This is a genomic window from Paenibacillus sp. 2KB_20, assembly GCF_052115765.1.
Lineage (GTDB): Bacteria > Bacillota > Bacilli > Paenibacillales > Paenibacillaceae > Paenibacillus_AQ.
On sequence record NZ_JBFRHH010000001.1, the window covers coordinates 807,008 to 864,678 of the forward strand.

Genomic DNA, 57,671 nt, shown 5'->3' on the forward strand with positions numbered 1-57,671 from the left:
GGGTTCCCTCGTTCATGCACATCATCGTAAACATGAAGTCCTGCGGATCGCCGCTTCCCTTGCGTATCATTTCCTCTGCGAAGCAGCGCAGGATAACCGGGGACAAGGTGCTTTTGCCGTAAGCCGCATAGCGGACATGCAAAACATTCACGGTATTAAATTCAGTCGCCAGGTCCCGGAAGCCCTGGTAGTCCTGCCGCAGCCGGGCGCCTTCCTTGAGCTTGAAGCGGCACAACTCGAGCTCGGAGGCACCCGTCTCCATCTGTTCGTCGATCACGATCTCACTGCGATACGTCCGCCAGTCGCTGTCTTCTTCGCCTGCATGGAAACGAACCTTCAGCGCGGCCTCCCTCCCTGTAGCGCGGTACTTGGTGCTCACAGCATCTTTCAGCAAATATAAACGCCCCTGGTGCTTGACGATGCCGGGATGAACGGTCAAGGAATCTGCACCTACCTCAACATGGGCACCTGTAATGATGCCGTCCGTATATTCCTGATAGTAGACTTCTACAAATTCGCGTGGGAAATCCCGCAGATTTTCCAGCATCGCCGTCTTTAGGATCCGGCCCTTCTCAAACTTCGGTGCGATATGGTTAAACATTGCCTTCCCCTCCTTCCGGCTGTGACGTTTACGCGACTCTCCCGGTTAAGCTCTGTGTGATCAGATGACGTATCAAGGTTGGTGTCCCTCCATATGAACTCCGTGCAGGTGCAGGACAGGATTGGAAGTAAAGATCAGAAGCGGACTCCCCTACTTCATCCCGTCAAAAAAGTCCAGTTCCGACCGCTCATTCTCGAACGGGAACAGCTCCTTGCGGCCGAGCAGCAGCCCTTCGTCCTGGCGGGCGATCGGCAGCACGTGAAAGCCCCAGTGATTGTCATCCGCAAAGACGAAATACTTCGTCTCTCCGTTCACGATAGAGTCGGTATCGTCCTGCGGAATTTTATCCTGATAGACCGCCTGGATATCCTCATATTTCACGGACTCATAGTCCTTGATCCGGTTATGGTACACATAGCTGTGCCGCAGCGCGCCGTCCGATCCCCGCAGGAGGAACTCCACTTCCTGTGTGTGGTAAGGCCGGGAGATGAAGCCCAGCACCCGGTTCGTCCGTTCCAGGCTGGAAATTAGCTCCAGCTCGCGGCGGTCATGGGTGTATGCGCTGACCGAATACGGGATGACAGCGGCATGATTCGTAATGCTCGTCTCGATGACGCCGGCCTTCCGGGCATTCAGATAGCGGATCGCTCCGCGCAGGCAGGCCAGCTTCAGCTCGGGAACACGGCCTTCGACGGGTTTTTGCCGGAATTCGATGCTCCGTCCTGGCACAAACTCCTTCAGCGCCTCGCGAAACACCTCGATCCGGCAGGATTGACCGGTCAGCTTAATAATCGAATACTCGCCCAGCACGCCGTCCTGGTAGAATCCATCCAGAAATTTGCGCAGCACCTCGTAGATATCCCCTTTGATCAGTTGGGTAATTTCCTTGATATTGAACACAACATTCGGAATTTCATATTCATCCTTCAATTCACCGCCCCGCAACACCGACAGGAACCATCGCTCCATCGTCGTGATCTGCAGATCGTTATCCCGGCTGTCGTCCTCCTCTGCGTCGAAGCGGTTCCTCAGGATTCCGGTCTTGCGGAAAAACTGTTCCTTCATACCCTCGGCAATCTCCCACAAGAAATAAAAATTGCCGCGAACCCGGTAATACTCGTCCCGCGAGCGATTCTCGTACATTGAAAAGGCGGTCGGAATCATCGCCTCCGCCTCACGATAACGCCGCTCCAGTTCGGTATACACTGCGGCTACGCCGTTCTCATCCACTTCGCGGAACAAGTCGTTTGCCGGAATATCAATCAAATCATCGATATCCGTCACTCTGCGCCGCCCGCTTGTGTAATAATCCGCGAATATGATTTTCATAAACTGCATAATGCGATATGTAATGTTGTTGCCGCCAAAATGCGTATCCCCGTTCTCATACGTCGCATCCATCACGATGCGGTAGGACATATGCCCGTCCTCGACGCGGAAGCGGCAGGAAGATAAATCCGTCGTTCCGCCCCCGCAGTCGATCACGAGTGCTTTATACTCCGTCCCCTCCATGAATATATTCCGTTCCAGGCCGTCCGCAATTGTGTTGTACAGTACGGCCATCCCCTCATCCAGCGCCTCCTGCTGCTCAATTCGATAATCCGGCAAAATCTCGGCGAACATTTTAAGGAACGGAGCCTTCATCTTGACGGGACTCGAGAAATGCAGGTTCTTGAACTTGCATTTGAATTGATGTTCCGCCATCTGGATAACGTATTTCAAATACGCCTGGATGATATCCCGCCGCAGTACGGAAGCCGTATTTCCTTCGCTATCCATAATCTCGACTGGCTGGTTATAGCTGTTCACCCAGCGTTTAAGCCCCTGAAATACCGAGGCCCTACTGCTGTAGCTGCTGCGGCGGATATTCAACAACGCCTCATGGCCGAACTGGTATTTTACCGCTGCCGGGTCTGAGCAATCAGCTACGCTGACCGCGGTAGGCAGCGCCTCGAGCCATTCCGTTCTTCGGTACGTCGGATCGGGAAACTTCACGAAATTCACTTCATTGGATCGAATATGACCGTTTAACACATCAAGACTGCTCGGAGACTGCGCATACCCGTGGTATAAAAAAGCGCCGGCCGTCGTATTGGAAGTACCGAAATCGATCGCCAGCACGGCTTCCGTCTTTTGCAGCTCCCGTATGTCCAGCTCAGCCAGCGGAATTTTATAATATTGGATTTGAACGGGCGGCAGCGCCTGCGCCTGGTAATACGCCTTATACACGTATTCCGAATCACGCTTGCGTAGGAACAACAGGCTGTACTGGCGATTGGACGTGCGCTGCCATTCCATGCTGCTGTCCGCTGCCAAATAAAAGCTGCCCGCCTCGCCCTCCTCTTTGCGCAAATTAAGAATGCCGCAGAGCTCCATTCGGTCGTTGACGAGCAGTACATTGGACTCCGCTAATACCGCAGGGGCCTTCACCTTATAGCCATCACTTTTATCGATGGCGATGTTTGGATAAATGACGATGCGGGCCGGAACGCGAATGCCCCCGTCCCCTTGAAGCGAGGCCTGCATGTATTTGCGCATCACCGTCTTTACGCGCTCGAAGCCGCCTTCGCAGAAAGGGCCGATGAACATTTCTTCGTCCGCGCCCAAATACTTCAGGATGACGCGGATCATTTCTTCCCGGTCCAGCCGATGGCTAAGCCCCTCTACGAGCCGTTCCCGGTAGCAAATATTCCGCAGTTGGAAGGTGGTCATCTCCGTAAGCTCATCCTGCGTATATGAAACCTTCCCGCGCACCCGCTGTTGGCTGGTGGAATCCGTGTACAGTTTATAGCCCTTCATGCTTGATCAATTCCTCCTCCAAAATGGTTAGGGGCATCCTTAAAAAATACCTGTTCAAAAAGTCGAATTTTCAGCACCTAGAAGGTTGAGTGAAGTCAGGACTGAGAAACTACCTCTCTCTAATACATGGCGATGCGATCCTGGATCATTGTATCCGCGGCATCGATAATCCCCACATGGCAATCCCAATACACCTCGGTGCGGTAGCGAACCGGGAGGAACAGCTCCATAAGCAGCTCCAACTTCCGGCCGGCGAGCTCCGTCTTCTTCTGGCCGATGTAGAACAGCATCTCATCCTTCTCCTCGCTGTTGACATAAATCGTCGAGCGACGAAAAATTCGGCTTACCGTGCTTCGAAGCAGGTTCAGCGTCTCTCCCGTGTCATACATGCGGAGGATGGCGCAGGCGATCCACTCCCGTTCATCCCGCTCGAACAGACCGATCCGCTCCTTTACCCGCTCACCGAACGCCCCAGCTTCCAAATCCCGCAGTACGAATCGTATGTGATATTCCCGCTTATTCATGCCCTGCATGAAGTCCAGCTCCGCCAGGAAATGAATCAGAATATCAAACAACGTATGGCGGATCTCCTCATCTTCCGTCAAGTTGATGTTCAGCAAATCGCGGAATACATCGGAGAATCGATAGAACGGATTGACCTCAACCTCGACATGCTCGCCCGCAACGGCATTTAAATCCTCTAAGCTAAGCTCCATGTATGGCGAATACACCTTGGCCGGAAGGAAAGTAACATCCCGCTTATGAATTCCGGATTCCTGCGCCTGAACGAGCAAATCCCAAATGTAATTCAAGCCCATTCTCCTTCACAGCGATATTCGGGGAATGACATCTGGACTTGGGACACCAAAAAGCTCATCATATCCTCGGCTAAATAGCCCAACTCCTTGCCGGATTCCCGGTAGATGAATTTCAGGCACATCCGCCATTTTCCGTTATCCACCCGAACCTCATCCGTAATGAACCGGTTCAGCTCATAGGTCAGCGCGTTATTGGCGGAAGGGGGCCGAATCTCCACATCCACGAGCTCCAGCCATTCCGATACGGCAAAAGAATGGATAATCCGCACGATCTCGCCCTTGGAGCGAACGACCTGCCCTTGACTGCGGCCATAATTGCTGATGAAATCGTCCCGCTGCCTGTTCGACATCAGTGCGTAACTCAGCTTGCCCATGCCTGTACTAACCGGCTCCACCACCATCAATACCTGCCAGGAATCCGATTTATCGCGCGTCGATACAACGGTCAGTTCTTCCGGCGAACGCTTGATGTAACGAATGCTGTCGTCATTGGTATCGACCAGATAGCCATGCTGCAGCCCGCTTTTGCGCAGCGGCAGCACATGTTCGAAATTCACGCGATCCGCCGCCGGAACCGGGAATCCTCCCGTTTTCAGTTCCAGGCGCTGAATGTTCCAGAGCGGAACTAGATCCGTTCTTTTATATGCTTCGTATTCCTCCAGATGAACGGTGATCTCTTGAACTTCCTCTTCGACCGCCAGCTGTACGTCCCCCCCGATCAATACGACGTTCACGAATTTGTAAGCGTAAGGATGATTGATCGTTTTCCAAGGCAGGCCATTGCTTAGAAAAACATGATACAGCTTCTCGATTTCTCGTATGTATGCGGTATTTCGCTCCAGCTTGACTTGAATGACATGACGGCCCATATTCGTAACCAGCTCTCCGCGAAATGTCCGGTCACTGTAGAGCAGCTCCTGGATCATGGGGTATTTGCATTCCAGAAACAATGAGAATAACGGCTGCTTCTCTCCTTCGTTTAGACGGGCAACCAAATGATGCAGATCAATCCTGCGCGGCTCCGTATCCTCTGTAATCATCGGGAACAAATACTCGTGCAGGGGATCCCATTCCTCACGGCGGCACATCCCCACATACACATCGTATTTGCTGTCCTGATTGCCGACCTCCTCGAATACTCGCCGCTCAATCTGGCGGTTCAGCTCCTCCTGGTATTCGACCAGGCCGAGGAACACGCCGCTCATCAGATTGCGAAGCACCCGGCGCTGCTGCAAATCCTCCATTTTACTAAGCCGATCCATCACGATATCCTTCATGATCCCCCGCCTCCTTCCGGCGTAGCTGACCGATCCTGCCTGTCGCTCGTAGAACTTGCTGGGCTTGCTCCTGCCTCCTCAGATCCAGCGGTAGTACCCTGATTCACCGAACTTGGTCCTGATGAAGTTGATCCATCAGGCGAAGACGTGCCTCCTGAAGCTTGATCCTCGCTTCCTTCAATTCTAGTGGCTCGGTCCACATTTGATTCTGAAGCACCGCTCCACTCGGAAGTCCCGCCAGATCCATTGCTCCCGTACGATCCGTTATTTCCACTTGAGCCATTCTGTCCGTTCATTTCATTCCAATCGTTCATCCCGGACATGCCCGAAACGGGCATCCCTCCATCCGGAAGCGAAGACGAATCCAATTGCCCCGCCGCAGGCACGATGGGATTGCGCTTCTCGTCGGCCTTGGCAATTTTCCGCTCCATCGCCAGCACCCGCTCCAGCTTGTCGATCTCCTGGTAAATTTCTTGTGCCAGCGAATAAGCCTCAATGGCGGCGTTATAATCCAGTGCGGCTAGCGCGCGGTCACCTTTTTTCTCCAAATTGTCGGCCTTAAGCGTTTTGGTCTCCCGATAAATGGTATTGATTTTCCCCTCGGTCTCTTCCATCTTCGTCTCCAACTGCTTCTGACCGCTCGGATAATTCGCTTCAATCGCTGCCCTGTACGCCTTCTTGTATGTCTCAAGCGCGCGGGTGTAATCCTGATTCTGGAAGTGGATATCGCCTTCCTTTATGACTTCCGTCAGCTTGGCGACCGCCTCACTTCGCTCGATTCGCGCCTGAATATCCTCTACCTTGAACGGCTTGTACTTCTCCGCCTCACCCAGCGCTTTTGTATAACTGTCCAGTGCCATATCGAAGCTGCCGTCCTTCACGTATTCGTCCCCATCCGTCATGGCTTGGGCCACGCGCTGCTTGTTGCGAAGCAGTTGGAAATGCAGCTTGTCCTTCAGCTTGCTGGCCGCGTTCTTCGCTTCACTGTAAGCCTTAAGCGCCTTCGGGTAATCGCTGGCGGATGCGTATTCGTCACCCTCCTGCTCAAACTCGGTCATCTGCACGACCGTCTCGGCCAATTTAGCCGCCTGTCTAGCCTTCGCATACCAGATGCCTCCCCCGGCGATCACCATGGTGAGCAGCAGTATTGCGATGCGTATGATCCATTTCTTCCGGTTTTTGGGCTTCTCGGTAAACGTCTTGTTAGCGTAAACAGCGGCTGCAGTATAATTGTTCACCGTCTGCTGCTGCTTGCTGAGGACAATGTCCTCCAGCGTATCCGTCAAGCTGTCGGGATCACTCGATTCCGCCAGTGCATCGAGCATTTCCGGCAGCTCGACCTCTTCCCAAATTCCCGGTGTGCACAGAAGAAGCACATCTCCATCCGAAAGCGGAGTTTTATTTGAAATATAGGGTTCAAAACGATCTGGCCGACCCATATAACTCAACAAATTTCCTCGCTCCTCATGGCCGGAAAATCCTTCCTCAGACACCCTTCCGTCCTCCAGAAGCAACTGCGCCAGGCTCTGATCTTTGGAACGCAAATTCAGCCGACCGCCGCGAAAATGGTATAATCGCGCATGGCCACAGGTCGCCCACACCATCCGCGTATAATTTGTCACAACAACGAGCACGCTGGCTTTCAGCCGGACTCTGCGGCTTTCAAACTTCAACCACTCATGAGCTGTCTCCAAATCCTGCCGGATTTTTCTCCGTGACAAGGATGGCTTCTCCATAAAATTCTCCAGGATGACACTGACTGCCATTTTTGCGCTATGTGCCTCTCGATCCGTATCGAGACCATCCGCAATAACGTAGCAAGCCATGTCCTCAAGCTCCACGAAGGCAAAATAATCTCTGTTGTCGATATACGAACCCGCTTCGGAGACAAATGCGGTCTTGAAATCGCTGTTCTCCTTTCTCATGTGTTCCTCCGTTTCCCCCGACCTGCTGCGAGAATAATGATGTGTTAATCCATTTGCAAAATAATGACCGTTGCATTGTCCTGATGCTTGTAACTCTTGCGCTCAATCAAGCTGATCATCTCTTCCGCGGCATCCTGCGGCGGCAAGCCCCGCATCAATATCTGCTCCATCTCTACCTCGGTCAGCGCATCATAAACCCCGTCACTGCACAGAATGATCGTGTCATTTGCTTGCAAGGATACCGGATCGCCAACCTCCATGCTTTTAAAACCGCCATATCCCAAATAGTTAACCAGCTGGTTGCGATTCGGATTCTCCTTGGCTTCCTCCTTGCTGATTTCGCCGGATAGATACTTTTCCTCCAGCACCGTCTCCAGGGTATGCTTGGAATTGATCGGAATAAATTCGCCATCCCTAAACAGAATAATCATGCTGTCTCCAACCGCAGCCCAATGCAGTAATCCTCCGGACACGATGCCCACGACGAGCGTCGTTCCTCCGGTTTCCCCGCCAAGCTGCTCCAGGATTGCCCGGTTGCTGATCAGTGCCGCTTTGTGAAAATACTCGGGAATATCCGCCGGATCGTCCACCTTTAAGTACTCTCTCGAGAACACCGTAACGGCCAGCGTACTAGCCATTCGTCCATGCGACAACCCGCTAATGCCGTCGGCTATCACAGCCATCGTACCGATTTTCGTTGTCGAGCTTGAGAAGTAATCATCCTGCTCTTCCCGCTTGCCGATCGTCTGGGCATTCCCAATTTTGTTCGTTTCAATAATGTCTGGAATATACAGAAGTTCGCTATTCCCGGGCGTAGTTTCTACAGCGGGGCTCGTACGCAGCTTTTGCCGCATAACAAGCAATACGGCGACGGTGATCAGTGCAGCCGCAACGATTCCGTACGATTCGAAAAAACTCAAATCCTCCATCGTTACCATCCGTTCTTAACTGTTATCCCACTCAAAATGGGGTCCGCATAAAGGCACGAATACAAATTTACTGCGCCCGAGTTGGATTAAATCATAGGCGTTAAGCTCAGCCGGCGTGTATACCGCTTCGTTGTTGTGATAAGCAAGCCCTGAGGCATCGCCCGGCAGCAAATAAAAATTTCGCTTCTTCGGATCGTAGACGATCACGGCATGATTGCGTCTAGACACCGCGTTATCCCCGATAAGCCGAATCTGCATTTCCTCCGCGCGGCCGATGAAATTTTTCTCCGCCATAATACGGTAATCCTGTCCCATCTGCGGGCCCTCGACACATACCAACCAGCCGGTTACCGGCTGAATTCCCGTCGTCTCCCCCAGATAAGGCATCGTCTTCTCTTCCATATCCTCCGCGACCTGGGGTCTGCGTGATTCGTTCCGCGAAGGCTGCTCTAGCGTCGTATTGCAATATGGACAAGTGTTGCCATGCTTTCTCGTACTGAACATGTGTCCATTCAGGCATCTCGTCAAGCTCATCTTCGATTCAATCCCCCATTTGTAGGTAAGTGTGTTCTCCGTTATTTCACTAACAACCGCGTATTAGCAATAAAGATCATATCCCCTGTACCAATCTCTACAGGCTCTTCGACAACAAGCCGATTCGCCTCGCTGCGTCCTGCTTTGCGGATGCCTGTCCCGCTGTGGGAATCCGCATCTTCAATGAACCACTGATCGCCAACGCGATTCAGGACAGCATGCTCGGAGCTGACAAGCGACGCATACTCGCAGTCCGACAAATCTATGTCAACCTCGCCGCGCTGCGTGTTTTTTCCGATCAGGACTGAGGTTTCTCCCTTGACGTACCATTCCTTCACGCGCTCTCCGTCATCATCGAGCAGCACGATCTTCACGACAGCTTCCCTCGCTACCAGTGGTTTATCGTTGGAACGACCACTGGTCCAAATCAACACGCCTGCAATCACGGCCGATGCCGCGACGATGGACATTTGCAATGTATAATGCAAAGGACGGAGCAGGGCATACAGCACCATACCGGCTAATATTCCGTATATCAACAGATCAATAAGTGTAATCCATTTGTGGTTCTCCGGCTTCAAGTCGCTCCCCCCGTCAATGTATGTAGGCAATATCGGTTATTTTTTATAGCCAAAAAATTGATTGAACATCGCTGAAGTATCCAGCGGATTCTTATCGTTTGCTTCCTTATCCTGCGAATCTGACCGCCCCTTGGGCGACGACATGCCAAAAAACTGCTCAAATTGCTTGTGTATCTCAGCCGGATCAAAACCTTCCGACTCCACCTTCGCCGACGATGTGCCAGACGATTTCCGTCCGCCCTGTCCTGCCTGCGCCCTGCCATTTTGCTGCCTTGAGGATGGATTGGCACTAGTCTGCCTCTCGTCGTAAGCTGCACGAAGCTGCTCATCGCTTAAGGTCTCGTAAGCTTCAACAATCAGCTTGAACTTGGCTTCCGCTTCTGCATTCCCGGGATTGACGTCCGGATGATAACGCTTGGCCAGCCTGCGATAGGCTTGCCGAACCTCGGCTGTCGTGGACTGCCTAGAAACTCCGAGCTCTGTGTAGTAATCGGTACCATTCAACGCGATTTCCCCGCTTTCGCTTATGCCTTTATCGGCCTGATCAAAGAGCACCTGACTTGCTTTCGTGCTTTTTCCCACTGTCGGCAGGTTGTCACTACTGCAGCCTTTCTTATCTCAAGTGGGCGTTCGCACAAGGTATAGTAAATCTCAAGGGGCCTGGCCCCTTGAGATTACTTGCTGCCCTGGTACTATGAGTGCAATGAATTAATTGCTTGCGTCGTAACCGCCGTTAAGCTTAGCCAACTCGGTTTTGTCTTTCTTCTGTTTCACGTACAGCTCGAAAGTACCTACACCTTCGGTGTCGCCGAATGTTTCTTTGTAATCCACCACAAAAGCGTTAGGGAATGTAATTTCCCGAACCACTTGATCCGCTGCGATCACTTCAAGCGTCAGCTTGCGGTAGCAATCCGCCTTTTCTGCAGGAACCAAAGACCACAGCGCCAGCTTCAGCGTGTCATCCGCTTTGTCACCGTCCGTGGCAGTGATGATTTTACCGCTGATTTTCAATGTGGAACCAACATCAGTTGATCTAGCATTTGAATCATCCGGTGTATCCGTGTCATAAACCACTTTCTGAATGTTGTCCAATCCGAGCTCGATCGTTTCGGCTCCTTCTACCTTCAATCTGAATCCCATACGTAAATCCTCCTTAGCATAAGTGAAATTATTTGTTCGGGCAGATGTTCTTGCCCAAAATTTATGTAACGAGACGAACCGTTGAAGGATCGTCTCCCACATACAGATTAAGTTGATGCTTCAGCACCGAGAGGTTGAATGAAGCTAGGGACTGAGGAGCGGAGCGTAGGCAAACCTACGTGAGCACCGGAAGGCCCGGCTGAATTCAAGATTCGATGCCGAGTATTCCCTCAGTTCCTGCTTCGTGATCAAACTCCCCTTTGAATTTCCTCTAGACAACTTTTCAGCACCGAGAAGATTGGATGAAGACGGGACTGAGGAGCGGAGCGTAGGCAAAACCTACGTGAGCACCGGAAGTTTCGGCTGAATTCAATATTCGACGCCGAGTATTCCCTCAGTTCCCGCTTCGTGATCAAAAGTTGACTTAGGCTTTGACTGGACTGGTGCCTTTGGTAATCATAACTTCCAAATTCTTCACATTGCCGTTATAGATCAGATCAATGTGACACAGGTTGTTCTTCTCGTCGATCACATAATTCATGTCATCGCCGTCATGAATAATTGAATTTATGAAACCGCGCTTGGCCAGCCACATGCTCTTCTGGCTGCTCGGATTGTTACTGAAAAATTTAATGATGTTCTCATGCTTGAAGTCGGCCGTCTGGAAGCGAAGAATCCGCTCTATGTATGTGCTGACCAGTGTTTTGTAAATGGAGTCGAACCCGTCCTCCGACGCAGCTAGGCTTCTCGCCTTGTACACCGTAATCCGGCGGATATCCTTGCCTTGCAGCTGAGCGTTCTCCGAGGAGAAAATAAAGCCGAAGTTCTTCCGGTTAATCGAATCCTTGATCGTATTCGTAAATCCGGTAATTTCCTTCGCCATCGTCGTGACCGCCCGCAGGCTGTTCTCGCCAGCTTCAATGTCAAAACGAACGCCAGGGAACTCTTTGCTCGTGTTCTTGAAGGATTCCTTCAAGTACTCCGGACATTGATAGGCTGAGACGATACCCGCAGCCACATACGAGGCCCCAACATAAACACCCTCGATCCAGAGCTTGAGAATGTCTTCCTTTTCCTTGGAGAGCTGGGCTCCGTTCTCGGTCTGAACCATGCGGCTATCGATGATTACGCCCGACTTTTCCTTCGGAATGACCGTAAAGTTCGGAATACATGGAATTGCATATTCACTGTACTCTTTACGGAGGAGCGGCGTGCATTTATCGATGTATTTATCGATTCCTGCAGTAGCCATATTGTTGAACGTCGTCTCTTCTCCCGATTCGAAGCTGAAGAAGATTTGCACCTTGAAGTCTTTGACAACCTGCATGAGCATCGACAAGGATTCCATGGTGTTGCCGTCCTGCTTAGCAATTTTCTCGTTGCCCTTGAAGCGCTCGCGGGTTACCTTCACCTTGCCGGCACTCTCCAGCTCTACGGAAGGGACGATGCCGAACCAGATCGTATCCGAGAAATCATTCTTGGAGTTGACCGTGTTCAAATAAGTCTCCAAACGAGGGATATTGGCGCTTTTCACGATCATATCCAGCTTGGTATTCGTCACGAGCAGCGAAGGTGCCATCCCTTTGTTCTTGACGGCATATTGATCAAAAAACATTTTGACGCCGAGAATTTTCTCCACCAGCGGCTTCACGGTTTTGACGAAATCATCCTTAGCCGTTTTGTAGAATTCCAAATACGTGTTGTAGTTCTGTACCTCTGTCTCAAGATTCACTTCCGTGCTTACCGCAGGCAGCGGACTAAAGGTTCGTACAACCAAATCCTTAACATAACCGGATGGAGTTTCCGTGATGGAGTTGTAATCGTCTTCGAAGACAACCGCCAAACCATTGGAGCTGTTCTCGTCCAGCAGCACGAGTTCCGTGCTGTCCCCCTTCGGAGCCTCGATGATTTTCAACTCCCCGCTCTCCCCGATCGTCAGCATTCCGATTTGCACCGCTTCGGAATCGCTTTCCTCGTTGGAGCTGCCGAGCAGCAGACGCGTCTTAATATCCTCGATCGCCAGTGGAAGCATAGCCATCACGTTGTTGTAATTGGCACTTGCCTCTTCGAACATCGCGTTCAGTTTGTCGCCCATATCCAGCTTTTTCGGATCCTCGTCATCCAGCTTCTCGTATTGTCCGTACATGTAATGGATTTCCTTACGAACCTGACGAATGTCATCCATGACCTTCTTCGGCGAAATCATGTCGAGCAAATGCTCAAACTTGAAATCGACGTTCGTCATTCCTTGGCTGCGTTTCGTGTCGATCAGTGTGAACAACATTTTTAAGAAATCATTGTGTTGATCAATCCGGATTTCGGAAATCGCCTCCTCGGCGATTCCTTCGGGCTTCTTCAGCATGTAGACGACTTTTTGGTTAGCCGCATTGAAAAATGAGTACACCGTCGGCGAGAACTTGTCCAAAAATTCATCGAAGCTTCGCACTAAAAGCTGGCTATTGATCTCCTTGATTTTGTCGTCGCTCAGACTATCAATGCCTTTAACATCGCCCACAATGGTGATCAGGTCCAGCTTCTCGGGATTGATCTCTTCGAACAGCATCGTTCGATTGGTCTGATTGATAATATCCATTGTCGTTATTCCTCCTCCCGTTTCTAAAAAGCGCAGCCGGCCTGATGAAGACCCCGGATTCTTTCCCATGCCGGACGCTTGCACTACTGATTTTTCTCGACGGCATCCGACTATCGTATGGGATACCTAGGTCGTATGACCGGGACGAGTTTCACTGTACCCGGGTCTCGAGGGTAATATTAAACATCGCTCATATCAATTGTCAATATCTTGAATTGATGATGAATATAGGGACTTAAGAACCTTTCATCCATCATCTTGAGGAAAATATATCCAATCAAAGACCTATTTTTTGGAATAATATACAATAAACAAGGCCCAATTCCGATATAAGTTTGAATATACATATTTGAGCGACTATTTCCGCTCTATTCCAATACTATATAGTACATAAGGCGGGTATCGGTAAATGAAGAAAAAAAGGCAAAAACAGACTTCAGGCACTTTTTTATTCACTAGGACTTTTATCCTGATTTTTCTTTTCATGTTTTTTACGACAAATTTTCACAATTCATTCCCTGTTTCTGCAAATTCCTTACAAAAAAATCACACCGATGCTTTTGATGCGGTCTTTGTTCTGGATACAAGCTATTCTATGAATCATGCTGACCCCAACAAAATGGCGAACGAAGTGATTCATATGTTCATGGACATGAGCGAAGCGAGCCGGACGAGAATCGGCTTTGTAGCCTACAATCATCAAATTGTGGATTCCAAACCGCTGACCTCCATTTCGGTAGCGGCGAACAAGACAGAGCTCAAACAAAAAATAGCCGGACTCCGCAGAAGCGGATATACCGATTTAGGATTAGGGCTAAACACAGGCGGGAACTTGATTTCATCCAAGTCGGAAGGAGAGGGCAGCGGACGTAAGCCGTTCGTCATTCTTCTTTCTGACGGAGAAACAGATTTTGGGCCAGCTTCCCGGTCTCAACGAACTGCTGCCGATTCGGCTAAGGACGTAGACAAAGCTATTTCAAAAGCGCAGAAGGATGGATACCCGATCTACACGATCGGACTGAACCACGACGGCACCGTCAATCCTGAGGAATTGGAGCGCATCGCGAATGAAACTGGCGGCGCCTCTTATATGACCAGTAGTGCTGACGATTTGCCTGAAATTTTCAACCGGATATTCGCGGCTCAAATGAGATCCGTGCTGCTTCCGGTAGCTGGCGTTACGGCGACGGGGCAGTTGCAAGAGGTACAAGTCGACATTCCCAATTCAAGTATGGGAGAAGCCAACATTATTTTGCTTTCCGAGCATCCACTCAAGGAGACGCAGCTTTTCTACAGCTCAGAGAATATACGTATGTTCAAATCAGGGAGCTACACGCTGATCAAGGTATCTCAGCCCAAGAAAGGCACGGCCAAGCTTAAATTTAGGGGCACATCAGGGGATCTTGTAAAAATAAATTTGCTCGGAAGCTATGAGCTGGAAGCCAAAGCGGCAATCACGAGCAAAGCCGCCATCAAGGGTCAGCCTACGGGTATCGAGGCTTATTTCATCCATCCGGCTACAAATGAGCAATTAATGGAGCAGGAAGTGTATCAGTCTCTGCAAGGGCAGCTTGTCGTGACGAATCTGGAGACGAATAAGGAAGTTGTTGTAGATATGAAGAACGAGGGCACACGCTTTTATGCCGAATACATCTTTTCCACCTCAGGAAAATACAAATGGCAGGTAAAAATGGACGGTCCGAGCTTCTATCGGCACAGTATCGTCCAAGATCAGAATATTGTGAATATAGCGCCCTCCGTCCATGGCAGAGAACAACTAGAGGTCATCAAAGAAGATGGTCAAGTCGTTCTGGACATGAACGATTTATTCCTTGATGAGAACGGGGATGATTTAACTTACACCATGAACAGCGGCCACAAGCCAAATAAAATGCTGACCCCTGAGCTTAAGAACGGGGAACTGCTTTTGTCTCCGCTTCAAACGGGACAGACCCAAATTACGGTAACTGCTGCCGATTCGGAAGGCGGCTCGGCTACGGCGATATTAACCGTTAACGTCAAATCGAAATACACCGTGCTTAAATGGTCTATCGCCGGAGGAATTGTTCTTCTTGCCATTGCCGTCGGTTTATTTATGTGGCTGCGTCCGAAGCCGGGCTTTGCCGGCAAGCTGGAAGGATATTTTCTGGCAACGGCCAGCGGCAGTGAAGTGCCGGTCAAATCATGGCCGCTCACCTCTTTTGGGGGACGTAAGGTAAGTCTGCTGGAGCTATTCGTAAGCCTTGATGTACATGAGCCGCTTCCGGAAGCGCAACAAATTGTATTCACCCCGGGCAAAGACGGTAAGCTGATCGTAAAGAACACATCACGTTGTTCACTTGTTCGCAACCGTACGCCGCTGCCGATGAATAAAAAAGAAATCCTCGAATATAATGACAAATTGTACATTACATTCGAGGACGGTATAACTGAAATCGAGCTGCGTTACAAGGCCATTAAGCCGGCTACAAATATTTTTATCCGGAACGAATCCACCGGCGAGCAGACGGGCTAGTCACATATTCCATCGTAATCGCAGCCTTGAACCATTTAAGAGAAGAACAGCGTTTGTCCGGCTCAACGATCAAGCCGCGTCGGATGGCTCGGGACAGAAACGGCCAACGGCGCTTCAACCCCGTGCCCATCGGCTCCAGCCGATCATCGAACAATCGCTTGCGAACATCTGTGGGCGCCGTGCCGCGGCAGCAATAATACAACAATGCAGCCAAGCTGTATATATCGCTTACCGGCCCTTGACGAGATTGTTCGGAATAAAGCTCGAGTGGCGAATACCCGGCTGTTGTCAGAATCGGGTAGCCGCCGCTGCCGTCAAAACGAATGGCTGAACCGAAATCGAGCAGCTTCGCGCGCCTCTGGTGATCAATGATAATATTGCCCGGCTTTAAGTCACGATGAATGATTCCTTGCTTATGCAGATGTTCCAGCGTCTCAATCAAGGGAAGCATCGTCTTGTACAGAAAGCCGGGCTCAACTCTATCTGGACGTCCCTCAATCATTTCTGCCAATGTAACCCCTTCTATAAACTCCATAACAATATAGACGGTCTCATTTTGTTCAAATTGACCCATAAAGCGGACAATACCGGGATGCTCACAGTCCTTCAAAATCTTTCCTTCATTAATAAATGCATTCCTTAAAGCTTCATACTTATCATCCGGCACTCCCGATAACCGGCGTACAGAGCTGCCATCTTTCCCTCTACGTACTAACGATTTAGGGAAGAACTCCTTGATCACGAACTTCATATCCTTCTCTTCGCATCTGACCGCGTATACGATGGCCAGTTCGCTTGCAGAAATCTTACTGCGAACCCGGTAAGTCAGTGACGATCCTGACTCCCTGCTGTACAATCTATAATTGCGGCGCAGTCCATTCCCCTCGTTTTCCATCATTGCTTTACTCACTGTCAACCTCCACGAACGTTTTAAAGAAGAACTTGGTTGTTATGTTTTTTGCGACTAATATCAAACAACCTATATATGTAATATCCTCATCTTACCAATTTCTCAACAAATTGACCATGCATGATCTGATATATGTTCTCTCAAAATATCCCCCTCACCGGCGAGTAAATATATTGAATTCTTCTTGCGCCCTCAAGGGTTTGAGTCAATATTCCGGGTGCGAAAGTTGAGTAACAATATACTCGTTATTTTTTCTCTTGAAAAACTCATAATTCCAAGTATAATACTTGGTATAAAGATAATTAGGAGTTTGCTAAGGGGGCTTTCAACTTGGATCCATGCGATAAAGAACCGACATCTCTGACCCTTGATGATTATCTGGATCTTCTCAGTTTGGCTATACGCTTGGAAGATCGGAAGTGGCAAGCGGACATTGTTCGTACACTTCGCCACATGCAGGAACCTCAGGGCGAGAAACAAGCGAAGTCGGAGGAATGCACGGAACATGAGCTGTGGCAATGCATGAACCAAATCAATGACCGCATGTTTGCCCTTTACAATGAACTGAAAGCAACGGATGATAAAGATAAACAGCGGAAGCTGCTCGACCAGATGTGGGAACTTAAAATTGCCCGGGTTGAGGTTTTCCGCAAAATACGCTCGATATATTAATAACAAACAAAGACGATAACTCCTTCTGGAGTATCGTCTTTGTTTGTTATTGATGACCTTTCGCTATGATAAATCCAAATAATAATACGCAAATTCTTCATCCTGCACATACCCTGCGGATGCATACAATTGCTGAGCAGTCACGTTATGAAGCTGCGTGGACAGGGTCAGCCCCTTAGCTCCGGTCTGAAGGGCGTGCGCTTGGGTTTGATGGAGCAGTTTCCTTCCGATACCAAGTCCGCGATATTCGGAATCCACGTATAGATCATTCAAGATCCACAACCTGGACATCGATAGCGATGAGAAGGACGGATATAACTGCAGAAAGCCAGCCGTGACCAGGGTTCCCCCACTATTGTAATCCGCTAAATACATAACGGAATCACCTCGAGTCAGTCTCTCCCTGATATATTCCTCGGCCCCGTTTAAATCATCTTCTCGCTTATAGAATTGACGATACTGATTAAACAGAGCGGCTGCCTTATCCAAATCCTTCAGCTCTGCTTGATATATATGAATCTCTGCTTTCAAATCACGCACATCCTTTACATCCGACGTTATTCCAAGTTTACTGGATGCCGGTCAAGGTTTGGAATGCAGAAAACCACGAATGGTTTGCACGCAACTTCATTCTCAGGCAGCCAGGATGCTATTGCCCTTGGTGATACAGCGCCCTGTATTCCTCCTCCAGCATGCTCATTATTATAGAGTCATGGTAACGATGCTGGTAGTACAATGCGTCTCGCTGAACCCCTTCACGCTTGAAGCCCACTTTCTCATAAGCCTTGATGGCACGCTCGTTATAATCAAACACCTGCAGCTCGATCCGGTGAAGATGAAGGATTCCGAAGGCGTATTCAAGCAAGAGCTTGATGGCTTCCGGTCCGTACCCCTTGCCGAGATGCTCGCCCTTATCAAGGGCGATGCGAATATTCGCATTCCGGTTAACGTAATCAATATCCAGCAGCGCGATATCGCCAATAATCTGATCGCTATCCGATAAAGCGATTAGCAGCAGGATGGTGTCGTGATTACCGGATTTCTCCTCGATATACCGACGTACCTCTTCCAGCGTAAAAGCCCGCTTCGTCCCGGTCAGCCTCCGCATTTCCGGATTAAACAGCATTTGAAAATACTCTGCGGTATCCTCTTCTCCAAAGGGACGCAAGTAGATCCGCTCGCCTTCAAGAAACCGTACCGGCTTCGTATTTGTTATAGATGAGTTCATGTCGATTGTAACCTCCCGTTTCCTCTGGAACTAAAAATCCCTTATACTATATCAAGAAATTGACCATATCCAAATATGCAGATTCGAATATTTATAAAGGACAGATGAGATGAAACAGGTTCCGGTAAATCAAACAGAAATCACATTATTGCTGGATGATTCCAGCGTTCCCCTGTATGTACAATTGTATCGATATATGAAACAACAGATATCCGCCGGGCATTGGCTTCATGCAAGCCGTCTCCCATCGGTTCGAAGGCTTGCCGAGCTGCTTGGCATTAGCACCACCCCCATTGAAATGGCTTATCAGCAGCTGCTTGCTGAAGGCTTTATTGCGAGCAAGCCACGGAGCGGATATTTTGTGCAATGGCTAGCCGATGTTCCTTTTGCGCTTCCCGTGGAATCGGCTTATCCCAAGGGACCTATACTCAAACGACACCATTACTTTAAATATGACTTTCATATGTCCAAAAATGAATACGAATACTTCCCGATGACCGAGTGGAGAAAAGCCTATAACCGTTGCTTGCAGGAAAACAGCACGGCCGACATGCTGTTCTATGGGGATCCGCAGGGTGAAGAAGGGCTGCGTTGCCAGATTGCCAACTATGCCAAACATTTTCGCGGGGTAGCCTGTACGCCTGAACAGGTGATTATCGGCTCTGATCCTTTCCCTCTGCTTGATTTGATCAGCAGACTGCTTCTTCCTTACGGAAAGTCCATCGCTGTTGAGAACCCCTGTTATCCACAGCAGCCGGAGGTTTTCCGGCAGAAGGGGTATGATGTCATTCCAATCCCCGTGCTGGAGGATGGGATCAGTCAGCATGAATTGCAGAGCAGCGGGGCAGCATTCGTAACCGTCTCCCCCTCCCACCAGTTCCCCACCGGCGTCATTATGCCCATCTCCCGCAGGTTGGCGCTGCTGCAATGGGCACAAGAAACTGGAGGTTTTATTATTGAAGATGACGCTGACGGTGAGTTCCGATACTATGGAAGACCGATTCCGAGCCTCCAAGGGCTGATGCCCGACAGTCGTGTAATATACCTGGGCGGATTCTCGCAGGTACTGTCCCCTGCGCTTGGAGTCAAATATATGATATTGCCGAAGGTTCTGCTGCCGGATTATCACCGATTAAAGTTCCAGCTCTTTCTCGACTGTACGGCCTCTAAGCTGAATCAGATGACACTGGAGCGCTTTTTGCGGGAGGGCTATGTTGAACGACATTTGCGAAAAATGAGGATGATACTCCGTAGGAAGCATGATCGCCTGATCGGTTCTATTCAACGTCACTTTGGTGAACATGCTCAAATATCGGGTACAGGCTCCGGGTTTCACCTCATGCTTCATCTCAACCATCCGTTATCCGAAGAGGATCTGCAAACGTTAGCCGAAGCAAGGGGAATCCGCGTAAGCTCCGCTGCCTATACGCGAATGCTTCCTGCCAATGAGCAAAGCGGATCGGATCGTAGATCATTCATTCTTGGCTTCGGCGGATTGAAAGAAGATGAGATTGAAGCAGGCATAGAGCGGCTTGCTGACTGTTGGCTGGGAGCGGTCTCCCTCTAAATATCATAACAACATGAAAAAAGCTGTCCTCTCATTTACCAAAAGGGACAGCTTTTTGATATGTTAGTCTGTATGCCCTTTAAGGCAAACTATAAATCATCCATTAACGTATCAGCACTTAAACTGCACGACCGACAATGACCAAGTCCCGCTTGATGCCGTCAAGCTCCGCAACCCCGGGGAGAAGCCCCCATTGATCAAAGCCAAACTTCTTCAACAGCTTAAGGCTTGGTTCATTATGGCCGAATACAAATCCAACCAGATTACTGACGTGAAGGCGCGGACACTCCTCGATTGCCTTCTGAATCAATATACTGCCGGCACCAATGCCGCGATATTTCTCGTTTACGTATATGCTGATCTCAGCTGTGCCGTTATAAGCCGGACGACCATAAAAGGATTGAAAGCTCATCCATGCAACCATCCCGTCATCGGACCGCATGACCCACAGCGGACGAAAATCGTTGCTGTGCTCTTCAAACCACTCTATACGGCTCTCCACCGTAACCGGCTCCAGATCGGCGGTTACTTTTCTGCCTGAGATCGTCGAATTGTAAATGTCCACAATAGCCGGCAAATCCTCTTTGACGGCATAATCGATACGGTATTGTTGCGTCACGATGTCCTACCTCCGAATAGATGCGTAATCTTTTTGTACGAGATCTATTGTACAAGAGGCAGCGGAAAAACGCTTCTTTTTTTTCAAGCGGCATTAATTCACGAAAGTGTTGCGCACTCGCTTGGAACGGATAAAATAAGGGATCCAGATACAGGCGTATAAAATGGACCGGGTAACTTCACGCATGAATGTCCCATTATCCCCCTGAGCCAGGATTTCGATTTGGCTGACTGCGACATAGTCCACTATGCTGGTCAGCAGACTAAATAAAATATAACCGATCATCAATTTGGGAAACGCCCTTTTTTTGCGATACAGCAAAAATAAAGCAAAGACTAATGCAATAACAAACACCACATTAACCACGGTCTCAAAAAGGATTAGCTGGATAAGCGAACGATTATAAGCAGGTGATCCTTTATCGGTAAACATACTCCATATCTCCGGCTCAAACACCGGGAAAATATGATTAAACAGCAGGTATGTGATCGTGATCAATGAAAAATAAATGGAGATCTGGACCAAAACCAGCCAGCCTCCGAGCCCTTCAACACTCGGCTTTAAGAAATATTGAGGTGCCTGGCCTTGTGCTGAAGCAGTGTTACTCTCCTGAACTTGATTCGGATCCATTCGAGTGTAATTCCTCCCATATAGCATGTAATTTTTTACTCCAAAACATTATATAGGAAGATCAAGCCTATAATAAAGGAAAACTTTACTTACGCGATTGAACGCGATACCCTAACATTAATGGTATGACAACCGTCTTCGGGTGAAGAAAGGAATGAACAGGATGAACGAACGATTGCAAAGTTTGCAACAATCCATGAATACACAAGGCTGGGATCATGTCCTTGTGACAGACCCCAAGCATGTTTACTATTTGACGGGATTTGCGAGTGATCCCCATGAGCGTTTTCTGGGCCTGCTCCTCTCCTCAGCGAATGATCCGGTGCTGATTGTGCCCGCATTGGATGCAGACGCAGCCGCGGCCGCTTCAACGGTTAAGCATATTGTAACGCATCAGGATACCGATAATCCGTATCTCTTGCTGAAGCAGCAGTTTCAAGGCGCAGCCGGTACGCTGGCCGTTGAGAAGGATCAGCTCACCGTATCCCGTTATGAACAGCTGCAGCAGCATGTGAACGCGAACCGGATCGAGGATGTTGGAGCTGTACTCCGGGAGCTCCGAATTCGAAAGTCGGCCGATGAAGTGAAGATCATCAAACATGCAGTGAGACTGGTTGAAGATGTGCTGACGCAAGGCCTGACCCATGTAAAAATCGGCGTCACCGAGATTGAGGTTGTGGCAGAGCTGGAGTACTTAATGAAAAAAATGGGTGCGGATGCTCCGTCCTTCGCCACAATGGTATTATCCGGCCCCAATACCGCCTTGCCTCACGGTGTTCCCGGTACGCGCCGGATTGAAGCAGGAGATCTGCTCATGTTCGATTTGGGAGTGTATGCGGGTGGTTATGCTTCGGATATTACCCGTACCTTTGCCGTAGGCGAGCTGAAGCCTGAAGCCGTCAACATCTATGATACGGTTCTTGCAGCGAACCTGGCCGGTATTCAGGCCGTAAAACCCGGCGTAACCTATGGCTCGATTGACCAAACGGCTCGCAAAGTGATTGATGACGCAGGATACGGACAGGCATTTGTACATCGCTTGGGTCACGGGCTTGGCATGGATGTCCACGAATATCCATCCATCCACGGTTTGAACCAGGATATTTTGCAGCCTGGGGCGGTATTCACGATCGAGCCCGGCATTTATCTGCAAGGCGTAGGCGGCGTACGAATCGAGGACGATGTGATCGTAACCGAGGATGGCGTCGAGGTGCTCACCTCCTTCCCGAAAGAACTGACCATCATCGGATAAGCAATTTTCAGCATGAGAAAAAAAGCCCGGATTACCGTTTCACTCACGGTATTCGGGCTTTCTCTATGTACCAGAAAAGAGCCATCCTCGGCAGAAACAATGCCTGCGCAAGATGGCTCTCATGGATACGTTCTTATGCCTGAACCATATCCAGTTCAATATTGTCGTCGTTGTACACGTCTTTGTCCACTTCATTCATGACTTTCCCGGTAATCACACCGGCTGTCATGGAGTCATTCACGTTCAGTGCCGTCCGTCCCATATCGATCAGCGGCTCGACGGAAATTAACAGACCCGCCAAGGCAACCGGGAGGTTCATCGTTGAGAGAACGATGAGCGATGCGAAGGTAGCTCCGCCTCCGACACCCGCCACGCCGAAGGAACTGATCATAACGACCACGATCAGGGTAAGGATGAACGACCATGAGGTCGGGTCCACGCCGGCTGTCGGCGCAATCATGACGGCCAGCATGGCAGGATAAATGCCCGCGCAGCCGTTCTGCCCAATCGTGGCGCCAAACGATGCCGAGAGGTTCGCGATGCCTTCCGAAACGCCCAGCTTTTTGTTCTGGGTCTGCACGTTAAGCGGGATCGTGGCCGCGCTGGAGCGCGAGGTGAAGGCAAAGGTCAGCGTAGGGAATACCTTTTTCACATATTTGAGCGGGTTAAACCCGAATATCGCCAGCAGCACCAGATGGATAATGAACATGACGATCAAGGCCACGTACGAAGCAAGGACGAAATCGATCAGATTCATGATCACCGCAAGATCGGTCGTGGCGATCGTTTTGGCCATGAGTGCCAGAATCCCATAAGGCGTCAGACGAAGCACCAGCGTCACGATGCGCATAACCACGCCGTATACCGCAGAGATCATGTTGCGGAACGTTTCCGCCTGCTCTTTGTTTTTTCGGTCCAACCCGAGAACGGCGATCCCGACGAATGCCGAGAAAATGACGACCGCAATCGTCGAAGTTCTTCGTGCTCCCGTCATGTCGGCAAACGGATTGCTCGGAATGAAATCCAGGATCTGCTGCGGCAGCGTACGGCCCTCAACATCCCCGAGCCGTTCTTGCAGCAGTGCACCCTGCTGCTCCTCCGCGGCACCGCCTTGGATATTGACGGCGGACAAATCGAAGGCCAACGCTGTCGTAATTCCGACAGCAGCGGCTACGGCTGTCGTCAGAAGCAGCACCGTAATGATAAGCCCGCTCATTTTGCCCAGATTCTTTCCGCCCTTCAGCTTCATGATGGCCGATATGATCGACACCATGATCAGCGGAATGACCATCATTTGCAGCAGCCTAACGTAGCCGTAACCTATCAGATTAAACCAATCGGTGGATTTCACCACCACATCGGAGGTCGAAGTATAGATGAGCTGCAGTGCCACTCCGAACAACACACCCAGTCCGAGTCCAGCAAACACGCGCTTGGTAAACGAGTAATGCTTTCTTTGCATCCAGTACAAAATACCGACCAGCAGAATCAGAACAAGGACATTGATGATAACCCAAAGCGTTTCCATCCTAATGATTCCTCCCATTCTTTAGATAAGGATATAGGTGCTCCATCCTCATGTCATAAGTGCGCTAGTATGTATTCATATCCATTACAGCCCACTCTAAACATATCATTACCCGATTGAGAAAATTCCTGCCCAAAATCGTTGTGTTCTCATCGATGCGGATTATGTCGACTATGTTGATCGGATTACCACTGATATCGCTCTACTATCATATCATGTAAACTTCAAAAGGAGAACCACAAATATTAACACAACCGTTTCAATCAGTTCATTGAGGGCTCCGTAAGTATCCCCTGTCAGTCCTCCAAGTCTTTGGGTCATCCGTTCTGCCGTCAAACTGCCAGCGGCCCAGGCTATGAATGGTATGACAAGGATTCCTCCGATTCCAATCATCCCAAGATTAGTCTCGCCTGCCGTGATCCATAGCAAACCTACAATAACTAGCGTTAACAGGACAGCCATTACACCTGCCAGCGATCTCCTGCCGGCGGTCAATCCATGAAATAGAGCGGCAAGCCCCTCACTTCCCCGTGCCATCGGCCAGCGATACATCGCATAGACCATAAACCAGCGGCTCCAAACCGGAGCGAGCACCAGCAGCCATGCCTCTTGTTTCCATGCCCCGGCTGACAAATCCCATATAGACATGATCAAGGAAGCTTTCAAAAGGAGCAGCAGCAGACACGCCATGACCCCCATTGCACCTACACGGCTATCCTTCATGATTTCCAGCATCTTCTCACGCGACCGATGGCTAAGCAGCGCATCAGCACTATCCATCCAACCATCGAGGTGCAGCCCTCCCGTCAGCGCAACCCATACAACCAGCAGGATGACGGCAGCGGGAAAGGAAGGCAGCACAAAGCTTACGCCCAGTCCCAATCCAGCAACGATCATACCAATAACTGCACCCACCAATGGATAAAAAACGACGCTCCGTTGTTGCACTTCCGGCGTAAACGGAACTTCCCTCCGCACCGGCAGCCTCGATAGAAATTGAAAAGCGGCCGCAGCCGCTTCGATTATCTTGCTCATATGAGATACTCCTTGCTCTTGATTTCCATCGGAATTCCCGCAGTCACCAAAAATACTTCATCACATATCTGAGCCAGTCTCTGATTCATGATCCCTGCCCAGTCGCGATATATTCGGCCTAGCGGATATTCCGGAACAATCCCCGACCCCACTTCATTTGTTACCAGAATGACCGTTCCCGGATAACCCTGTACCGCTCTTGCGAGCCTGCCGATTTGAAGTCCCAGCTGTTCTTCCATTGCAGCACTTCCTTCAGGCTCAGCTTGCAGCAGCACATTCGTAAGCCACAGTGTCAGGCAGTCCACTACCACCGCAGGAGCATTAGGTTGCGATTGGCCCAGCGTATCCAGCAGTTCCGGGAGGGCGACAGGCTCCTCGACCGTCTCCCAACCGTAGGCCGAATCATGCCGACGGTCTTGATGAATTCGGATCCGTTCCCTCATCTCATCGTCATAGGCTTGCGCAGTCGCCACATACGTTCCGGACTCCGAGCGCTTCATGCACAACTTCTCCGCGAATGAGCTCTTTCCGCTTCTGGCCCCACCCGTGACCAACACGCTTCCACGATGGTTCATACGGCCCCTCCGCTGATTCCGGCGCTCTCAAACGTCGCCATCTCATGCATGATCCGGCACGCCGCCTCGACCAGATGCAGGCACAGTACTCCGCCTGTACCCTCGCCAAGACGCATGTCCATTTGCAGCATCGGATGCAGCCCCAGCTCTTTCAACAGAAGCACATGCGCCTGTTCATGCGAAACATGAGAGGCAATCATATAGGAGAGGGCGTCCGGGCAGATGCATTTGGCAACCAGCGCCGCCGCACTGGATATGAAGCCGTCAATGATAACGGGACAGCCGTGGGCAGCCGCACCCAGGATAAGTCCAGCCAACCCGCCGATCTCATATCCTCCAACTTTGGCGAGCACGTCGATGGGATCATCGGCATGAGGTCTATTAACTTGTATAGCCTGTTCCACAACTCGAATCTTATGTAGCAGCCGTTCATCGGTTACGCCCGTTCCCCTTCCCACGACTTCAGATGGCTGATTGCCGGACAGAACGGAGAAGATCGCTGCACTCGGTGTCGTGTTCCCAATGCCCATCTCTCCGGTCACGAACATTTGCGTTCCTTGCGACACCAACTCGGCTGCTACCTCTGCACCGGTTACAATAGACTGCAGTGCCGCTGCCTTTGTCATCGCGGGCCCTTTGGCCATATTGGCAGTTCCTCTGCCAACGTTCCGCGACTTCAGCTTCTCATCCTTCAGCTCGATCGCGACACCGATGTCCACACAATGCACGTCCGCCCCCGCCTGACGCGCCAGCACATTCACAGCCGCCCCTCCATTCAGGAAGTTCATGACCATCTGGGGCGTTACCTCAGCCGGAAATGCACTGACTCCTTCTTCACAGACTCCATGATCACCAGCCATGACAACGACGGATTTTTTGGTGAACGACGGCTTCACATTCCCTGTAATTCCCGCTAATTGGATCGCTAGCGCCTCCAGCTTACCCAAACTGCCCGGAGGCTTCGTCAGCGTGTCCAAATAAGCGGCTGTTTCGTTCTGAACCTCGACATTCAGCGGTTTAATGTTAGCAATGATGTGATTTAAACGATTAACGATTGTATCCGTCAATGAAACGACCTCCTTGTATCTTGTTCCTAAATCTTACATCCTAAAGCGGAATATGCGACAACATCGGTCAGGACCACGTGCTATTCGCCGTTAACAGCACCTGCGGAGCACCATTCTCGGGATGGGCTACAATCGAGGGCTCCACCCGGAAAATTTGACGTATATACGCCGCTGTCAAAACTTCTTCCGGCTTGCCAACCCCGGCGATCTTTCCCTGATCAAGCACCAGCAGTTTATCGCAAAATTGGGCCGCCAGATTCAAATCATGCAGTACGCTGATCACCGTAATCCCGGACGAGTTCCGCCACTCCGCCACCATATCCATGAACTGAAGCTGATAGTGGATATCCAGATAGGTCGTCGGTTCATCCAGCATCAGCAGCGAAGGCTCCTGGACCATTACCTTGCCGAGCGCGACACGCTGGCGTTGACCGCCGCTTAACTCGGTAAGCCGCCGTTCTTCCAGACCATTCAGATCCAGCTTTCGGATAATGGCCTCAATGAGCGGGGCTGCATCCTTATCTTCACGGCCAAGCCAGTTCAGGAAGGGGAACCTTCCCATCTCCAACACTTCCCGGACGGTAAAATCGGTAGGATCAAGCCCTTCCTGCTGAAGCACCGCCACGATCCGGGCCAGCGTCTTACGAGTATAGTGTGCAAGCGCCTTGCCCCGAAGCGTCACGCTTCCTTGCGTAGGATTCTCCACACCGGATAACAGCTGCATGAGGGTGGATTTACCGCTTCCGTTCGGACCGATGATCCCCCACCATTCCCCTTCGGCAATGTGAAGGTCCACGCCTTCAAGAATCGGCACCTTGCCATATGCTTTGCCAAGTCCTTGAGCTGTAATCATGATAGACCCTCCCTGCGCCGTTTTTTGTTCCGGTATAGCAAATACGCAAAGAATGGAGCGCCTATGAATGCCGTAACCACACCAAGCGGTATTTCCGTTGGTGCCAGCACGGACCGTGCCGCCGTATCGCACCAGACCATGAATATCGCGCCGCCCAGAGCCGACAGTGGAACAATGACGCGGTAATCGGAGCCGGTGATCAGCCGGATCATATGCGGTACCACAAGTCCCACGAATCCAATCACGCCGGATACCGACACGGCTGCGGCGGCGAGCAGAGTAGCCACGATGAGCACGCTGGTCTTCAACCGATCCACATTCAAGCCCATATGGGCAGCCTGCCGTTCCCCCAGCGACAAAATATTAAGCGCCCGCGACCTGCTCCATAAGTAGATAAAACCTGCGATAAAATACGGGAAAAGGATGGCCGTATACGACCATCCACGCATGCTCAGGCTTCCCATCGTCCAGTACAGGATCTGGTTTACCGTATCTTTGGACATGACCGTCAGAAAGGAAACGACGGCGCCCAGAAACGACTGCATCACCACGCCGGACAGAATGAGCCCGTGGATCGGCAGTTTTCCTTGGTCCCTCGCCAGCAGCAGAACCGCCCATAAGGTGCCTGCTCCGGTCAGAAACGCTACAAGCGGCAGCGTGTAACCTCCGGCAAAGGAATATTCCATCCCGAAAAAAATCAGGGATGCTGCGCCAAGCGCAGCACCCGAGGATACACCAAGCGTAAACGGATCCGCCAGCGGATTGCGCAATACCCCTTGAAAGGCGGCTCCGGCGACGGCCAGGGAGGCTCCTACGAGCATCCCCAGCAATATGCGCGGCAATCTCACCTTCATTAAGATTTGCTCGGATGAAGCTTCCCAGCCCGGAACGATGGAATCGCCGATTCCCGGCAGCCGGTGCAGCAGCATCGCGCCAATCTCTCTCACAGGCAGGTGCACGGAGCCGATTCCGAGACTGACAACCAAGGTTAACAGTAATAGGATGATGCCGGCCGCACCGAATCCTGCAAGTTTTTTACTCATGGATTCATCAGTTCCGGATAAACGGCCTTCGCCACTTCCACCAACCCTTGCGTCACACGGGGACCAGGACGGCTGAGCAGGTTCGCATCCACGGATATGACCTGATCGTTCTTGATGGCTTCGATCTGATCCCAGCCGCCGCGCTCCTTAATCAGCTGATCCAATGTTTTCTTGGTTGCTTCATCAACCACATCGTCCGTGTACAGAATGACGTCGGGGTTCGCAGCAATAATATTTTCCTCACTGATTTCGAACCAGCCTTCCGCATCGCCGGCTGCGTTGACGCCGCCAGCTAAGGTGATGATCTCATCCATAAACTCGCCCTTGCCGACGGTCCATCCCGGAGAGAATTCCACATACACTTTCTTCTTGTCTTCATCCTTCACGGCTTTCACGGCTTCCGTAACGGTAGCCAATTCCTGCTTCATCTGATCCACGACCGCTTTCGCCTCCGCTTGACGGTCCGTAATTTGTCCGATCAGTTCGATGTTCTCCATCACGGCATCAATGGTTTTCGGATCATTGACGAACAGGGTAACGCCAAGCTCACGCAATTTCTCGGCATTCTGAGCATTCATCGAAGCCGCAAATACCACATCGGCATCGGCTGCAATAATAGCCTCTTCATTCACTTGGAACCCGCCCAATTTAGGCTTGGATTTGGCCGCTTCCGGATAATCGTCATTATCGGACACGCCAACGATTTCCTCATCCAGGCCCAAAGCGAACAGTTTTTCCGTCTCGGACGGTGTCAGGGATGCAATTTTGGCCGGAGCTTTCTCAAACGTCATTTCAACCCCGGTTGAATCCTTAACGGTCAGCGGATACGTCGTTTTAAGCTCTTCGCCGGAATCCGCCGGCGCTTCGTTATTCTGCTCTTCCTGCTGTGCAGGCTGCGTTGTATCCTTCGGCGCCGCTTCTTTGTCTCCACAGCCAATCAAGGCCAGAGCCATCAGTATGGCTACTAGAAGTACGGACCATGTTTTGTTTAATGCTTTCATCTCTTGAAATCCCCCTATGCATAATTGAGAACCTGGCGCTTTCGAGTTTACATTCCTTCGACCGATCCTTACCGGGAGAAAAACATCAATCGTCATACTCCAAAGAAAAGCAAAAATCCCTGACTCCTCGTAAACAAGGACTCAGGGATTACGTTTTAACATAAGGACATCTGGATAACCGTTCACAGATAGCGCCTTAAACTTCCGCCCACACATGCTGCATGGGTCCGGCAAACGTAATCCTCTCCTCGAAGGACCGTCATTCATTCGCCGAGGGCAGGTCTCCTGACTTGCAGGCTGTAACGACTTCTCCGCCTTCCCAAGCGCTATGGCTCAGTGGCATATGAAGAAGTCCCTGCTTCACAGTGGCGGGACCGTGCCGGACTTGCACCGGCTTCCCTATTAACCCGGCAGAAGGCAACAACGCCTTCTGTCCGGGACCCTCGCAAATAATATGAATTTATGTATGTTAGGCCAAGCATGGTTTCTCTGCCCAAGATTATAGGCGATAAACCTTCCTCTTACAACCGAAAGATTCGGTCATTTCAAATGCCTTATGATACGGATTTATCCCGTTATCGCCCATTCCGCACCGATATCATACGATTTCATTTATTCGCTTAACCGCACGCCTTCCCAGCGGTCTCCATCCCATGTCAATTGCAGCTTGAGCTCCTCGCCCGGTGACACCTGCGTTTCCCAGAATTCCGTATGCGAAAGGGTAGCTGCCGCGATCTGCCGGATGACGCCCCCATGGGTGACCACAAGCACATCCAACTCGGCCCTCTGTGTCCCACAACCATAACCGGCTCGCTCTGCCTCTGCCTCTGCCTCTGCCTCTGCCTCTGCCTGCACAAGGGTATCCGGATCTTCCTCCACATGCAACAGTTCCTTCAAATCCAAATACAATCCGGTCAAGAATGCCTGAATCCGGGAACAGAACGCCTCCCAGCTCTCCCCATTTGGCGGCGTAACTTCTGCGGGGTTATCAATCCAGCGCCGATAGGAGATATCCGACTTCAAGTCCTCGTAGATGTTCCCTTCCCAAGCCCCGAAATCGAGCTCACGCAGCCGCGGATCATACTCGACCCCTGGAATAAACCTGCCCGGATCTTCATCATCAGGAATAGCGGACTTTGTTGAATCCGGTAAGATAACATTCAGCGTCTGCCTGCATCGAAGGAGATCACTGCAATAGATCCGGACGAACTGCTTGGTACAAAACCTTTCCCGCAGCGGGAGGAGCTGCTGTCTTCCTTCCACCAGAATCCCCTGATCCTCGTGACCGAGATAACGGCGCTCCTCGTTCCACAACGTGCGGCCATGACGGACCAAATGCAGGGTAATCCTCATATCCATAAGCTTCCTCCTGCTGCGGCCACAAGTCCGAGCACCACGGTACCCAGTAACGTAAACAATACCGATACGCCCAGCAGCAGACGATTTGTCACCTGAATATCCTCCGCTTCAAGCGGTCGTTCGGGATCCCCCATGTAAGCCCGGAACGAGATCACGCCTTGATAGGAATTCTCGCCTCCCAGACGAATGCCCAGCGCACCAGCTACGGCCGATTCCGGGAAGCCGCTATTCGGACTGGGGTGCTTTCGCGCATCCCTTCTGACCATCTTGATCGCTTTTTTCCATTGCAGCGAAAACATCGCAGCCACTATGGTCAACAGTCCTGCGGTCAGGCGTGCCGGTATCCAATTGACGATATCGTCCAGCCTTGCGGATGCCCAGCCGATATGCTGGTATTTGTCGTTTTTATAACCGACCATGGAGTCGAGCGTGTTCACGGCCCGGTAGGCCATCGCCAGCGGCGCTCCCCCGATCAGAGCAAAAAACAGCGGAGCGATGACCGCATCCACGATATTCTCCGCAACCGTCTCCACCGTTCCCCGTACGATCTCCGGCTCATCCAGATGGCCGGTGTCTCGCCCGACAACCATGCTGAGCGCGCGCCTGGCCTCCGTGATATGGTCGGAGCGAAGATGGCCGTAGACCTCCAATCCTGCTTCACGCAGTCCCTTGATGGCAATCGTAGTCGCAATAAGCACGATCTCCACTCCCCACGCAAGCCAAGGATGAATCGCTGCACATAACAAGAGGAGCAGCCACGCCAGCACGAAGGAGCCACCGGCCACGATCACCGGCAGCAGAATGCCCGCCCACTTCAGGCTCTGAGCGGAAGTCGCCCGATGGCGTATCCAGCCTTCAACCCGGCGGATGGCTTTCCCCATGCCAATGACAGGATGGGGGAGCCATCTCGGATCTCCAATCAGCAGGTCCAGTACGACCGCTGCCCAAATGACCCACACGACGGTCATATCCGGTCCTCTCTTTCGGAGACAATGCTTTCCGTAACACTCTTGTAGACAAGGCGGCCGATCATGCCGCCCAGATCGGTTGCGGTTCCGGCATAATGGTGGTTCACGCCATACGCTGCATTGCCGCTGACCCCAAGGACCATCGCGTCCGTCGTCGTTCCGGTCGCGACGGCTCCGGTTTCATGATCCTTCACGCCCAGATCATGTAGCGCCGCGGCTTTCGCTTCCGTCGCCGTCAGCATGGCGTTCACCATACAAGCCGGCGTCATCATCCCATCCACCATCAGCATGATATTAATCGTGCCCGGCTGGTAAGCGGCAAAGGTCGTACGGCTCGACCCAGCGCGGGCTGCATTGCCCACGCCGGCGGTGGTGCAGCACAGGATGGAAGCCTGTTCACTCCGCTCTTCCCGGATGGAAGCATATTTCAGTTTTACAGCCGTCATCAATCCAGCTGTAGATTCAGCCGGATAACCGTGAGCAGCTATAAAGTTAGACATATCGTTCACGGGGTCGCTGCAATCATAATGCTTGTCCACATAACGATTCACGATATGATCCAAGCTTACGAATCCGCCGCCGTATATGGCGCTGCTAATGGACTCAGCTGGCTCCGGAAGCGATATCCGGATATGAGGTTGTTCCAGCTCTGATTCGAGGGACACCACTGCTCCCGGCAACGAATTCGAACGATATAGGTGATTCTTGCCTTTCAGAAAAGGTACTGCCATGTTTCTCTCTCCCTGCTCTTTGATCTCAATCCGCCTGATTCCGAACCTCATTGGTATGTGCCTTTCGAACCCTTAAGTTGCGTCTTCTGAAGAAATGCCAAGAACCTCCGCCATAATGGCAAGCAGCCTGTCGTTATCTGCGCCATGTTTAACGGCTAGCCGGATATGACGCTCACCTAGGCCCGGGTACATGGCGCAGTTGCGGACAAGCACGCCGCGTCTTCCCATCTCCGACTGAAACATCTCGGCACGCCATGGCCGCGGAAGCTCCATGAGTAGAAAATTAGCCTCGCCCGGCGTAACCTCCAGCCCCAATGCTCGTAAACCATGTATGAGCTTCTGACGCTCTGCGCGAATCAATTGCAGCGTATTCTTCTCGTAGTCCCTGCCGCTGCCAAGACAAGCCTCGCCCGCAAGCAGCGCCAGTCCATTGACACTCCACGTCACCTGCTTGCCTGCCATCTTGCGTATCACATCGGGATGCGCGGCCGTATACCCGAGCCGCAGGCCCGGAATCGCATAAAACTTGGTCATCGATCTGACAATCACGGTTCGAGGATAGTCATGAAGCTCTGGCATCAGGGTCTGTCTGTCTCCCAGCGGAATAAAGTCGATAAAGGCTTCATCCAGCACCAGCCAGGTCCCTTCTTGCTCTGCGCATGCCGCTATTTCGCGGATATCCTCAAGGCTGTACTGAACCCCATTTGGATTGTTGGGCTGTCCCAAAAACACGAGATCCGTGCAAGCTATCAGCTCCATCACATCCGCCTTGTCAGCTCGCCAGTCCCTCTCCGGATGTCCGCACACGGAGCGGATGTCCGAACCAAATTTTAAGGACAACTCCCGGTATTCGGAAAAACACGGGTCAACCACGCCCACAGTCCCTGGCGATAGCCCCATCAACAACAGCGCCATGCACTCTGCCGCTCCGTTGCCGACAAGGATTCGCCGGGGATCGGTGCCTAGCTCTGCTGCGAGCAGCTCCTTGAACTTGCGGTGTCCCGGATCCGGATAACGAATGACCGCACTCATTCCCTCTTGTAAGGCCGTAATAACTCCTTGCGGCGGTCCAAGCGGATTAATATTGGCGCTGTAATCCAGGAAAGCCGAGGCTTGCCTTCCGAATGCGGCAGCGGCCGTCTCCACGTCCCCTCCATGGCCGTACACCTCGATCAAGGGTTGTCTTTTGTCGTTCATAAGGGCTCCTCCTGTTCCATGCCCTGGACTCTTGCAAGTCCTGCCGTTATGTAATGCCATCATTATGTCGCTACTGTCCCTGACTCGTCAACACGGAATCCTTTGTCTCTGTCTTAAAATTGGTTTACAATAGTCTGGAAGCACCACATTTTGAATTGTGACGACGGAGGATACTATGCTATTTATCGATAATCAGGGGATCCACGATCCATCCATTAATCTAGCAATTGAAGAATATGCCTTGAAGCACTTGTCCATGGACGAGAGCTACCTTCTCTTTTACATCAACAAGCCTTCCATTATTATCGGAAAGCATCAGAATACGATCGAAGAGATCAACCAGGAATACGTTCGTGACAACAACATTCAGGTTGTACGCCGGTTGTCCGGGGGCGGAGCCGTATACCATGATCTCGGCAACCTGAATTTCAGCTTCATTACGAAGGATGACGGCCAGTCCTTCCACAACTTCCTGAAGTTCACGCAGCCGGTCATCGACTTCCTGCAAAAGATGGGTGTACCCGCCGAGCTGAGCGGCCGGAATGACCTGCAGGTCGGCGAGAAGAAAATTTCGGGGAACGCGCAGTTCTCGACGCGGGGACGCATGTTCAGCCACGGCACGCTCATGTTCGATCTGAACCTGGATGATGTACAAGCCTCGCTGAATGCCAATCCGGAAAAATTCAAATCCAAGAGCACCAAATCCGTCCGCAGCCGCGTGGCGAATATTAAGGAGCTGCTTGGTACGGATATGACCATTGAACAGTTCCGTGCCGAGCTGCTTCGCTCGATTTTCGGTATGGAGCCGGATCAAGTACCGCAATATGTCCTTCAAGAGAAGGACTGGGAGATCATCAACCAGATTTCAAAGGAACGCTATCAGAATTGGGATTGGAACTATGGACTCTCCCCTGAAAGCAATGTGAAGCATGCCAAGAAGTTCCCGGTGGGCATTATTGATATCCGCATGGACATCCGTGAAGGACATATCGGAGAGATCAAGATTTACGGCGACTTCTTCGGCGTCGGCGATGTCGCTGATATCGAGAACCTGCTTCGCGGCAAACGGTATGAAGAAACTGCTGTGCGCACAGCGCTATCCGGCATCAACGTCAAGCATTACTTCGGCAACCTTGAGCTCGACGATTTGATCGGCTTGATTTTTCTTGAGGAATAGAGCCAGCTCGTATTAAATAAGCCTCCCGCCCGTATGCTGCATGCATAAGGGTGAGAGGCTTTTCATTTCAAACAGGTATACCTCGGATCAAGATGAGGCCATAAACACATACCAAACAAGGACCAGTGTTAACACGATACATACATTCTCTACCGTGCGTCCCCATTTGCTTCCGGTGCTCATGATTTTCAGTTTAATTCTCCATTTGAACGGAGGAAGCGGACGGATTCCGCGATTGGTCAATGCATCTGCAAGCAAATGGATGGAGTAGGATAAACCGCCGGCAAACCATAAGCTTTCCCCGCCGATCTTGCCCTGCGATGCAAAATACAGCAAGCCCGTCCATCCGGCAGCGGCATAGACGGTATGGGTTAACCCCCGGTGGGTCACCAAGGAGCCTGCAATGAGCACGCTGCCTGCGATTGTGTTCCATGGGCTGAAGCCCTGCCCGAAGGAGATCAGTCCGAGACCGATCAGGAACATGACGATATGGCGCAGGGTCCGGCTTGGCAGATACGAAACAACCCCGATCAGCCCGGCCAGGGCGATGTTCCATGGGGCATACTCCTTGCCGTAGAAGACAACGAAGATGGCTGCGCCAATCATCGCTAGCTGGAGGATTCGCAGCAGCCCGGAAGGAATGGCTTTGCGGACCAGCAGGGAGTTGGGCTCGTCGATGTCCGGAAGCAGTGCGCTAACCAAAGCCACTGCGGCAGCCGGCAACGTGACAGGCACTTCGCTCATGCCCATGACGGATAACGTAACCCCTGTGCTAATAATCAAATGAGCTCTGCCCATCATGATGACAATCTTCCTTTCTAAGCTCAATGCTGACTATGGGATCGATGGAGTTGCCGGTCTTCACGTCCAATAGCCCAGGGTCATGAGAATATATGTTCGGTTCATTAGTATAGCAAAATCATCCTCTTTTTGTCTACCCCTTCCACTTTGGTTAGGCTTAAAAATGGTTGTCCGATTCTCTGATATGGGATACAATTTGATCACTTGCCCCAAGGTTACGACCAGGGACGAATGTACGGGAATCTCATCAGGAGTTTCACATCTTCAAGAAAGGATGACTTCCGAGTGAATCGCTCACGAATTGCCGATCTCAGCCTGCTTCTGGTGGCCATGATGTGGGGATCCACGTTCCTCATCGTTCAGCATGCGGTCCGCGTGCTCCCGCCGATGGCCTTCAATTCGGTCCGCTTTTTGGGAGCGGCCCTGCTCCTTGTATTGATCATTACCCTCTTTTACCGGAGCCAGTGGAAGCTAATATCCGGCAAAATGCTGCTGCATGCTTGCCTGCTAGGTCTTTTTTTATTTATAGGGTATGCCTTTCAAACCGCGGGCCTTCTGTACACAACCACGTCCAATACAGGCTTTATTACCGGCTTGTCCGTCGTGCTGGTCCCTTTCATATCCTATGCCCTGTTAAAGCACTCCATCTCCAGATTCACCTGGATCAGTGCCTTGCTTGCGGCAGCGGGTCTGTATCTGCTTACCTTCACCGGTTCCGGCATGAGCTTGAATAAGGGGGATTTGCTCGTATTCGTTTGCGCCATCGGTTTTGCGCTCCATATTGGTTATACGGGCGTTTATGCCAGTCGATACCCTGCTTTGCTGCTGGCGGCGCTCCAGATGGCTGTCGTGGGAGTATTTAGCTTAGCGGCATCTGCACTAACCGAACATGTCGGCAATGTGACCGACCTGATGGAGAAGCTGACCCAGCCGAACGTGCTGTTGGCACTGGTTGTATCCATCGGACCCACCAGCGCATTCGCCTTCTGGATCCAAACCGTCTGTCAAAAATATACGACGCCATCCAGGGTCGCCATCATCTATGCAACGGAGCCAGTATTCGCCGCGCTGACCGGAATCCTGTTCGCGGGAGAGCGGCTTACGCTCATCGGCGGCATCGGTTGTCTGTGCATTTTGGCGGGAATGGTGATTGCGGAATTGAAGTCTGCGCCACAGAAGGTACAATAGAGTTAAAGACAGAGACAGAAACAAAAGGAGAGATACCCATGACAACTTACAAATTGATGGCCATCGACATTGACGATACCTTGATCAATGACGATAAAGAAGTAACCCCCGGCGTCCAGCAGGCGCTTGAGCAAGCCGTAGCCCACGGTGTCGTTGTGACACTAGCAACCGGACGTGCCTATGCGTCTGCTCAAGCAATTGCGCGTCAAACCGGACTCAATGTTCCCATTATCACCTACCAGGGTGCCTTAATTAAAAATCTGCTCGACGAGAAGGTTCTCTACGAACGCTTCGTACCCGTCGATGCAGCCGTGAAGCTGTATGAATACTGCGTAGAGCACAATCTCCATCTGCAAACCTACATCGATGACAAGCTGTATGCCCGCGAAGAGAATCAGAAGCTGATCGATTACTGCGCCCTAAACCGGACGCCGTATTATATCGAGCCTGATTTTATGAAGATGGTTCAGAAACAGACCCCGAAAATGCTCATCATTAACGATCCCGACTATCTGGATGAACTGATCCCTGTATTCCGTGAGCTGCTGGGCGATGACATGCATATTACCAAATCCAAACCGCATTTTCTGGAGTTCATGCATAAGGAAGGCACTAAGGGACATGCCCTCACCTTCCTTGCGGATCATTTCGGCTGCGATCTCAAGGAAACCATCGCTGTCGGCGACTCCTGGAACGATCACGAGATGCTGGAAGCCGCCGGTCTAGGCGTCGCCATGGGCAATGCGATCGAGCCGCTTAAAGCGATTGCCGATTACGTTACGCTCGGGAATAACGAGGACGGCGTGAAGCATGTCATTGAAAAATTCGTGCTCAACCAAGGTTAATATACGGGACAAATAGATCTACACAAACAAGCCTCCATGATATCCATGGGGGCTTGTTTGTGTCCATAAAAAACGCAGCCATTGCGTTCCCTAACCGGTCACCTGGAGTGGCGCAAAGGCCTTGCGCCTGTCCGTTATTCCCGGTCCGGGTTAAACGTTAGAATCGGCTTCAGAAGTGCCGCATCGTTAAACTCCAGCAGGCCTACCTCCATGCACAGCTCCATCAATTTATGAATGCCGTTGAATTGCTGCAGATTCCGCTTATGAATGACGGATAACGCTTCGCGAACCATTTTTTGTGCCTGCTCAATGCTCTGATGCTCCACGGCCTGAATAATCTCCTTGATACTCTCCAAGTAATATACAGTCCGCCTTAGCGAGCGAATCAGCAAAATCTGCCTCACTTGCGACGGGGTGTACAGCCGGTATCCATTCTCGGGGTTTCGATCCGGAGTGATCAAACCTTCCTTCTCCCAGTGACGGATGGCGGACGACTCCACGTTGGTCAGCTCGGCGACCTCGCCGATTGTCATATGGGCTTTGAGCTTTTTGTCCTTGATGATGTTAAGCTCGGGATTCTCAAGCAATGCAAGCGTTTCATCCGCAATGTTTTTTTCCTGCAAAAGTTTGACCTGCTCCCCATTCACGACCCAGAGGGCTTCATCCATCTCCCTCTTCTGAATATGGCGAATCACATCATAAGTCACCGCGTAACCAAAGCCCGGAAACATGGCGCGCAGACAACGGAAGTAGGCCATATGCATTTGCGTGTATAAACGGTAGCCTTTCTCGTTCCGGGCAGGAGGGGGTACCACTCCCCAAGCTTCATAATGCCTTAAAGCACTCGTGCTGATGTGCAGCTCTTTGGCGATATCTTTCGGCTTGTAGTAATGCATGCCGTTCCCTCCCCAATCACGATTGAGAACCTACTTTACCAGAATCGCAAGCCATTGGCAAACCTTAAATTAAAACATTAAAGTGCTATGAGAAGGCATGCGGGATAACACCGTTGACTTGGTTAGATTCGCTACAAGACATCTTCTCACTTGCATCAATGTTGTATATTGAGTGGTGTAGAGACGAGTTGAACTTATTCTTAACAACGGGAGGCTGATTATGATGAACGTGCACATAACCGAGGATGTTCCACAGAATAAAGAATACATGGATCTAAGAGTAGATGCAGGACTGCCTGAGGTGGAGATTGCGGCCATAGAGACAGCGCTAAACCGCAGCGTGCTGTCCCTTCTGGCCAGAGACGGCCATGACCGGCTGATTGGGATGGGAAGGGTCGTAGGTGACGGCACTTTCTATTTTCAACTGGTGGATATTATGGTTGCGGCCTCTCACCTTGATCAGGGTGTTGAAGAGATGATTGTGTCCGAGCTGCTCTCCCGCCTGGAAAAAATAGCGCCAAGCGGAGCCGAGGTCACTGTCATCACGGACGTGCCCGGAATCAAGCTGTACCAACAGGCCGGCTTCAAGCTGCTGTACCCTGATCGATACGGCATGGCCAGGTCTGTGTAAGAGAGCGGTGCCTTCAAACCTGTGTAAGGCATCCCACTGGGCTGCGTAATCGCTTCCGCTACATTTTCATGCTCCTAGTCACAAGAACTCATAATTTTCTTCACATGCTCAGCTTTACTGTCAACCCCGCCATCGCCACACGGACTCCCTCTGGAAGAGGCAGCTCATTCCGAACGTCGACGTCATGCGACATATGGGTATACACCGTTTGGCGAGGCTTCACCTCGGCGAGCAGCTCTGCCGCTTCCTTCATGTCATAAACGGAGCGCGTCTCGAATTTGGCGGTTTCATGAACAAAGCTGGTTCCCAGCACCAGGAGATCCACGCCCTTCAGCGGTTCCTTTTCGGCAGGGCTCAGATTAATCGAGTCTGAATTGTATACCCATGTGTACCCTTCCTTCTGGAACCGGTACGCGTAGGAGTACCCGTTCTGTCCATGGTTTACCTTCCAGCAGGAAATCTCCCAGCCGCCAAGCGTCATCCCATCGTCCACAGCCGTCATCTCCATCTGGCGCGGAAGCCATGGATACTGGCGTACAATCTGCTCCAGCACCTCGGCAGGGGCGTATAACCGACCTTTTTCCCTCTGCCATCTGCAGGCATCACTCCATTCCGGAAGACCGCCGATATGATCAAAATGGGCGTGCGTAATCAGCATATCGCTCATCTTCCGCTTTCCCAGCCCCTCCATCATAGAGCGCCAATCCGGGCCGCAGTCGATCATGAAAGTCGTTTCTTCGCACCCCACCATCACGGCAGAGCGCAAACGCCGATTGATTCCCGTATTCCGAGCTTCCGTGCATACCTCACAATCGCAATATACCCGCGGAACGCCCATGGCATCTCCCGTTCCCAAAAAAGTCAATGTATCCCCGCGCACATGACATCCCCCATTTGTGTTTATCGATTCGTTCTTGGTTACGCAAACCTTTTTCCCTATATTGTATAAGCGCACGAAGAAAAAACATAGACCGCCCGGATCATCCCGGACGGTCTTTCGTCATTCCTGCCTAAAGATACGGTATCATAGCCATTCACTAAGCAAAAGAGGGCTTATTATCGTCAACAGCTCCGCTGATGACCTTGACGTATTTCTTATCTACACCTTCCACGGAAGGACCAACATATACACTATTCTTGCTTGGGCGTCTAACCGAGCGCTTCCGGGATTTCAGCGTACTCATCATCGGTACGGGTCCCCTAACCACCCAGCTGCTGCTATTGGCGGACCCCTGCGGATGACCTGACGTTCTCTTCTTCTCATTCCTGCTCACGACGAATCCCCTCCAACTAAATGCCTGATGGTACGAAGCAGCTCACGATTCTGTTCTACAACCTCCGCGAGATCTTCATCCGTAAGAATCTCATGTCCAGTAAAATGCACGGACAATACATGATTTACACCTAAAGGATAGCAGAACACATACACCTGCGCAACTTCCTCTTCGTGATAAAATGCCCATTTTCCACTATTATAGACATCTATCACGTAAATCGACTGGTTACTTGGCGAATGTTCCGTATTCCCATCGAACGGGAAATACCGTCCTCTACCTACATTACCCCCAATTTGGGCAATGCCTTCATCTCTTCGGCCCCAGAACGCGGCGCCGGTCACCCTGAAGTCCCCTGCAGCAGGTGGGAGCAAGGAGTTTCGGACAGCTTCACTCAGTGCATGATATTTTTCCGCTTCATCAATCACATGCACATTTCGGTTATATTCCCAGAAAAAATGCAGCACGCTTTGCTTGCGCCTCAGCTCCGCATCCTTCTGCTCAATCACGGTGCTCGGGTTGTTGTAGAACCCTTCGGTTTCGATCGCACTCAGAATATGCCCGCAAGCGACATCGACCGCTGATTTGTAATCATCATCGCTTCGCAGTTCGTATTCGAGCAGCGTTAAGCCCTGCAGGTCGGAGAGTAGATGGTAATCCTTAACGATAACGTCTTGAACGGAACTGCTGTCTGCCTCCACTTGATCCGGGATGATGCAGTACACTCTTCGCCGCCCGAGCTTTCCCCAATACAGCCCCATCTCGAACAACGTGTTGTCGCGAGTAACAAATACATGTTTGCCTCGAATGAGGGCCACATCATCCGGAGAAAAGACGAACACACCAAAATCACTGGACGCCAGCTGCTTCTCCAAAGCTTCCATCGTATACATGTTCGCCCCGAACGTCCCGCCGTACCAAGGTGTCACTTGAGCGGATCGTTTGATCTGTTCGTGGATCGCCCGTGCATACTTGATGGCCTCTCTGGAAGAACCTATGAATAAATTCGGCTTCGGTATGGTCATAGGCACATCCTATTCTCCCTTTGTTATACATTTTAGTCTTATTCGACCATTATAACAAAGTTGCCTATTTTTGGGTGAAAATTATGGCAGGCGCATGTTGGTATAGTATATGCTAAGGTCTCAAAACAGACCCCATAAATAACCATGTGCCTGTGTCCCGATCTTCAATGGCAAAGAAAAAAGGGCGGTCAACATTCATGGCGATCGGCTCGGTAAGCTGAACGGCTCCTGTCTCAACCATAACCGCTGTAATCGCGGCGGCCTCCGTGCCCTTCTCACTGACATCCACCACCGTTTTGTGTTTTACCTTTTCAATCCAAAATTTCTCTCCATCGTCTGCCATGGCGCTAAAATCAGCTGCATCCCTGTCGAATGCCTGAATCATTCCCAGGCTTTGAAGCGCATCCGGCAGCTCGAAGGTCTGTTCCACCTTAAATTTGGGCAGCCCAAGCTGGATGGTCTCATGCGAGAAATCGTCTTTCCAGGCGGACGCATCCTTCCACAACTGCTGCTGCAGCTCATCCATAGATGAGGTTTCCTTTGGCAGGATGACCAGCATATGCATTCGGCCATCTCCATAAGGAATGCGGATGGCCTGCCAGGACGCCCCTTCTTTGTAACTGTATCGTGCTTCCCGCTTCATCATCGGAATTTTTTGCGTGGTGCCGTCAGAAAGCGTGAATTCTTCCTCTACGGTATTCGCCGGATCAAATTCATCCATCCACCCGCCGTTAAAATAAATGGCATTGATCAGCACCGCAACGCCGCCCGGAGGTTTATCATATATCGAAGGGATCATGCCGCTGGTCTTGTCGTTTACCCACTGGTTTATAGCATCCATGGCATCGGCATGCATCAAGTTGGCCTCCTTAACTTCAGCACGATAGCTATCCTTAACGGTCTGCAAATACGGCTTCTTCATCTCAAGTCCTTGCTGGTGCCACACGGAATTGGCCACATTCAGCACGACGCCTCCCCCGTTCTCCAGTAAGGAGCGCAGCTGGCGGTTGCCTTCGTTGATATCGTCCACACTCATGCCCTTCCATCCAAGTACATCGGACATCTCGGCAGCCGTATCGCCGACTGTGCCGTTATAAGCAAGTGCCAATGCTTGCGTAATGCTATATGGAGAAATAATCAGATTACCGTTCTTGTACTCAGGGCTATTCGATAACGCTTGATGCAAGCGTAAGCCAAAATCATTCTGCGCTTCCACCATGCCGGTATCAATCTTGATCAACACCTCTTTGCGTTCCTGAGCCGACAATTCCTTCACTTTTGGCTGCTTATGCACAATCGCTTGCGGTTCCCCTGACTGGATCTCGCTGCCCTGAGCGCAAGCGGTAAGCCCAATAAGCAAGCACAGGCCTGTGAGTACCTTTCTTTTTCGCATAACCTTGTCCCCCTTCAATGTCAGATTCTTTGTCTATCTGCTATTGACGGAATGACACCACCTAATGTTTCATATAAAGGATCATTTATCCAAATTCAGTTGGCAATCAACTTCATCACCGTTACAATGTAGAGAACTCGCACCGTACTTAAGGCATATACAGAATACAGAGCGAAAGGAGTTTCTACATATGCAAAAAATTCGTCTTGAAGGCAGCAAAGTTACGCTAAGATCCAGAAAACCCGAGGATACCCCAGTTTTATATAATTTGATCTATGGCAATGAGAATCCGGAATGGAAAAAATACGACGCTCCTTATTTCCCGCTCAAGCAGATTTCCTATGAAATTTTTGAAACACAGTGGAACGCCGACTTCGAAACCGATCAATTTCCGAATGACCTGCTCATCGAAGCCGAGGGAAAAACGATTGGCATCGTCACGTTTTATTGGGAGCATGAAGCCTCACGCTGGCTGGAAGCCGGAATCCTGATTTACGATCCGAGCCATTGGAGCGGTGGCTACGGTACGGAAGCACTGTCGCTCTGGATTGAATGCCTGTTTCAAAATCTCACCATCGCCCGTGTCGGCATCACCACCTGGTCCGGCAATCCGAGAATGATGCGCTGCGCGGAGAAGGTTGGCATGCAGCTTGAAGGCCGCATGCGGAAGTGCCGGTATTACGAGGGCGTCTACTACGATTCCATTCGTATGGGCATTCTGCGAGAAGAATGGGAAGCGCAGAAAGCGCGCGTGTAGGGCAAGATGTACTGCGCAATTCGTATACGTGGAATATTTGCAGCGCATGAGGCGTTATTCAGACGATTGCTAATGTTCTATAAATACCAAGAAAGCGAGCCGGCCAGGAGATCCTGGACGGCTCGCTTTCTCTCTTTTTGATTGACGGGTCATTACGAAACGCAACCCATACTCAACTATCCCTCATGAACCCATCCAATCGCTCCGTTTGCCATCAAGCATCATAGCCCGGCCAGTACCTGATACCAGACTCCACGCTTGGAATACAGCGTCTCGCGTACCTCATCCCATCCACCCAGATACTCGATATCAAATAGCCCCGGCGGGTTGAAAAACCGATCCTTCGTCTGTTCAAACACCGATTCTTCAACCGGACGGAACCCATATTTCACGAAGATGTTCTGCGCCTCCGGTGTGCGCAAGTACTCCACAAAAGCGGCCGATACATCCTGAGTGCCGTGCTTTTCAGCAAAACGTTGGACGACTGCAGCCGGATTCTCGATCAGCATCGTATGCTGCGGCACAACGATATCATACTGGACGCCTTGGGCAATCCGGGCAAGCAGCTCGTTCTCATACGTTACGATCACATCTCCGACCCCGTATTCAAAAGCCGCCATGGAAGCCCGCCCGCTTTTATCGAGCGACTCCACATTGCGGTGAACCGCTTCAAGAAAAGCTTTCGCTTCGGCAGGATCACGCTTTCCATTCTCTTCCGATTGTTTCAGCCCCGCGCCGTAGATCGCGTTAATATCCCACTGGGCGCCGCCCGAGGTCTTCGGATTCGGATACAGCACCTTGACGTCCGATCGGGTCAGATCGTCGAAATCCCGTATCCCTTTCGGATTTCCCTCGCGCGTACCGAGAACGACAATCGATCGTGTCACCATGCCGTTATACGGCTGGGATTTCCATTCCGGGTCCACAAGCCCTTCCCTGACCAGCTTGTCGATATCCCCTTCCATGGCAAGCAGCGTGACGTCGGCCTCAAATCCGCCCGTGATGGCACGAGCTTGTGTTCCGGAAGCCTCGTAGGATTCCTGAAACCGAATCGTTTCTCCCGTCTGTTCCTTCCACTGCGCTTGGAAAGCAGGAATGATCTCGGACAGGGCATCTCTGGCCACGCTATACGCGCCCAGAACGATCGTTCTCTCTCCGGTTGGGGTTATCACTTCTTCGCTATCGGGCGGGTCACTCGTGCATCCTGCCATAACAAAACTGAAGAGAAGGGCCATGCCAACCAGCAGGAATGAGTTACGTTTCATATTCAAGATCCGCATGAATGAATCCACTTCCCTTCGGATATTTAGAATCATCAGATCATAATTGGCATCGGGTCGACCTTCAGTCGATTCTCCTCGATCCAGCTGTGCTCTTCATTAAAGAGATAAGCCCGGTGAACGAGGACGCGGACCTCTTGACCCGGATACAGCGTTTCCTTCTCCAGTGAACGGTAGGTGATCAGCTTATGTCCCTTAACCTCTACCTCCACCAGCCATTCGCTGCCGCGGAAATGCAGATGACGGACGATCCCCGTCTCTGTTGCGGACAACACGCTGAAATCATGCTTGCTGCCAATCTCGATATATTCCGGACGAATCAGCGCACGCGTCGCATTCTTGTTAGCCGCTGCCTCAAATCCCTTCAGCTCGGCTGCGCTCGAAATCACGGTGGATTCGCCTATGAACGAAGCGACGAACGGCGTCTTCGGCTCCTTGTAAATATCCCAAGGCGTTCCCTTCTGCTCAACACGCCCCTGATTAATAATCATAATTTCGTCCGCGACTTCAATCGCCTCATCCTGGTCATGCGTCACAAAAATCGACGTTATGCCGACCCGCTCGATCAGTTCGCGAAGCCAGGAGCGCAGCTCCTGGCGGATCTTCGCATCGATGGCTGCGAACGGTTCATCCAATAACAGCAGCTGCGGTTCAGGCGCGAGCGCTCTTGCAAAGGCTACACGCTGACGCTGTCCACCGGATAACTGGTGCGGATAGCGGCTCTCGAAACCTGTTAAACCGGTCAGCTCCACCAATTCCATCACCCGGTCCTTGATTATGGCCTTGGGAGTCTTCTTCACCTTCAAGCCGAAAGCGATGTTATCAAATACGGTCATATGCTTAAACAAGGCATAATTCTGGAACACAAAGCCGATTCCGCGCTCCTGCGGCGGCAGATCATTGACCACTTGACCATGAAAGGAGATCTGCCCGGAGTCCGGATTCTCGAGTCCCGCCAGCATGCGCAGGATAGAGGTTTTACCGCCTCCGCTGGGCCCCAGAAGTCCGATCAGATGTCCCTTCTCAATCTCAAAGCTGACATCTTTGACGGCATGAAACGTACCGAAATGCTTGTTCAGATCACGAACTTCCACATGCATATCAATGCACATCCTTTCTTTTTTTGGCCCATTCCATCAGCAGCAAGAGTCCTACCGAGAAGGCAGCCAGTACCAATGCGACGCCATTCGCCGCAGCCACGTTAAAATTCTCCACATCCTGATATACAAGCGTCGTCGCCGTCTGAGTTTTGTTCATGATATTACCGGAGACTACCAGAACCGCACCGAATTCGCCCAATGAACGGGCTACCGTGAGCACCAGGCCATATACGACAGCCCATCGGATAGATGGCCATGTTACCTTTCGGAATGTTGTCCATCCGTAAGCCCCTAGCGTCGCTGCCGCTTGTTCCTGATCATTCCCAATTTCCTGCAGGACAGGCATGACCTCTCGAACCATGAGCGGAAACGTGACGAAGAGTGTCGCGATCACCATGCCCGGGAAAGCATACACCACCTTAAACCCGATCCCTTCAAAAAAACCGCCCATGATGCTGTCAGGTCCGAGCAGCAGTACAATCATCAAACCGCCAATGACCGGCGATACCGCATAAGGCAGATCGACAATGCTGTTCAGAATGCCTTTGATCTTGCGGCTGAGCCAATTCGCCCGTACCAGGTACAACGCCATCATGATGCCAAATAACGTATTAAAGAACGTAACGAATACCACGATAAGACCCGTCATCATCAGGGCATGCAAGGCTTCTGGCCTGAACAGACCTTCGGCAAACCCATTCAGACCTTTATCAAACGCACCGAATGCAATTCGAGACAGGGGGATGATTAGCAGAATGATAAATACGGCGTACGTAAGTCCGATCCACAGACGTCTCAAGCTCGTTTCCCCCTCTGCTGTACGGCATTAATCACCCAGAGGATGATGAAGGAGAGGGTAAGGAGCAGAATAGATACGGCAGCTGCTCCTGCAGGATTATCGCTCTCGACCTCACCGAAAATAAAAACCGATGCAATCAGCGTTCTTCCCGGAATGTTGCCGGCCACCAAGACAACGGCCCCGAATTCGGCCAATGCTCTTGAGAATGCCAGCATGCCTCCGCTTATAATCCCTGGGAGCATCGACGGCAGGATGACTTTAAAAAAGGTTCTCGTCCTGGAAGCTCCCATCGTATATGCCGCTTCTTCCTCCAGCGGGTCGAGCTCCTCCAGCAGCGGCTGAACCGCCCGGATGACAAACGGAAACGTGACAAACATCATCGCTATCACAATCGCGGGCTGGTGGAACACAATTTCAAAACCCAATTTCTCTGCCAAACCACCGAGAAAGCTCCCGGGGCCCAGCAGCAGCAATATCATCAGACCGCCTACGGCTGTCGGAAGTGCAAAGGGCAGGTCGACCAGACTGTTCAGCAGCGTCCTTCCCGGAAACTTATAACGTATGAGCACCCATGCAATCATCGTTCCGATAAGCACGTTGATGAAAGTAGAGATGACGCCCAGCTTGATGGTAAGCAGCACAGCCTTCCACGCTATCGGATCCATAATGCTCTCCGTAAAATGACCCCATCCTGCAGAGAATGATTGCACATATACCCCAAAGATCGGCAGTACGATCAAGGCAAGAAAATAAAGCAGCACGGTACTTCGAAAACCCCAAGTCCAACCTTTATGACGAATCCATGTTGTCATATCATATCCCTCCCGCCTCCGGATGGCATCCCGGTCGACACTTTCACAAACCATCTTTATATTTCCTATTTGTATACTTGGTTTTCTTTACACATACTTTACCAAAAGCTGAATCCCATCGTCAATCCATCTTTTGCACTTTATCGGGTAAAATAATAGAAATGGTAAGAAAAACGTCTATCGGCGTACTTTCTAAGTAGACAGACCGCATTTAGCGGAAGTTTTTCTTGCGAGATAAGGATGCTAAGCCTCGGATGTTTATACTTTCTTATCTCTTAAAAAATGAGGAGGTATTCTACATGCTGTATACCGGTGAATTAGATACGCAAGGCCGCGATGAGATGAGGGATATTACAAGGGAGATCCACTCCTACGTGAAACAGAGCGGGGTCCAGCAGGGAACGGTGCTGATCTATTGTCCGCATACGACGGCGGGGATTGCCATCAATGAGAATGCGGATCCTGATGTGAAACGGGACGTCCTGATGTCGCTGGATGAAGTCTATCCATGGAATCATCCCAAGTATCGCCATGCGGAGGGCAACACCGCTTCCCACCTCAAATCGATCACCTGCGGCCCTTCCCAGACCGTGATCATTCAGAACGGACACCTGCTTCTCGGACGTTGGCAGGGCATTTATTTCTGTGAATTTGATGGTCCGAGGCAGCGCCAATATCATGTGAAGATCATGGAAGGATGATCCCTTAAATAAGATTTTATGTTGACGCCAGCACATGTATAACAACACAAAAAGAAGACAGGCACATGCTAGGGGGCGTGGACCTGTCTGTATTTTATTCATTAGGTGATTGACGTTTCAACGCTAGATCGTTGTAACGGATTGAAGTATCAAACTACACGTCTTGGCAACATTTCAAAATCAGACCCTGCTGTATAGACTCCGGCATAACACTTTGATATGGGTAAGAGCGGCTGGTTTAATCTCATCAAAACCAATTCTGTCCTGAATATAATACGATATAAATCCATGCAGCGACAAAAACAAAGTCAGCGGAACGGTTCGCCGTTCTTCCTCACTGTATTTCTCCTCAAGCAAATACTGACGGACCAGCATAGCAAACATTTCAAAACAGCGTCCCTGCTCAGAGCGACAGTAGGACAGCAGTTCTTCGTCCCGAATCATGAACATGATTTCGTATTGGTAAGGATTATCCAGACCGAAACGAACGAATTCCAGCATCAGCTGCTCCAGCTTCGATACCCCGTCACAGGGGGGCTTTCCTGAGATTTCCAACAGCAAATCATTTAGATCATTAAAGTCCTTCATGACAATGGCGTAGAAAAGCTCCGCCTTTTCCTTAAAATGATAATACAAGGAGCCATGGCTGTAACCCAGATGCTGCCCGATGCTTCGCATCGATATGGCCCTGTATCCTTTGGTTATGAACAAATGCCTGGCTGCTTCCAGTATCCGCTCTCTCGACAACTCGCGTTCTACTGCTCTTCTTGCCATATTATTTTATTCCCCTTCAATAAAATAAAGCCGCTCTCCCTCTGTGATCAAGGACTGCCCCTGTGTCAAATCCACCATCCAAGTCATAAAGCTCTCCGCATCACCATCGAGCGGCAAGCAGGTCAAGGTCACCGTGTCGGCAAAGTTTGTCTCTCCCATACGAACGCCCCGGTTACGAAGCTCGTTCTCCACCTTACCCAGCCAGGTATAATCCAGCTCCACGAAAATCTCCCGATGCAGAACCCTTGTAATCGGTTCGCCTGACTCAATCGCAGCCACGGCTCCGTCGGTGTACGCCCGGATCAATCCGCCCGCACCCAGCATAATGCCGCCAAAATAACGCGTGACCACAATGGCTACATTCTTCCGCCCCTGATTGCGGATCACCTCGAGAATCGGCTTACCCGCCGTTCCGCTCGGTTCCCCGTCATCCGATTGCTTCTGAATCTCATCCCGCTCTCCGATCATATAAGCAGAACAATTATGGGTAGCATTCCAATGTTTTTTCTTGATCTCTTCAATAAAAGTGACGGCTTCCTCTTCGGTTTCAACTGGCATTACGTGCCCGATGAAACGCGATTTCTTGATGACGATCTCTTTGGAGCCCGTCTGACGTACCGTTTTGTAACGATCCAGCATGAAACTACAACCACCTCTATATTGCCAAGAAAGCAGTCCACGGCAATGATATGCCAGCGGACTGCTTCCTTCAGCGTCTTACGTCTAATCTAATGAAAGTGTCAGGTTATTCGGAAAGTCTAGCTTCCAATTCGGCCTTCTCTTTCTCATACCCAGGTTTGCCGAGCAATGCGAACATATTTTTCTTGTACGCCTCTACGCCCGGTTGGTCAAACGGGTTGACACCCAACAGATAGCCGCTGATACCGCAGGCCTTTTCGAAAAAGTATACCAGATATCCGAACGAATAGGGAGTGAAATCTGGAATTGTCACAATCAAATTCGGAACTTGTCCGTCTGTATGAGCCAGCATAGTGCCTTGGAAGGCCTTTTTGTTGACAAAATCCAATGTTTTCCCGGTCAGGAAGTTCAATCCGTCCAAATCATCCGGATCCGATTCAATCGTAATATGCTCGGATACGTTCTCAACCTGAATGACCGTCTCGAAGATGTTGCGGCTGCCTTCCTGGATGAATTGACCCATGGAGTGCAGATCGGTAGAGAAATCGACGGATGCCGGGTAGATCCCCTTGTAATCCTTGCCTTCGCTCTCGCCGTAAAGCTGCTTCCACCACTCGGATACAAAATGCAGGGAAGGCTCGTAGTTCACGAGGATCTCGATGCCTTTGCCTTTACGGTAAAGCGCGTTACGAACCGCCGCATATTGGTATGCCTCGTTCTCGGCTACGTTCGGGCTGCTGTATTCCTTGGATGCGTCAGCCGCGCCTTGCATCATTTCTTCAATGTTAATGCCTGCCGTAGCAATCGGAAGCAGACCCACCGCTGTCAGCACGGAATAACGTCCGCCCACATCGTCAGGGATGATAAAGGACTCGTAGCCTTCCTCGGAAGCCAGCTTCTTGAGGGCGCCCTTCGCTTGATCTGTCGTAGCGTAAATACGTTTGCGAGCTTCTTCCTTGCCGTATTTCTTCTCCAGTTCCGCACGGAAAATACGGAATGCGATAGCCGGCTCCGTCGTTGTGCCGGATTTGGAAATGACGTTGACGGAGAAGTCTTTGCCTTCAATCAATTGAAGCAGGTGGGTCACATAAGTGGAGCTGATGTTGTTACCCGCAAAATAGATTTCCGGTGTCTTGCGCTGGTCCTTCGACAGCTCATTATAGAACGAATGCGACAGCATTTCGATGGCCGCGCGTGCCCCGAGGTAGGAGCCACCGATTCCGATAACGATCAGAACGTCCGAATCGCTTTGGATTTTGGCAGCCGCTTTCTGGATGCGCGAGAATTCTTCTTTATCATACTGCGTCGGCAGGTCGATCCAGCCCAGATAATCAGAGCCGGCTCCCGTACCGTTATGTAACTGTTCATGAGCTGTGCGGATCGGCTCAGCGAAATAATCAACTTCGTGCTGATTAACAAAAGTCAGTGCTTTACTGTAATCAAACTTGATTTTTTTAGACATGCCTTAAAACCTCCTGTGAATTTAGAAATAGGATACTTTAATTTAATAACGACCGCAAGTTTCACGGGCCAACTGTCATCTATTCTTCATGCGCGGATCTCCTTACCGCTTCCATTCCTCACAAACGCTGGCTTCGTTTCGGGAACCCATGCTAAGATAGAGTGGATCAGGAATCCATAATCGAAGGTGATATAGCTATGAAAAAAATCGGGTTTATCGGACTGGGCACCATGGGCGCTCCCATGGCCTCCAATCTGCTGAAGCAGGACTACGATGTGACCGTGTATAACCGCACCCACGAAAAATGCCGTCCGCTCGCCGAACAGGGAGCCTCCATTGCGGAGACGCCTCGTGAAGCGGCTGAAGGACAAGATCTTGTTATTACGATGGTAAGCAACGACCGATCCATCCGCGATGTATTCTACGGAGAGAACGGTCTGCTTGGCTCCCTGAAGAGCGGGATGACCGTCATTGACTGCAGTACGATCTCCGAGAGCCTTGTCAAGGAGATTGCTTCCGCCGTATCCGGTCTCGGCGCTTCCTTCCTGGATGCCCCGGTAACCGGCAGCAAGCCTGCAGCGATTGATGGAAACTTGGTCTTCATGGTTGGCGGCGATGCCGCGGTCATCGAAGCCCATGCAGACGTATTTGACACCCTGGGCAAAAAAGTTATCCACATGGGACCTAACGGAAGCGGCGCTGTCGCGAAGCTTGCGCATAATACCATTGTGGGCATTAACAATCTGGCGCTTGCCGAAGGCTTCGCCATCGCCGCGAAGTCAGGCATTCCCGCTGACAACTTCCTGGAGCTCGTGCAGTTGGGATCAGCTGGCAGCAAAGCGGCAGAGCTGAAGGGACGCAAAATTATCGAGGGCGATTTCAGCAACCAGTTCTCGCTTGCGCTCATGCTCAAGGACCTTAAGCTGGCCTCTTCACTCACCGATGGCATCGGAATGCCTTCCCCTATGCTGAATCTGGCTAAGAGCCTGTTTCAAGCCGGTGCCAGCGAAGGCTATGGCGAAGAGGATCTTTCCGCTGTCGTGAAATGCTATGAAGCCTGGATCGGCCAGAAAATCGGCGAACAGCAGCCATAATACCAGCTAAGCCATGCTTTACCTTACACTGGCCTCCTTTATACTGGTTCCGGATCATCCGGACCAGGAGAAGGAGCCAGTTTTTTTGGTCTTTTCATGATTTTTCCTTCCAGAAGAAACTTTTTGCATTTTATTTCGTCTACTATGCGAAGGGAGGAAATACAACATGAAATGGACCAAAGGTTTAAAAGCAGTGACAGCCGCTGCCCTATTAACCACTGTACTATCTTCGGTAACAGCTGTATCACCGGCTTCTGCTGCAGCCAAACCAACCGCTTCGATTAACAATGTGACCGCAAGCGGTGAAGTGCTGATTAAGCAGGGCTCCACCTTTGTTACCCTAACCGATCTCAAGCCTCTGGGTAACTATGTCATGAAGTACGACAACAGCAAGAAACAGGTGACGATTCAGGGTGACCACCGAACGGTGATTCTCACGGCGGGTAGCACCCGCATGGAAGTGAACGGAGTTCAGAAGACGCTGCCCGCTGCCCCGCTGCTCCATAAAGGCAAGACCATGATTCCCCTGAGGGCCGTAGCCCAAGCTTTTGATGCCGACATCGACTGGAATGGTTCTCTAAAGACGGCTTATATCAATAAAGCAGATGCCGTTATGCTTGCTGACTTAAAGAGCTCCGATCTGGCCACCGCCCGGAATGCTGCAGCCAAGCTGCCTTATTCATCCCAACTGCAGAAACCTGAGCTGGAAATGCTCCCTGTGGAAATGCAAGGCGTGAATTATTATTTTCCAAAAGGCAACTCCAATCGCTTCTTCCTGGTCGATAACGACATCGCTGAATATTACGAGATCCAGGGTGGCGTCAAATACTTGAAATGGCAAGGCAAGCTGGACTACTCCGCCAAAGCGGCTGCGAATCAGAACCTGTTCTTCCTGCCCCCGATTCAAGCAGAGATCGGTAAGCAGCCGGATGCCAGGAACTGGACTGTAGCCGAATTCGCATTCCGTTATCCTTCCGGCGTCACCAGCTACAAACTGCTCGACCGCGGCAAGGAATGGGGCGAAGGATACGTAGAGCTTGATAACCACTCACCAGGCTACAAAGGCGAGATCGTGCCGATTCCGGAAGAATGAGTCCATTATAACAACCACCGTTAACGGCATGCGTTGATATCCGGCATTGACAATAAGGGTTCAAAGCCAACGGCTTTGAGCCTTTTTGTTGTGCATTTACGGACACGAAATTACATGCAGCATTTAATTTATTACATGGTCGGATAAGAGCAGCAATAATCCGTAACGGTGCGGATTTCCAGCTTAAAGCTTGAATTGCCCGGAACGTTAAAGGTCGCAGCCCCTTGAATCTCTAACCACTCCTGCTCACCGGGCAGCAGGACACGCAAATCGCCCGACAAAATTTCCATAATCTCAGGGCCATCCGTGCCGAATTCATAGCTTCCCGGAAGCATGATGCCGAGCGTTACCTTCTCGCCACTGTCCAGCAGCACCGTACGGCTGGTTACCTTCCCCTCATAGTAAACGTTGGCTGCCTTTGTAACGGTAGCATTCTTAAATTGTGTCATCGACAAACTCTCCTCCTCCAACATCGTTATGGCTTGATATATGGACGGCACCCGCATGATGCGGGTGCCGGAAAATCAATATGGAGTAAGATCCGCCTGGATTACAGCAAGCCTTTTACGCGGCTAACCACATTCTCAACGGTAAATCCGTACTCGGCAATGACACGGTCGCCAGGAGCCGAAGCGCCAAATGTGTTGATGCCCAGGATGTCGCCTTTGTCTCCGACATAACGCTCCCATCCGAACGGATGAGCCATTTCAATAGCCAGACGGGCTTTTACGTCAGGAAGCAGCACGAAATCTTTGTATGCCTGATCCTGGCTGTCGAACAGATCCCAGCTCGGCATGCTGATGACGCGTACATCGATGCCTTCTTCAGCCAATGCTGCTTGCGCTTTAACGGCAAGCTGAACCTCAGAACCCGTTGCAATGATTTGAGCTTGCACGTTGCCATCCTTCGCATCGGCAACAACATAAGCGCCGCGTTTGATGCCTTCACGTGCATGGTCCACCGTACCTGGAAGAATCGGCAGATTCTGACGTGTCAACACCAAAGCTACAGGACGGTCGGTGTTCTCAACCGCATAAGCCCATGCCGCGGAAGTTTCGTTGGCATCCGCAGGACGGATCACCGTCAGGCCTGGAATAATGCGCAGGGAAGCCAATTGTTCAATTGGTTCATGCGTAGGGCCGTCTTCACCGACAGCGATACTGTCATGAGTCAGCACATACGTAACCGGCAGCTTCATGATCGCAGCCAAACGTACAGCCGGACGCAGATAATCCGTAAATACGAAGAACGTACCGCCGAAAATCTTCAGTCCGCCATGGAGGGCGATACCGTTCATGGCACCGGCCATTGCGAATTCACGAACACCATAGTACACGTTACGGCCTTCGTAGCTGTTCGCTGTGAAAGAGGCCAGGTCGTTCAAGTGAGTCATCGTGGAGCTTTCCAGGTCAGCCGATCCGCCGAGCAGCTGCGGTACGCCTGCAGTCAACCCGTTCAGCGCTTTACCGGAAGCTACGCGAGTGGAAACCGCTTTGTCATCCGCGCTGTATTTCGGAAGGTCTTTGTCCCATCCTGAAGCCAGTTCACCGGATTCGCCGCGCTCGAATTGCGCTGCCAGTTCCGGGTAAGCCTCTTTGTATTTCGCAAACTGATCAACCCAAGCTTGATAAGCCGCAATACCGCGCTCTTTCACTTTGCCAAAATGCTCGCGCACTTCCTCAGGCACATAGAAGTCCTCTTCATATACCCAATTATAGAAATCCTTGGTCAGCTTCGCTTCATCAGCTCCAAGCGGAGAACCGTGCGTACCGCCATGGCCGCCTTTACCTTGTTTGTTCGGGCTGCCGTAACCAATGACGGTCTTCACTTCGATCAGCGTCGGACGGTTCGTATCGGCTTTCGCTTCCTCGATCGCTTTCTCGATCGCAGGCAAATCGTTGCCGTCTTCTACGCGCAGCACTTGCCAGCCATAAGCATCGAAGCGCTTCGCTACGTTCTCGGAGAATGCCAGGCTAAGCTCGCCGTCAAGGGAGATATCGTTGGAATCGTACAACATGATCAATTTGCCAAGCTTCAAATGACCTGCCAGGGAAGCTGCCTCGGAAGCCACGCCCTCCATCATGTCACCGTCGCCGCAAATCGCATACGTATAGTGATCAACCACATTGAAGCTGTCTTTATTGTAAGTCGCGCCCAAATGAGCTTCAGCCATTGCCATACCTACAGCCATAGCCACGCCTTGTCCAAGCGGACCTGTCGTTGCATCAACGCCGGCCGTGTGGCCGAATTCCGGGTGACCCGGGGTTTTGCTTCCCCATTGACGGAACTGCTTCAGATCCTCAATGGACAAGTCATAACCGCTCAGGTGAAGCAGACTGTAGAGCAGCATGGAGCCATGTCCTGCAGACAAGACAAAACGGTCGCGGTTAATCCACGCCGGCTGGTCCGGGTTATGGTTCATCGTCTTCGCGAACAGTTGGTAGCCCATAGGTGCAGACCCCATCGGCATGCCCGGATGACCGGAATTGGCTTTTTCGATCGCGTCGATCGCCAATGTCCGGATCGTTGCGATGGACAGATTGTCGATCGTTTGGTTATGTTCAGTTGTCATGATTCGTCCTCCTCAAATCTTTTCCATAGTAAGCTTCGAAAATGAAGGCTTCTTACGTCCCTCCAACCCCAATCCATATGGTATCAGAGCAGTTAGGAATGTTGAGAATATCATTTTGACTCTTATTGTATCACCACACGTCTTTCATTTCCATAACGTAATTGTCAAAGTTGTGTAAAGGCCGTCAGGGAGAGCGACATCCCCCTTGCATTATTTCCCTTAATAGTTCGGTTATAACCGGATTCGACATCCGTTAAACGATTTTATGGACTTCGGCGGTATGGAAAAAGTTACTTTACTCGACAAATGAAAAAGCTTCGGCCTAAGCTGCACATTAGACAGCTTAGGCCGAAGCTTGAGGCGGTACATCAGCGCGTGCCGCGTTTTTTGGCTTTGAGGAGGCGATCCATGGAGGAGCCTCCTTCCGGAGCCGGCCCGGTTCCCTCGGGCCGGCCTTGGCCGTTCCCCTGCGCCTGCGGCGGCGGGGGAGGCGGCGGGGGCGCGCTTCCCTTGCGCGCGCCCTGGCTTGCGGCCGGCTTCGCCTGGGCCGGCCGCTCTTCCCGCAGCGGGGCATCCGCCCGCTGCGAATCGCGCGCCTCCGGCGGGGCCTTGCGGCCCCTTGCCGGAGCTGCGCCGGGTGCCGGGGCGGGGTTCCCGCCCCCGGCACCGTGGCCCGCGCCGCTGCGCTCGCGCGCGGGCGGGGCCTGCGGCGGCTTCGCGGAGCTGCCGCCGTAGAATTCGGCGGCGCGGGCTTTGCGCGCCGCCAGCCGCTCGAGGCCGGCGTCACGCGCGGCCTCGCCAGCAGGTGCCGGCCGCCTGCGGAGCAGGGCGGCCAGCCTAGCGCCGATGGCGCCCCATGGCAGAGCCAGGCGCCGCACGGCGATGTCGGCGACCCATAGCAGCAGGGCCGCCGCCAACAGCGGATAGCTCCAATCATGGAGATTCATCCGCGAGGTTGCCTGCCGGTCAAACACTTCGGCCGGGTTGTCCCAGGATAACACGCGGCCTCCGGTCGCCTCGGCCAGCCGCTTCATGGCTTCCTCGCCGCTGCCGGACGACAACCGGTATTCCGGAGAATACGGAACCACAAAACCGGTGCCTGGCGCAGCCTGCAGCGCTTCTTCCCCGCTGGCATCCTCAAGAGACAGGAGGAATGCCCCGGGCTTCGTGACATTGACGAGCCCGGTATAACGGCCGGGAGCCTCCTGGATAAGCTCCACCGTCTGCTCGCCGGCTTCATCGTCCCCGATCACCGCATTCAGCTTCTCCGGCGGATTCTCGCCCTCAGCCATAACCTGGAGCTTGACTTGGTTGCCGGCCGTTTCGGTAGTCACTTCATAGGGCGACGACGTAAACTGCGGGAACGTCCACTTCACAATTTCGGTCAACGTGTTGGCAAAACCGGACCACG

General features: G+C 51.4%; 55 protein-coding genes and 1 riboswitch (2 of these 56 running past the window's edge). Of the genes, 12 read left to right on the forward strand and 43 right to left on the reverse strand.

The window, feature by feature from the left end:
* The 11 genes from AB4124_RS03745 to AB4124_RS03795 form a co-directional block, all read right to left on the reverse strand.
* Positions 1 to 601, reverse strand: the 5' portion of a protein-coding gene (locus AB4124_RS03745) for a DNA and RNA helicase (protein WP_441971212.1). It extends 173 nt beyond the left edge of the window; only the first 601 of its 774 coding nucleotides appear in the window; it begins with the start codon at positions 599 to 601; its stop codon lies off the left edge, out of view.
* Between the two features lie 150 nt (positions 602 to 751).
* Complete coding sequence (locus AB4124_RS03750; protein ID WP_441971214.1) at positions 752 to 3,400, reverse strand: molecular chaperone; 2,649 nt, start codon at positions 3,398 to 3,400, stop codon at positions 752 to 754.
* Positions 3,401 to 3,519: 119 nt separating this feature from the next.
* On the reverse strand, positions 3,520 to 4,218 hold the full coding sequence (locus tag AB4124_RS03755) for an iron-dependent peroxidase (protein ID WP_441971215.1): 699 nt from the start codon (positions 4,216 to 4,218) through the stop codon (positions 3,520 to 3,522).
* A complete protein-coding gene (locus tag AB4124_RS03760; protein WP_339267604.1) occupies positions 4,209 to 5,495 on the reverse strand; it encodes a normocyte-binding protein in 1,287 nt (428 codons plus the stop codon). The genes AB4124_RS03755 and AB4124_RS03760 overlap by 10 nt, the downstream gene beginning before the upstream one ends.
* Positions 5,492 to 7,420, reverse strand: coding sequence for a serine/threonine protein phosphatase (locus tag AB4124_RS03765; RefSeq protein WP_441971217.1), 1,929 nt, complete (start codon positions 7,418 to 7,420; stop codon positions 5,492 to 5,494). The genes AB4124_RS03760 and AB4124_RS03765 overlap by 4 nt, the downstream gene beginning before the upstream one ends.
* A 44-nt stretch (positions 7,421 to 7,464) precedes the next feature.
* Positions 7,465 to 8,349: a PP2C family protein-serine/threonine phosphatase gene (locus tag AB4124_RS03770; RefSeq protein ID WP_441971219.1), complete on the reverse strand. Its 885-nt coding sequence runs from the start codon at positions 8,347 to 8,349 to the stop codon at positions 7,465 to 7,467.
* 15 nt (positions 8,350 to 8,364) lie between these two features.
* Positions 8,365 to 8,883 (reverse strand): FHA domain-containing protein, encoded by a 519-nt coding sequence (locus AB4124_RS03775; RefSeq protein ID WP_076324588.1) that lies wholly within the window; start codon positions 8,881 to 8,883, stop codon positions 8,365 to 8,367.
* A gap of 41 nt (positions 8,884 to 8,924) precedes the next feature.
* Positions 8,925 to 9,464 (reverse strand): FHA domain-containing protein, encoded by a 540-nt coding sequence (locus AB4124_RS03780; protein ID WP_441971220.1) that lies wholly within the window; start codon positions 9,462 to 9,464, stop codon positions 8,925 to 8,927.
* Positions 9,465 to 9,500: 36 nt separating this feature from the next.
* The gene (locus tag AB4124_RS03785; protein WP_441971222.1) at positions 9,501 to 10,046 is read right to left on the reverse strand and encodes a J domain-containing protein; all 546 of its coding nucleotides are present in this window, start codon (positions 10,044 to 10,046) and stop codon (positions 9,501 to 9,503) included.
* A 126-nt stretch (positions 10,047 to 10,172) separates the two neighbouring features.
* A complete protein-coding gene (locus AB4124_RS03790; RefSeq protein ID WP_339267612.1) occupies positions 10,173 to 10,604 on the reverse strand; it encodes a membrane-associated protease 1 in 432 nt (143 codons plus the stop codon).
* A gap of 424 nt (positions 10,605 to 11,028) precedes the next feature.
* On the reverse strand, positions 11,029 to 13,197 hold the full coding sequence (locus tag AB4124_RS03795) for a transcriptional regulator (RefSeq protein WP_098748623.1): 2,169 nt from the start codon (positions 13,195 to 13,197) through the stop codon (positions 11,029 to 11,031).
* A 484-nt stretch (positions 13,198 to 13,681) separates the two neighbouring features.
* On the opposite strand from AB4124_RS03795, the gene AB4124_RS03800 reads away from it, so the two are divergent.
* Entirely contained in the window at positions 13,682 to 15,712 is a 2,031-nt protein-coding gene (locus tag AB4124_RS03800; RefSeq protein WP_430113339.1) for a VWA domain-containing protein, read from the forward strand.
* Here the strand turns inward: AB4124_RS03800 and AB4124_RS03805 are convergent.
* Positions 15,675 to 16,622, reverse strand: a complete 948-nt coding sequence (locus AB4124_RS03805; protein ID WP_339267617.1) for a serine/threonine protein kinase — start codon at positions 16,620 to 16,622, stop codon at positions 15,675 to 15,677. The genes AB4124_RS03800 and AB4124_RS03805 overlap by 38 nt on opposite strands.
* 330 nt (positions 16,623 to 16,952) lie before the next feature.
* Here AB4124_RS03805 and AB4124_RS03810 point away from each other — a divergent pair, with 330 nt between their 5' ends.
* The gene (locus AB4124_RS03810) at positions 16,953 to 17,294 is read left to right on the forward strand and encodes a hypothetical protein (RefSeq protein ID WP_098748625.1); all 342 of its coding nucleotides are present in this window, start codon (positions 16,953 to 16,955) and stop codon (positions 17,292 to 17,294) included.
* A gap of 63 nt (positions 17,295 to 17,357) precedes the next feature.
* Here AB4124_RS03810 and AB4124_RS03815 read toward each other — a convergent pair whose 3' ends face one another.
* Positions 17,358 to 17,834, reverse strand: coding sequence for a GNAT family N-acetyltransferase (locus AB4124_RS03815; protein ID WP_441971225.1), 477 nt, complete (start codon positions 17,832 to 17,834; stop codon positions 17,358 to 17,360).
* 109 nt (positions 17,835 to 17,943) lie between these two features.
* Positions 17,944 to 18,522: a GNAT family N-acetyltransferase gene (locus AB4124_RS03820; RefSeq protein WP_430113341.1), complete on the reverse strand. Its 579-nt coding sequence runs from the start codon at positions 18,520 to 18,522 to the stop codon at positions 17,944 to 17,946.
* Between the two features lie 109 nt (positions 18,523 to 18,631).
* Between AB4124_RS03820 and pdxR the strand changes: the two genes are divergently transcribed.
* On the forward strand, positions 18,632 to 20,089 hold the full coding sequence (gene pdxR / locus AB4124_RS03825) for a MocR-like pyridoxine biosynthesis transcription factor PdxR (RefSeq protein ID WP_441971227.1): 1,458 nt from the start codon (positions 18,632 to 18,634) through the stop codon (positions 20,087 to 20,089).
* Between the two features lie 118 nt (positions 20,090 to 20,207).
* Here the strand turns inward: pdxR and AB4124_RS03830 are convergent, their stop codons facing one another.
* Both AB4124_RS03830 and AB4124_RS03835 read right to left on the reverse strand, forming a co-directional pair.
* A complete protein-coding gene (locus AB4124_RS03830; protein WP_339267624.1) occupies positions 20,208 to 20,708 on the reverse strand; it encodes a GNAT family N-acetyltransferase in 501 nt (166 codons plus the stop codon).
* Positions 20,709 to 20,801: 93 nt separating this feature from the next.
* On the reverse strand, positions 20,802 to 21,338 hold the full coding sequence (locus AB4124_RS03835; RefSeq protein ID WP_441971230.1) for a DUF2569 domain-containing protein: 537 nt from the start codon (positions 21,336 to 21,338) through the stop codon (positions 20,802 to 20,804).
* Positions 21,339 to 21,501: 163 nt separating this feature from the next.
* Here AB4124_RS03835 and AB4124_RS03840 point away from each other — a divergent pair, with 163 nt between their 5' ends.
* On the forward strand, positions 21,502 to 22,590 hold the full coding sequence (locus AB4124_RS03840; protein WP_441971637.1) for a M24 family metallopeptidase: 1,089 nt from the start codon (positions 21,502 to 21,504) through the stop codon (positions 22,588 to 22,590).
* A gap of 133 nt (positions 22,591 to 22,723) precedes the next feature.
* On the opposite strand, the gene AB4124_RS03845 is transcribed toward AB4124_RS03840, so the two are convergent.
* The 11 genes from AB4124_RS03845 to cobD form a co-directional block, all read right to left on the reverse strand.
* On the reverse strand, positions 22,724 to 24,118 hold the full coding sequence (locus tag AB4124_RS03845) for an L-cystine transporter (protein ID WP_076324600.1): 1,395 nt from the start codon (positions 24,116 to 24,118) through the stop codon (positions 22,724 to 22,726).
* 213 nt (positions 24,119 to 24,331) lie between these two features.
* Positions 24,332 to 25,153, reverse strand: coding sequence for an adenosylcobinamide-GDP ribazoletransferase (cobS, locus tag AB4124_RS03850; protein ID WP_430113343.1), 822 nt, complete (start codon positions 25,151 to 25,153; stop codon positions 24,332 to 24,334).
* The gene (cobU, locus tag AB4124_RS03855; RefSeq protein WP_379415646.1) at positions 25,150 to 25,728 is read right to left on the reverse strand and encodes a bifunctional adenosylcobinamide kinase/adenosylcobinamide-phosphate guanylyltransferase; all 579 of its coding nucleotides are present in this window, start codon (positions 25,726 to 25,728) and stop codon (positions 25,150 to 25,152) included. Before cobU ends, cobS begins: the two co-directional genes overlap by 4 nt.
* On the reverse strand, positions 25,725 to 26,795 hold the full coding sequence (gene cobT / locus AB4124_RS03860; protein ID WP_076324603.1) for a nicotinate-nucleotide--dimethylbenzimidazole phosphoribosyltransferase: 1,071 nt from the start codon (positions 26,793 to 26,795) through the stop codon (positions 25,725 to 25,727). Before cobT ends, cobU begins: the two co-directional genes overlap by 4 nt.
* 67 nt (positions 26,796 to 26,862) lie before the next feature.
* On the reverse strand, positions 26,863 to 27,648 hold the full coding sequence (locus tag AB4124_RS03865) for an ABC transporter ATP-binding protein (protein WP_076324604.1): 786 nt from the start codon (positions 27,646 to 27,648) through the stop codon (positions 26,863 to 26,865).
* On the reverse strand, positions 27,645 to 28,691 hold the full coding sequence (locus AB4124_RS03870) for a FecCD family ABC transporter permease (protein ID WP_076324605.1): 1,047 nt from the start codon (positions 28,689 to 28,691) through the stop codon (positions 27,645 to 27,647). The genes AB4124_RS03865 and AB4124_RS03870 overlap by 4 nt, the downstream gene beginning before the upstream one ends.
* On the reverse strand, positions 28,688 to 29,692 hold the full coding sequence (locus tag AB4124_RS03875) for an ABC transporter substrate-binding protein (protein WP_076324606.1): 1,005 nt from the start codon (positions 29,690 to 29,692) through the stop codon (positions 28,688 to 28,690). Before AB4124_RS03875 ends, AB4124_RS03870 begins: the two co-directional genes overlap by 4 nt.
* 258 nt (positions 29,693 to 29,950) lie before the next feature.
* A riboswitch (cobalamin riboswitch) is annotated at positions 29,951 to 30,152 on the reverse strand.
* A 152-nt stretch (positions 30,153 to 30,304) separates the two neighbouring features.
* Positions 30,305 to 31,051 (reverse strand): histidine phosphatase family protein, encoded by a 747-nt coding sequence (locus tag AB4124_RS03880; protein WP_441971233.1) that lies wholly within the window; start codon positions 31,049 to 31,051, stop codon positions 30,305 to 30,307.
* Complete coding sequence (gene cbiB, locus AB4124_RS03885; RefSeq protein ID WP_441971234.1) at positions 31,042 to 32,019, reverse strand: adenosylcobinamide-phosphate synthase CbiB; 978 nt, start codon at positions 32,017 to 32,019, stop codon at positions 31,042 to 31,044. Before cbiB ends, AB4124_RS03880 begins: the two co-directional genes overlap by 10 nt.
* Complete coding sequence (locus AB4124_RS03890; RefSeq protein WP_441971235.1) at positions 32,016 to 32,750, reverse strand: adenosylcobinamide amidohydrolase; 735 nt, start codon at positions 32,748 to 32,750, stop codon at positions 32,016 to 32,018. Before AB4124_RS03890 ends, cbiB begins: the two co-directional genes overlap by 4 nt.
* A 72-nt stretch (positions 32,751 to 32,822) precedes the next feature.
* Positions 32,823 to 33,947, reverse strand: coding sequence for a threonine-phosphate decarboxylase CobD (gene cobD, locus AB4124_RS03895; RefSeq protein WP_441971237.1), 1,125 nt, complete (start codon positions 33,945 to 33,947; stop codon positions 32,823 to 32,825).
* A 175-nt stretch (positions 33,948 to 34,122) separates the two neighbouring features.
* Here cobD and AB4124_RS03900 point away from each other — a divergent pair, with 175 nt between their 5' ends.
* On the forward strand, positions 34,123 to 35,124 hold the full coding sequence (locus AB4124_RS03900) for a lipoate--protein ligase (RefSeq protein ID WP_215163392.1): 1,002 nt from the start codon (positions 34,123 to 34,125) through the stop codon (positions 35,122 to 35,124).
* 87 nt (positions 35,125 to 35,211) lie between these two features.
* On the opposite strand, the gene AB4124_RS03905 is transcribed toward AB4124_RS03900, so the two are convergent.
* Positions 35,212 to 35,925: a metal-dependent hydrolase gene (locus AB4124_RS03905; RefSeq protein WP_076324612.1), complete on the reverse strand. Its 714-nt coding sequence runs from the start codon at positions 35,923 to 35,925 to the stop codon at positions 35,212 to 35,214.
* Positions 35,926 to 36,210: 285 nt separating this feature from the next.
* Between AB4124_RS03905 and AB4124_RS03910 the strand changes: the two genes are divergently transcribed.
* Both AB4124_RS03910 and AB4124_RS03915 read left to right on the forward strand, forming a co-directional pair.
* Complete coding sequence (locus tag AB4124_RS03910; RefSeq protein ID WP_441971240.1) at positions 36,211 to 37,113, forward strand: DMT family transporter; 903 nt, start codon at positions 36,211 to 36,213, stop codon at positions 37,111 to 37,113.
* 38 nt (positions 37,114 to 37,151) lie between these two features.
* On the forward strand, positions 37,152 to 37,958 hold the full coding sequence (locus tag AB4124_RS03915; protein WP_441971242.1) for a Cof-type HAD-IIB family hydrolase: 807 nt from the start codon (positions 37,152 to 37,154) through the stop codon (positions 37,956 to 37,958).
* A 134-nt stretch (positions 37,959 to 38,092) separates the two neighbouring features.
* Here AB4124_RS03915 and AB4124_RS03920 read toward each other — a convergent pair whose 3' ends face one another.
* Positions 38,093 to 38,854: a TioE family transcriptional regulator gene (locus tag AB4124_RS03920; protein ID WP_379415671.1), complete on the reverse strand. Its 762-nt coding sequence runs from the start codon at positions 38,852 to 38,854 to the stop codon at positions 38,093 to 38,095.
* A gap of 220 nt (positions 38,855 to 39,074) precedes the next feature.
* Here AB4124_RS03920 and AB4124_RS03925 point away from each other — a divergent pair, with 220 nt between their 5' ends.
* Complete coding sequence (locus tag AB4124_RS03925) at positions 39,075 to 39,485, forward strand: GNAT family N-acetyltransferase (RefSeq protein WP_076324616.1); 411 nt, start codon at positions 39,075 to 39,077, stop codon at positions 39,483 to 39,485.
* 100 nt (positions 39,486 to 39,585) lie between these two features.
* Here the strand turns inward: AB4124_RS03925 and AB4124_RS03930 are convergent, their stop codons facing one another.
* From AB4124_RS03930 to AB4124_RS03945, 4 genes are all read right to left on the reverse strand, one after another.
* Positions 39,586 to 40,365 carry an MBL fold metallo-hydrolase gene (locus AB4124_RS03930; protein WP_441971245.1) on the reverse strand — a complete coding sequence of 260 codons (780 nt, stop codon included), beginning with the start codon at positions 40,363 to 40,365 and terminating at the stop codon, positions 39,586 to 39,588.
* Between the two features lie 157 nt (positions 40,366 to 40,522).
* A complete protein-coding gene (locus AB4124_RS03935; RefSeq protein ID WP_215163405.1) occupies positions 40,523 to 40,759 on the reverse strand; it encodes a hypothetical protein in 237 nt (78 codons plus the stop codon).
* On the reverse strand, positions 40,756 to 41,784 hold the full coding sequence (locus AB4124_RS03940) for a TIR domain-containing protein (RefSeq protein ID WP_441971639.1): 1,029 nt from the start codon (positions 41,782 to 41,784) through the stop codon (positions 40,756 to 40,758). The genes AB4124_RS03935 and AB4124_RS03940 overlap by 4 nt, the downstream gene beginning before the upstream one ends.
* A 112-nt stretch (positions 41,785 to 41,896) precedes the next feature.
* Complete coding sequence (locus AB4124_RS03945; RefSeq protein WP_441971247.1) at positions 41,897 to 43,177, reverse strand: serpin family protein; 1,281 nt, start codon at positions 43,175 to 43,177, stop codon at positions 41,897 to 41,899.
* A gap of 190 nt (positions 43,178 to 43,367) precedes the next feature.
* Here AB4124_RS03945 and AB4124_RS03950 point away from each other — a divergent pair, with 190 nt between their 5' ends.
* Positions 43,368 to 43,934, forward strand: a complete 567-nt coding sequence (locus tag AB4124_RS03950; RefSeq protein WP_430113353.1) for a GNAT family N-acetyltransferase — start codon at positions 43,368 to 43,370, stop codon at positions 43,932 to 43,934.
* Between the two features lie 221 nt (positions 43,935 to 44,155).
* Here the strand turns inward: AB4124_RS03950 and AB4124_RS03955 are convergent, their stop codons facing one another.
* The 4 genes from AB4124_RS03955 to cysT are packed head-to-tail and all read right to left on the reverse strand — an operon-like array spanning position 44,156 to position 47,925.
* Positions 44,156 to 45,214, reverse strand: coding sequence for a sulfate ABC transporter substrate-binding protein (locus AB4124_RS03955; protein WP_441971249.1), 1,059 nt, complete (start codon positions 45,212 to 45,214; stop codon positions 44,156 to 44,158).
* Positions 45,215 to 45,249: 35 nt separating this feature from the next.
* The gene (locus tag AB4124_RS03960) at positions 45,250 to 46,314 is read right to left on the reverse strand and encodes a sulfate/molybdate ABC transporter ATP-binding protein (RefSeq protein WP_430186771.1); all 1,065 of its coding nucleotides are present in this window, start codon (positions 46,312 to 46,314) and stop codon (positions 45,250 to 45,252) included.
* 1 nt (position 46,315) lies between these two features.
* A complete protein-coding gene (locus tag AB4124_RS03965; protein ID WP_379415689.1) occupies positions 46,316 to 47,113 on the reverse strand; it encodes a sulfate ABC transporter permease subunit in 798 nt (265 codons plus the stop codon).
* On the reverse strand, positions 47,110 to 47,925 hold the full coding sequence (gene cysT, locus AB4124_RS03970; RefSeq protein WP_441971251.1) for a sulfate ABC transporter permease subunit CysT: 816 nt from the start codon (positions 47,923 to 47,925) through the stop codon (positions 47,110 to 47,112). The genes AB4124_RS03965 and cysT overlap by 4 nt, the downstream gene beginning before the upstream one ends.
* A 299-nt stretch (positions 47,926 to 48,224) precedes the next feature.
* Between cysT and AB4124_RS03975 the strand changes: the two genes are divergently transcribed.
* A complete protein-coding gene (locus AB4124_RS03975) occupies positions 48,225 to 48,626 on the forward strand; it encodes a secondary thiamine-phosphate synthase enzyme YjbQ (RefSeq protein ID WP_071222616.1) in 402 nt (133 codons plus the stop codon).
* 180 nt (positions 48,627 to 48,806) lie between these two features.
* Here AB4124_RS03975 and AB4124_RS03980 read toward each other — a convergent pair whose 3' ends face one another.
* From AB4124_RS03980 to AB4124_RS03990, 3 genes are all read right to left on the reverse strand, one after another.
* Positions 48,807 to 49,400, reverse strand: a complete 594-nt coding sequence (locus AB4124_RS03980; protein WP_441971252.1) for a TetR/AcrR family transcriptional regulator — start codon at positions 49,398 to 49,400, stop codon at positions 48,807 to 48,809.
* A gap of 6 nt (positions 49,401 to 49,406) precedes the next feature.
* Positions 49,407 to 50,039: a YigZ family protein gene (locus AB4124_RS03985; RefSeq protein ID WP_441971253.1), complete on the reverse strand. Its 633-nt coding sequence runs from the start codon at positions 50,037 to 50,039 to the stop codon at positions 49,407 to 49,409.
* Between the two features lie 106 nt (positions 50,040 to 50,145).
* On the reverse strand, positions 50,146 to 51,501 hold the full coding sequence (locus tag AB4124_RS03990) for a glucose-6-phosphate isomerase (RefSeq protein ID WP_098748659.1): 1,356 nt from the start codon (positions 51,499 to 51,501) through the stop codon (positions 50,146 to 50,148).
* A 197-nt stretch (positions 51,502 to 51,698) separates the two neighbouring features.
* Between AB4124_RS03990 and AB4124_RS03995 the strand changes: the two genes are divergently transcribed.
* Positions 51,699 to 52,595 carry an NAD(P)-dependent oxidoreductase gene (locus AB4124_RS03995; RefSeq protein WP_441971255.1) on the forward strand — a complete coding sequence of 299 codons (897 nt, stop codon included), beginning with the start codon at positions 51,699 to 51,701 and terminating at the stop codon, positions 52,593 to 52,595.
* Positions 52,596 to 52,761: 166 nt separating this feature from the next.
* Positions 52,762 to 53,688, forward strand: a complete 927-nt coding sequence (locus AB4124_RS04000; protein ID WP_076324631.1) for a copper amine oxidase N-terminal domain-containing protein — start codon at positions 52,762 to 52,764, stop codon at positions 53,686 to 53,688.
* A 131-nt stretch (positions 53,689 to 53,819) separates the two neighbouring features.
* On the opposite strand, the gene ppnP is transcribed toward AB4124_RS04000, so the two are convergent.
* The 3 genes from ppnP to AB4124_RS04015 form a co-directional block, all read right to left on the reverse strand.
* On the reverse strand, positions 53,820 to 54,137 hold the full coding sequence (gene ppnP, locus AB4124_RS04005; RefSeq protein ID WP_339267666.1) for a pyrimidine/purine nucleoside phosphorylase: 318 nt from the start codon (positions 54,135 to 54,137) through the stop codon (positions 53,820 to 53,822).
* 101 nt (positions 54,138 to 54,238) lie between these two features.
* A complete protein-coding gene (gene tkt, locus AB4124_RS04010) occupies positions 54,239 to 56,260 on the reverse strand; it encodes a transketolase (protein ID WP_441971257.1) in 2,022 nt (673 codons plus the stop codon).
* A 368-nt stretch (positions 56,261 to 56,628) separates the two neighbouring features.
* Positions 56,629 to 57,671: the 3' portion of a VWA domain-containing protein gene (locus AB4124_RS04015; protein ID WP_441971258.1), read on the reverse strand. It continues 1,978 nt past the right edge of the window; the window shows 1,043 of its 3,021 coding nt (coding positions 1,979-3,021); its start codon lies off the right edge, out of view — the gene reads right to left on this strand; the stop codon is at positions 56,629 to 56,631.

What these genes read in the sequence shown, in the direction of transcription:
- AB4124_RS03760 (WP_339267604.1), bottom strand. Translation starts at nt 5,495, where the DNA reads ATGAAGGATATCGTGATGGATCGGCTTAGTAAAATGGAGGATTTGCAG.
- AB4124_RS03790 (WP_339267612.1), bottom strand. Translation starts at nt 10,604, where the DNA reads ATGGGATTCAGATTGAAGGTAGAAGGAGCCGAAACGATCGAGCTCGGA.
- AB4124_RS03765 (WP_441971217.1), bottom strand. Translation starts at nt 7,420, where the DNA reads ATGAGAAAGGAGAACAGCGATTTCAAGACCGCATTTGTCTCCGAAGCG.
- AB4124_RS03750 (WP_441971214.1), bottom strand. Translation starts at nt 3,400, where the DNA reads ATGAAGGGCTATAAACTGTACACGGATTCCACCAGCCAACAGCGGGTG.
- AB4124_RS03925 (WP_076324616.1), top strand. Translation starts at nt 39,075, where the DNA reads ATGATGAACGTGCACATAACCGAGGATGTTCCACAGAATAAAGAATAC.
- AB4124_RS03870 (WP_076324605.1), bottom strand. Translation starts at nt 28,691, where the DNA reads ATGAGTAAAAAACTTGCAGGATTCGGTGCGGCCGGCATCATCCTATTA.
- AB4124_RS03945 (WP_441971247.1), bottom strand. Translation starts at nt 43,177, where the DNA reads ATGCGAAAAAGAAAGGTACTCACAGGCCTGTGCTTGCTTATTGGGCTT.
- AB4124_RS03880 (WP_441971233.1), bottom strand. Translation starts at nt 31,051, where the DNA reads ATGGATATGAGGATTACCCTGCATTTGGTCCGTCATGGCCGCACGTTG.
- AB4124_RS03905 (WP_076324612.1), bottom strand. Translation starts at nt 35,925, where the DNA reads ATGATGGGCAGAGCTCATTTGATTATTAGCACAGGGGTTACGTTATCC.
- AB4124_RS03800 (WP_430113339.1), top strand. Translation starts at nt 13,682, where the DNA reads ATGTTTTTTACGACAAATTTTCACAATTCATTCCCTGTTTCTGCAAAT.
- AB4124_RS03950 (WP_430113353.1), top strand. Translation starts at nt 43,368, where the DNA reads ATGCAAAAAATTCGTCTTGAAGGCAGCAAAGTTACGCTAAGATCCAGA.
- AB4124_RS03845 (WP_076324600.1), bottom strand. Translation starts at nt 24,118, where the DNA reads ATGGAAACGCTTTGGGTTATCATCAATGTCCTTGTTCTGATTCTGCTG.
- AB4124_RS03775 (WP_076324588.1), bottom strand. Translation starts at nt 8,883, where the DNA reads ATGAGCTTGACGAGATGCCTGAATGGACACATGTTCAGTACGAGAAAG.
- AB4124_RS03920 (WP_379415671.1), bottom strand. Translation starts at nt 38,854, where the DNA reads ATGCATTACTACAAGCCGAAAGATATCGCCAAAGAGCTGCACATCAGC.
- cobU (WP_379415646.1), bottom strand. Translation starts at nt 25,728, where the DNA reads ATGAACCATCGTGGAAGCGTGTTGGTCACGGGTGGGGCCAGAAGCGGA.
- ppnP (WP_339267666.1), bottom strand. Translation starts at nt 54,137, where the DNA reads ATGACACAATTTAAGAATGCTACCGTTACAAAGGCAGCCAACGTTTAC.
- AB4124_RS03770 (WP_441971219.1), bottom strand. Translation starts at nt 8,349, where the DNA reads ATGGAGGATTTGAGTTTTTTCGAATCGTACGGAATCGTTGCGGCTGCA.
- AB4124_RS04000 (WP_076324631.1), top strand. Translation starts at nt 52,762, where the DNA reads ATGAAATGGACCAAAGGTTTAAAAGCAGTGACAGCCGCTGCCCTATTA.
- AB4124_RS03890 (WP_441971235.1), bottom strand. Translation starts at nt 32,750, where the DNA reads ATGGCAGTACCTTTTCTGAAAGGCAAGAATCACCTATATCGTTCGAAT.
- cobD (WP_441971237.1), bottom strand. Translation starts at nt 33,947, where the DNA reads ATGAACGACAAAAGACAACCCTTGATCGAGGTGTACGGCCATGGAGGG.
- cysT (WP_441971251.1), bottom strand. Translation starts at nt 47,925, where the DNA reads ATGACAACATGGATTCGTCATAAAGGTTGGACTTGGGGTTTTCGAAGT.
- AB4124_RS03840 (WP_441971637.1), top strand. Translation starts at nt 21,502, where the DNA reads ATGAACGAACGATTGCAAAGTTTGCAACAATCCATGAATACACAAGGC.
- AB4124_RS03900 (WP_215163392.1), top strand. Translation starts at nt 34,123, where the DNA reads ATGCTATTTATCGATAATCAGGGGATCCACGATCCATCCATTAATCTA.
- AB4124_RS03995 (WP_441971255.1), top strand. Translation starts at nt 51,699, where the DNA reads ATGAAAAAAATCGGGTTTATCGGACTGGGCACCATGGGCGCTCCCATG.
- AB4124_RS03975 (WP_071222616.1), top strand. Translation starts at nt 48,225, where the DNA reads ATGCTGTATACCGGTGAATTAGATACGCAAGGCCGCGATGAGATGAGG.
- pdxR (WP_441971227.1), top strand. Translation starts at nt 18,632, where the DNA reads ATGAAACAGGTTCCGGTAAATCAAACAGAAATCACATTATTGCTGGAT.
- AB4124_RS03985 (WP_441971253.1), bottom strand. Translation starts at nt 50,039, where the DNA reads ATGCTGGATCGTTACAAAACGGTACGTCAGACGGGCTCCAAAGAGATC.
- cobS (WP_430113343.1), bottom strand. Translation starts at nt 25,153, where the DNA reads ATGAGCAAGATAATCGAAGCGGCTGCGGCCGCTTTTCAATTTCTATCG.
- AB4124_RS03990 (WP_098748659.1), bottom strand. Translation starts at nt 51,501, where the DNA reads ATGTCTAAAAAAATCAAGTTTGATTACAGTAAAGCACTGACTTTTGTT.
- AB4124_RS03875 (WP_076324606.1), bottom strand. Translation starts at nt 29,692, where the DNA reads ATGAAAGCATTAAACAAAACATGGTCCGTACTTCTAGTAGCCATACTG.
- AB4124_RS03795 (WP_098748623.1), bottom strand. Translation starts at nt 13,197, where the DNA reads ATGGATATTATCAATCAGACCAATCGAACGATGCTGTTCGAAGAGATC.
- AB4124_RS03915 (WP_441971242.1), top strand. Translation starts at nt 37,152, where the DNA reads ATGACAACTTACAAATTGATGGCCATCGACATTGACGATACCTTGATC.
- AB4124_RS03980 (WP_441971252.1), bottom strand. Translation starts at nt 49,400, where the DNA reads ATGGCAAGAAGAGCAGTAGAACGCGAGTTGTCGAGAGAGCGGATACTG.
- AB4124_RS03865 (WP_076324604.1), bottom strand. Translation starts at nt 27,648, where the DNA reads ATGATTACAGCTCAAGGACTTGGCAAAGCATATGGCAAGGTGCCGATT.
- tkt (WP_441971257.1), bottom strand. Translation starts at nt 56,260, where the DNA reads ATGACAACTGAACATAACCAAACGATCGACAATCTGTCCATCGCAACG.
- AB4124_RS03835 (WP_441971230.1), bottom strand. Translation starts at nt 21,338, where the DNA reads ATGGATCCGAATCAAGTTCAGGAGAGTAACACTGCTTCAGCACAAGGC.
- AB4124_RS03955 (WP_441971249.1), bottom strand. Translation starts at nt 45,214, where the DNA reads ATGCGGATCTTGAATATGAAACGTAACTCATTCCTGCTGGTTGGCATG.
- AB4124_RS03940 (WP_441971639.1), bottom strand. Translation starts at nt 41,784, where the DNA reads ATGACCATACCGAAGCCGAATTTATTCATAGGTTCTTCCAGAGAGGCC.
- AB4124_RS03960 (WP_430186771.1), bottom strand. Translation starts at nt 46,314, where the DNA reads ATGCATGTGGAAGTTCGTGATCTGAACAAGCATTTCGGTACGTTTCAT.
- AB4124_RS03755 (WP_441971215.1), bottom strand. Translation starts at nt 4,218, where the DNA reads ATGGGCTTGAATTACATTTGGGATTTGCTCGTTCAGGCGCAGGAATCC.
- AB4124_RS03820 (WP_430113341.1), bottom strand. Translation starts at nt 18,522, where the DNA reads ATGAACTCATCTATAACAAATACGAAGCCGGTACGGTTTCTTGAAGGC.
- cbiB (WP_441971234.1), bottom strand. Translation starts at nt 32,019, where the DNA reads ATGACCGTCGTGTGGGTCATTTGGGCAGCGGTCGTACTGGACCTGCTG.